The sequence below is a fragment of the Streptomyces sp. NPDC001373 genome, assembly GCF_042895815.1.
In the GTDB taxonomy this organism is placed as follows: Bacteria; Actinomycetota; Actinomycetes; order Streptomycetales; family Streptomycetaceae; genus Streptomyces.
Window position 1 is genome coordinate 562,659 of record NZ_JBIAWQ010000001.1, and the last position, 56,371, is coordinate 619,029.

52 protein-coding genes (2 of these 52 only partly in view) are annotated in these 56,371 nt (G+C 74.0%); 19 read left to right on the forward strand and 33 right to left on the reverse strand.

The genetic code is table 11. The features are described 5' to 3' along the window. The 3 genes from ACFY15_RS02705 to ACFY15_RS02715 all read right to left on the reverse strand — a co-directional run. Positions 1-69 carry the 5' portion of a hypothetical protein gene (locus ACFY15_RS02705; RefSeq protein ID WP_390685254.1) on the reverse strand. 129 nt of this gene lie to the left of the window's left edge, so 69 of the gene's 198 nt are visible here — the first part of the coding sequence; it begins with the start codon at positions 67-69; its stop codon lies beyond the left edge, outside the window. A gap of 201 nt (positions 70-270) precedes the next feature. Further along, positions 271-732, reverse strand: coding sequence for a molybdenum cofactor biosynthesis protein MoaE (locus ACFY15_RS02710; RefSeq protein ID WP_390824904.1), 462 nt, complete (start codon positions 730-732; stop codon positions 271-273). Between the two features lie 187 nt (positions 733-919). Beyond that, positions 920-2,086, reverse strand: a complete 1,167-nt coding sequence (locus ACFY15_RS02715) for an SDR family oxidoreductase (protein ID WP_390685252.1) — start codon at positions 2,084-2,086, stop codon at positions 920-922. A gap of 192 nt (positions 2,087-2,278) precedes the next feature. Here ACFY15_RS02715 and ACFY15_RS02720 point away from each other — a divergent pair, with 192 nt between their 5' ends. Beyond that, positions 2,279-3,661: a zinc-dependent metalloprotease gene (locus ACFY15_RS02720; RefSeq protein WP_390685251.1), complete on the forward strand. Its 1,383-nt coding sequence runs from the start codon at positions 2,279-2,281 to the stop codon at positions 3,659-3,661. Beyond that, the gene (locus ACFY15_RS02725) at positions 3,658-4,200 is read left to right on the forward strand and encodes an NUDIX hydrolase (protein WP_390685250.1); all 543 of its coding nucleotides are present in this window, start codon (positions 3,658-3,660) and stop codon (positions 4,198-4,200) included. The genes ACFY15_RS02720 and ACFY15_RS02725 overlap by 4 nt, the downstream gene beginning before the upstream one ends. A gap of 65 nt (positions 4,201-4,265) precedes the next feature. On the opposite strand, the gene ACFY15_RS02730 is transcribed toward ACFY15_RS02725, so the two are convergent. The 4 genes from ACFY15_RS02730 to ACFY15_RS02745 all read right to left on the reverse strand — a co-directional run bounded on the left by ACFY15_RS02730 (position 4,266) and on the right by ACFY15_RS02745 (position 8,160). Next, positions 4,266-5,021 (reverse strand): AIM24 family protein, encoded by a 756-nt coding sequence (locus ACFY15_RS02730; RefSeq protein ID WP_390685249.1) that lies wholly within the window; start codon positions 5,019-5,021, stop codon positions 4,266-4,268. A 17-nt stretch (positions 5,022-5,038) separates the two neighbouring features. Then, the gene (locus ACFY15_RS02735) at positions 5,039-5,719 is read right to left on the reverse strand and encodes an AIM24 family protein (RefSeq protein WP_042810679.1); all 681 of its coding nucleotides are present in this window, start codon (positions 5,717-5,719) and stop codon (positions 5,039-5,041) included. A gap of 29 nt (positions 5,720-5,748) precedes the next feature. Beyond that, on the reverse strand, positions 5,749-7,452 hold the full coding sequence (locus ACFY15_RS02740) for a TerD family protein (RefSeq protein ID WP_390685248.1): 1,704 nt from the start codon (positions 7,450-7,452) through the stop codon (positions 5,749-5,751). A gap of 168 nt (positions 7,453-7,620) precedes the next feature. Beyond that, positions 7,621-8,160, reverse strand: coding sequence for a M48 family metallopeptidase (locus ACFY15_RS02745; RefSeq protein ID WP_390685247.1), 540 nt, complete (start codon positions 8,158-8,160; stop codon positions 7,621-7,623). Between the two features lie 222 nt (positions 8,161-8,382). On the opposite strand from ACFY15_RS02745, the gene ACFY15_RS02750 reads away from it, so the two are divergent. Together ACFY15_RS02750 and ACFY15_RS02755 are read left to right on the forward strand one after the other, a co-directional pair. Continuing rightward, complete coding sequence (locus ACFY15_RS02750; protein WP_390685246.1) at positions 8,383-9,492, forward strand: ThiF family adenylyltransferase; 1,110 nt, start codon at positions 8,383-8,385, stop codon at positions 9,490-9,492. Between the two features lie 136 nt (positions 9,493-9,628). Next, complete coding sequence (locus tag ACFY15_RS02755; RefSeq protein ID WP_390685245.1) at positions 9,629-10,957, forward strand: ABC1 kinase family protein; 1,329 nt, start codon at positions 9,629-9,631, stop codon at positions 10,955-10,957. A 45-nt stretch (positions 10,958-11,002) separates the two neighbouring features. Here ACFY15_RS02755 and ACFY15_RS02760 read toward each other — a convergent pair whose 3' ends face one another. From ACFY15_RS02760 to ACFY15_RS02780, 5 genes are all read right to left on the reverse strand, one after another. Continuing rightward, entirely contained in the window at positions 11,003-11,209 is a 207-nt protein-coding gene (locus ACFY15_RS02760; RefSeq protein ID WP_042813622.1) for a hypothetical protein, read from the reverse strand. Positions 11,210-11,388: 179 nt separating this feature from the next. Beyond that, positions 11,389-11,721 carry a hypothetical protein gene (locus ACFY15_RS02765; protein ID WP_390685244.1) on the reverse strand — a complete coding sequence of 111 codons (333 nt, stop codon included), beginning with the start codon at positions 11,719-11,721 and terminating at the stop codon, positions 11,389-11,391. Next, positions 11,718-12,089 (reverse strand): WhiB family transcriptional regulator, encoded by a 372-nt coding sequence (locus ACFY15_RS02770; protein ID WP_042813617.1) that lies wholly within the window; start codon positions 12,087-12,089, stop codon positions 11,718-11,720. The genes ACFY15_RS02765 and ACFY15_RS02770 overlap by 4 nt, the downstream gene beginning before the upstream one ends. A gap of 183 nt (positions 12,090-12,272) precedes the next feature. Further along, the gene (locus ACFY15_RS02775) at positions 12,273-12,599 is read right to left on the reverse strand and encodes a hypothetical protein (protein WP_390685505.1); all 327 of its coding nucleotides are present in this window, start codon (positions 12,597-12,599) and stop codon (positions 12,273-12,275) included. A 179-nt stretch (positions 12,600-12,778) separates the two neighbouring features. After that, on the reverse strand, positions 12,779-14,956 hold the full coding sequence (locus ACFY15_RS02780) for an ATP-dependent DNA helicase UvrD2 (protein WP_390824905.1): 2,178 nt from the start codon (positions 14,954-14,956) through the stop codon (positions 12,779-12,781). Positions 14,957-15,129: 173 nt separating this feature from the next. Here ACFY15_RS02780 and ACFY15_RS02785 point away from each other — a divergent pair, with 173 nt between their 5' ends. Next, the gene (locus ACFY15_RS02785) at positions 15,130-15,390 is read left to right on the forward strand and encodes a mycoredoxin (protein WP_045949161.1); all 261 of its coding nucleotides are present in this window, start codon (positions 15,130-15,132) and stop codon (positions 15,388-15,390) included. 66 nt (positions 15,391-15,456) lie between these two features. Here the strand turns inward: ACFY15_RS02785 and nudC are convergent, their stop codons facing one another. From nudC to ACFY15_RS02810, 5 genes are all read right to left on the reverse strand, one after another. Continuing rightward, complete coding sequence (gene nudC, locus ACFY15_RS02790) at positions 15,457-16,398, reverse strand: NAD(+) diphosphatase (protein WP_390685242.1); 942 nt, start codon at positions 16,396-16,398, stop codon at positions 15,457-15,459. A gap of 50 nt (positions 16,399-16,448) precedes the next feature. After that, positions 16,449-17,879 carry a dipeptidase gene (locus ACFY15_RS02795; protein ID WP_390685241.1) on the reverse strand — a complete coding sequence of 477 codons (1,431 nt, stop codon included), beginning with the start codon at positions 17,877-17,879 and terminating at the stop codon, positions 16,449-16,451. 10 nt (positions 17,880-17,889) lie between these two features. After that, positions 17,890-21,525 carry a UvrD-helicase domain-containing protein gene (locus tag ACFY15_RS02800; RefSeq protein ID WP_390685240.1) on the reverse strand — a complete coding sequence of 1,212 codons (3,636 nt, stop codon included), beginning with the start codon at positions 21,523-21,525 and terminating at the stop codon, positions 17,890-17,892. Between the two features lie 43 nt (positions 21,526-21,568). Next, entirely contained in the window at positions 21,569-25,144 is a 3,576-nt protein-coding gene (locus ACFY15_RS02805; protein ID WP_390825038.1) for an ATP-dependent helicase, read from the reverse strand. Between the two features lie 207 nt (positions 25,145-25,351). After that, complete coding sequence (locus ACFY15_RS02810; RefSeq protein WP_390685239.1) at positions 25,352-25,708, reverse strand: MGMT family protein; 357 nt, start codon at positions 25,706-25,708, stop codon at positions 25,352-25,354. 131 nt (positions 25,709-25,839) lie between these two features. On the opposite strand from ACFY15_RS02810, the gene ACFY15_RS02815 reads away from it, so the two are divergent. Continuing rightward, positions 25,840-28,656 carry a YbhN family protein gene (locus tag ACFY15_RS02815; RefSeq protein WP_390685238.1) on the forward strand — a complete coding sequence of 939 codons (2,817 nt, stop codon included), beginning with the start codon at positions 25,840-25,842 and terminating at the stop codon, positions 28,654-28,656. Between the two features lie 204 nt (positions 28,657-28,860). Next, positions 28,861-30,468: an alpha/beta hydrolase gene (locus ACFY15_RS02820; protein ID WP_390685237.1), complete on the forward strand. Its 1,608-nt coding sequence runs from the start codon at positions 28,861-28,863 to the stop codon at positions 30,466-30,468. Here ACFY15_RS02820 and moeZ read toward each other — a convergent pair. The 7 genes from moeZ to ACFY15_RS02855 form a co-directional block, all read right to left on the reverse strand. Beyond that, positions 30,465-31,643 carry an adenylyltransferase/sulfurtransferase MoeZ gene (gene moeZ / locus ACFY15_RS02825; RefSeq protein WP_390685236.1) on the reverse strand — a complete coding sequence of 393 codons (1,179 nt, stop codon included), beginning with the start codon at positions 31,641-31,643 and terminating at the stop codon, positions 30,465-30,467. The two genes, ACFY15_RS02820 and moeZ, sit on opposite strands and share 4 nt — an antisense overlap. Positions 31,644-31,706: 63 nt before the next feature. Further along, positions 31,707-32,462, reverse strand: coding sequence for a spherulation-specific family 4 protein (locus ACFY15_RS02830; RefSeq protein ID WP_390685235.1), 756 nt, complete (start codon positions 32,460-32,462; stop codon positions 31,707-31,709). After that, positions 32,450-33,463, reverse strand: a complete 1,014-nt coding sequence (locus tag ACFY15_RS02835; RefSeq protein WP_390685234.1) for an NAD-dependent epimerase/dehydratase — start codon at positions 33,461-33,463, stop codon at positions 32,450-32,452. The genes ACFY15_RS02830 and ACFY15_RS02835 overlap by 13 nt, the downstream gene beginning before the upstream one ends. A gap of 79 nt (positions 33,464-33,542) precedes the next feature. Beyond that, complete coding sequence (locus ACFY15_RS02840; protein ID WP_390685233.1) at positions 33,543-34,577, reverse strand: hypothetical protein; 1,035 nt, start codon at positions 34,575-34,577, stop codon at positions 33,543-33,545. Then, positions 34,574-36,238, reverse strand: a complete 1,665-nt coding sequence (locus tag ACFY15_RS02845) for a DUF3492 domain-containing protein (protein ID WP_390685503.1) — start codon at positions 36,236-36,238, stop codon at positions 34,574-34,576. Before ACFY15_RS02845 ends, ACFY15_RS02840 begins: the two co-directional genes overlap by 4 nt. A gap of 369 nt (positions 36,239-36,607) precedes the next feature. Next, positions 36,608-37,999, reverse strand: coding sequence for a DUF3152 domain-containing protein (locus tag ACFY15_RS02850; RefSeq protein WP_390685232.1), 1,392 nt, complete (start codon positions 37,997-37,999; stop codon positions 36,608-36,610). A gap of 4 nt (positions 38,000-38,003) precedes the next feature. Then, positions 38,004-38,999, reverse strand: a complete 996-nt coding sequence (locus tag ACFY15_RS02855) for an alpha/beta fold hydrolase (protein ID WP_390685231.1) — start codon at positions 38,997-38,999, stop codon at positions 38,004-38,006. Between the two features lie 131 nt (positions 39,000-39,130). Between ACFY15_RS02855 and ACFY15_RS02860 the strand changes: the two genes are divergently transcribed. From ACFY15_RS02860 to ACFY15_RS02875, 4 genes are all read left to right on the forward strand, one after another. Further along, complete coding sequence (locus ACFY15_RS02860) at positions 39,131-39,346, forward strand: hypothetical protein (protein ID WP_390685230.1); 216 nt, start codon at positions 39,131-39,133, stop codon at positions 39,344-39,346. 157 nt (positions 39,347-39,503) lie between these two features. Next, positions 39,504-40,151: a TetR/AcrR family transcriptional regulator gene (locus ACFY15_RS02865; protein ID WP_366452607.1), complete on the forward strand. Its 648-nt coding sequence runs from the start codon at positions 39,504-39,506 to the stop codon at positions 40,149-40,151. Positions 40,152-40,271: 120 nt separating this feature from the next. Beyond that, on the forward strand, positions 40,272-40,499 hold the full coding sequence (locus tag ACFY15_RS02870) for a DUF3107 domain-containing protein (RefSeq protein WP_390685229.1): 228 nt from the start codon (positions 40,272-40,274) through the stop codon (positions 40,497-40,499). Positions 40,500-40,616: 117 nt separating this feature from the next. Then, a complete protein-coding gene (locus ACFY15_RS02875) occupies positions 40,617-40,919 on the forward strand; it encodes a hypothetical protein (RefSeq protein ID WP_390685228.1) in 303 nt (100 codons plus the stop codon). A gap of 32 nt (positions 40,920-40,951) precedes the next feature. On the opposite strand, the gene ACFY15_RS02880 is transcribed toward ACFY15_RS02875, so the two are convergent. Continuing rightward, entirely contained in the window at positions 40,952-41,710 is a 759-nt protein-coding gene (locus tag ACFY15_RS02880; protein ID WP_390685227.1) for a ferritin-like fold-containing protein, read from the reverse strand. 465 nt (positions 41,711-42,175) lie between these two features. On the opposite strand from ACFY15_RS02880, the gene ACFY15_RS02885 reads away from it, so the two are divergent. The 3 genes from ACFY15_RS02885 to ACFY15_RS02895 all read left to right on the forward strand — a co-directional run bounded on the left by ACFY15_RS02885 (position 42,176) and on the right by ACFY15_RS02895 (position 45,349). Further along, positions 42,176-44,149, forward strand: a complete 1,974-nt coding sequence (locus ACFY15_RS02885; protein WP_390685226.1) for a DEAD/DEAH box helicase — start codon at positions 42,176-42,178, stop codon at positions 44,147-44,149. A 91-nt stretch (positions 44,150-44,240) separates the two neighbouring features. Then, positions 44,241-45,101 (forward strand): alpha/beta fold hydrolase, encoded by an 861-nt coding sequence (locus tag ACFY15_RS02890; protein WP_390685225.1) that lies wholly within the window; start codon positions 44,241-44,243, stop codon positions 45,099-45,101. Between the two features lie 95 nt (positions 45,102-45,196). Next, positions 45,197-45,349 carry a hypothetical protein gene (locus ACFY15_RS02895; protein WP_007266367.1) on the forward strand — a complete coding sequence of 51 codons (153 nt, stop codon included), beginning with the start codon at positions 45,197-45,199 and terminating at the stop codon, positions 45,347-45,349. A 66-nt stretch (positions 45,350-45,415) separates the two neighbouring features. Here ACFY15_RS02895 and ACFY15_RS02900 read toward each other — a convergent pair whose 3' ends face one another. The 4 genes from ACFY15_RS02900 to ACFY15_RS02915 all read right to left on the reverse strand — a co-directional run bounded on the left by ACFY15_RS02900 (position 45,416) and on the right by ACFY15_RS02915 (position 48,493). After that, the gene (locus ACFY15_RS02900; RefSeq protein WP_358894301.1) at positions 45,416-46,021 is read right to left on the reverse strand and encodes a MarC family protein; all 606 of its coding nucleotides are present in this window, start codon (positions 46,019-46,021) and stop codon (positions 45,416-45,418) included. Positions 46,022-46,113: 92 nt separating this feature from the next. After that, complete coding sequence (locus ACFY15_RS02905; RefSeq protein ID WP_390685224.1) at positions 46,114-46,980, reverse strand: PHP domain-containing protein; 867 nt, start codon at positions 46,978-46,980, stop codon at positions 46,114-46,116. Positions 46,981-47,183: 203 nt separating this feature from the next. Continuing rightward, complete coding sequence (locus tag ACFY15_RS02910) at positions 47,184-47,825, reverse strand: DUF6758 family protein (protein WP_390685223.1); 642 nt, start codon at positions 47,823-47,825, stop codon at positions 47,184-47,186. A gap of 83 nt (positions 47,826-47,908) precedes the next feature. Further along, a complete protein-coding gene (locus ACFY15_RS02915; RefSeq protein ID WP_042811274.1) occupies positions 47,909-48,493 on the reverse strand; it encodes a suppressor of fused domain protein in 585 nt (194 codons plus the stop codon). A 375-nt stretch (positions 48,494-48,868) separates the two neighbouring features. Between ACFY15_RS02915 and ACFY15_RS02920 the strand changes: the two genes are divergently transcribed. Beyond that, the gene (locus tag ACFY15_RS02920) at positions 48,869-49,981 is read left to right on the forward strand and encodes a magnesium and cobalt transport protein CorA (protein WP_390685222.1); all 1,113 of its coding nucleotides are present in this window, start codon (positions 48,869-48,871) and stop codon (positions 49,979-49,981) included. A 31-nt stretch (positions 49,982-50,012) separates the two neighbouring features. After that, positions 50,013-50,519 (forward strand): hypothetical protein, encoded by a 507-nt coding sequence (locus tag ACFY15_RS02925; RefSeq protein WP_390685221.1) that lies wholly within the window; start codon positions 50,013-50,015, stop codon positions 50,517-50,519. A gap of 11 nt (positions 50,520-50,530) precedes the next feature. On the opposite strand, the gene ACFY15_RS02930 is transcribed toward ACFY15_RS02925, so the two are convergent. Then, a complete protein-coding gene (locus tag ACFY15_RS02930; RefSeq protein ID WP_390685220.1) occupies positions 50,531-51,397 on the reverse strand; it encodes a hypothetical protein in 867 nt (288 codons plus the stop codon). A 193-nt stretch (positions 51,398-51,590) separates the two neighbouring features. Here ACFY15_RS02930 and ACFY15_RS02935 point away from each other — a divergent pair, with 193 nt between their 5' ends. From ACFY15_RS02935 to ACFY15_RS02945, 3 genes are all read left to right on the forward strand, one after another. Next, a complete protein-coding gene (locus ACFY15_RS02935; RefSeq protein WP_042811277.1) occupies positions 51,591-52,862 on the forward strand; it encodes a magnesium transporter MgtE N-terminal domain-containing protein in 1,272 nt (423 codons plus the stop codon). Positions 52,863-52,956: 94 nt separating this feature from the next. Beyond that, positions 52,957-53,535, forward strand: coding sequence for a DUF1003 domain-containing protein (locus ACFY15_RS02940; protein ID WP_390685502.1), 579 nt, complete (start codon positions 52,957-52,959; stop codon positions 53,533-53,535). A 43-nt stretch (positions 53,536-53,578) separates the two neighbouring features. Continuing rightward, positions 53,579-54,739 carry an Mrp/NBP35 family ATP-binding protein gene (locus ACFY15_RS02945; protein ID WP_390685219.1) on the forward strand — a complete coding sequence of 387 codons (1,161 nt, stop codon included), beginning with the start codon at positions 53,579-53,581 and terminating at the stop codon, positions 54,737-54,739. An 82-nt stretch (positions 54,740-54,821) separates the two neighbouring features. Here the strand turns inward: ACFY15_RS02945 and ACFY15_RS02950 are convergent, their stop codons facing one another. The 3 genes from ACFY15_RS02950 to ACFY15_RS02960 form a co-directional block, all read right to left on the reverse strand. Next, on the reverse strand, positions 54,822-55,547 hold the full coding sequence (locus ACFY15_RS02950) for a hypothetical protein (protein ID WP_390685218.1): 726 nt from the start codon (positions 55,545-55,547) through the stop codon (positions 54,822-54,824). A 136-nt stretch (positions 55,548-55,683) separates the two neighbouring features. Continuing rightward, positions 55,684-56,133 carry a sec-independent translocase gene (locus tag ACFY15_RS02955; RefSeq protein ID WP_390685217.1) on the reverse strand — a complete coding sequence of 150 codons (450 nt, stop codon included), beginning with the start codon at positions 56,131-56,133 and terminating at the stop codon, positions 55,684-55,686. Between the two features lie 137 nt (positions 56,134-56,270). Next, positions 56,271-56,371, reverse strand: partial view of a trypsin-like peptidase domain-containing protein gene (locus tag ACFY15_RS02960; protein ID WP_390685216.1) — the final stretch only. The gene runs 1,330 nt beyond the window's last position; 101 of the gene's 1,431 nt are visible here — the last part of the coding sequence; the start codon falls outside the window, past its right edge — the gene reads right to left on this strand; its stop codon occupies positions 56,271-56,273.

The window sequence follows — 56,371 nt, forward strand, 5'->3', positions numbered from 1 at the left end:
CCAGCTGCCCCATATCGCCGCCCCGATCGCGGCGAACAGCGGAATCAGCAACCACGCCAGTGACGCCATGGACGTGCCTCCCTGCCCAGAAAGTACGTGTCGTCGGTGCTTTCAACGCTCGTGCCCGCGGGGGGGTTACGCAAATCGAGGGCGTGTTGCGCGGCCGAACGGGTGTGAGGCTACTCCCGCCCGGCGGTGCCTCCGCGACCGGGGGCCCGCGGTGTGCTCACGGGGCGGCCCGCGGCGCGGGCCCGGGGGCGGCAGGCACGGTCAGCAGGCGCCGACCCACTCCTCCGTGCCATCCGAGAAGGTCTGGTGCTTCCAGATCGGCACCTCGTGCTTGAGGTCGTCGATCAGCATCCGGCAGGCCTCGAAGGCCTCGCCGCGGTGCGGGCAGGAGACGGCGACGACCACGGCCAGGTCACCGACGGACAGGTCGCCGATGCGGTGGACGGCCGCCAGGGCGCGGACCGGGTACTTCTCCACGACGCGTTCGGCGACGCGGCGCATCTCCGCCTCCGCCGTGGGGTGGCAGGAGTAGCCGAGGGACTCGACGTCCGCGCCGCCGTCGTGGTTGCGCACCGTGCCGACGAAGAGGGTCGTGCCTCCCGTCGCGTCGTCGCCGACGGCCTGGAAGACCTCGTCGATCGAGAGCGGGGTCTCGCGGATCTCGAGCAGCCGGATCGGGTCCTGGGCGGCCTGCTCGCCGGGGTGGTCGAAGTGCGGTGCCATGCCGTCCATCGTGCCCTAGCGGCTGACGTGGCGGAATAGCCGTTTCGACCGTGCCGTGACCGGCCGGTTGGGAGTCTCCTACAGGAGGCCGCGGGGGCGGGGGGCGCGGGGCCCGGCTACGGGGCGCGTGCTCCGGCCGGGCCCGGACCCCTGGGGTCCGGGCCTGCGGCGGGGTGCGCGTCCCGGGTCAGAGGCCGCGGCGCCTGCGGGCCCGGCGGACGGCGGCCGCGGCGCCCAGCAGGGCCACCGTCGCGCCCGCGGCACCGGCGGCCGTGGCGGCGTCCTTGCGGCCCAGGCGGCGGCCCGCGACGGTGTGCCGGCCCGACACCTCCCGGAGCAGCTCGGCCAGCACCTCCTCGTTGGTCCAGCGGGGCCGCCAGCCGGCCGCGTGCAGCCCGCTGACGCTGACCACCCAGGGGTGCATGGTGTACGCGAGGTCCCCGGCCGGGGACGGGGTCAGGCCGATCCGGTGCAGCCGGGCCGCGGCGCCCAGCGCGACGGCCGAGGGCAGCTCCATGCGGCGGATGCCGCTGAGCTCCTCGACCTCCTCCTGCTCCAGCCAGCCCTCGCAGCCGACGGCCAGCTCCCCCTCCACCTTCTCCAGGGCTGCGTACTCCAGGGCGCTGACCAGGTCCTCGACGTGGCAGAACTGCCAGGTGGGCCGGGAGCCCGCGACGACGAGCAGGCGGGGGGACTCGAAGTACCGGGTCAGCGCGGTGTCCGTGCCGCCGACGAGCACGGCCGGACGGAGCACCGTCACGTTGAGGCCGGGGTGGGCGCGGGGGGCGCGGCGGCCCAGGCGCTCGATCTCCAGCAGGTCGCCGACGCCGGTCGCCTCGGCGGTGGCCCGCAGCTCGGAGTCCTCCGAGAGCGGGATGTCGTTGTCGGGCAGGGCCCCGTAGACCATCGCGGAGGTGCACAGGACGACCCGGTGCACCCCGGCCGCCGCGGCTGCGGTCAGCACGGTCTGGGTCCCGCGTACGTTGTACGCCGTACGGGCCGCGGGGTCGGTCTCCAGGTCGAGGTCGAGCGCGAGGTGCACGACCACGTCCGCGCCGCGCAGCCGGTCGGCGATCGCGGGGTCGCGGACGTCCAGGACGTGCCACTGGGCCTCGGCGCAGTCGCCGCGCCGCTCGTCGATGGCGATGACCTGCTTGACCTCGTCGGACTCGGCGAGCCGGGCCACGAGGGCGGCGCCGACGCCGGAGGCGGCCCCGGTGACCGCGATCACGGGGCTGCGTCGGCGGGGGCCGGCCTCGTTTCGCGACTGGCGAACGCCGGGGGCGCTGCCGCCGTGCTCAGGGCGGTTTTCGGCGTCGTGCGGCGCGCGAGCCTGCGGATCTGGGGAACTCACCGGGCGTCTCCAGCGGTTGTCTTCAGTGGGGGCGCGCCGTGACGCGTACCCACCAGGTGATGTCCATCCTGCCGCAGCCCAGGAGTCGGCGGAGCACCGAGCCCGGAAGCGGGAGTGGTGTCTAGGCTGGGTGGTGTTGTCGGACCATTGCCCGTCGGCGTCCGCCGGCGGCCCTACGAGCCGAGGAAACCCGTGAGCGACACCCCATTCGGATTCGGCCTTCCGCCGGAGGAGCCGGAGGACGGCGACAAGGGCAAGAAGGGGGGCCAGGGCGGCCCCGCGAATCCGTTCGGGTTCGGCCCCGGCGGCCTTCCCGGCGGAGCGGACAACCCGTTCGCCGCGATGTTCGGTTCGATGAACCCCAATGACCTGGGCGCCGCCTTCCAGCAGCTCGGCCAGATGCTGAGCTACGAGGGCGGTCCCGTCAACTGGGACATGGCCAGGGACATCGCCCGCCAGACCGTCGCGCAGGGCACGGCGGACGGCGTCAAGGACGCCAGCGTCGGTATCGCGGAGAAGTCGGCGGTCGAGGAGGCGGTGCGCCTCGCCGACCTGTGGCTGGACGGTGTGACCTCCCTGCCGTCGGGCGCCAACGCGGCCGTCGCCTGGAGCCGCGCCGAGTGGGTCGAGGCGACCCTCCCGGTGTGGAAGGAGCTGGTGGACCCGGTCGCCGAGCGCGTCGGCGCGGCCATGGGCAGCGTGCTGCCCGAGGAGATGCAGGCCATGGCGGGCCCGCTGCTCGGCATGATGCGCTCCATGGGCGGGGCCATGTTCGGCCAGCAGATCGGCCAGGCCGTGGGCGTGCTCGCGGGCGAGGTCGTCGGCTCCACCGACATCGGCCTGCCGCTGGGCCCGGCCGGGCGGGCGGCGCTGCTGCCGCTGAACATCGAGAGCTTCGGCAAGGACCTGGGCGTCCCCTCGGACGAGGTACGGCTCTACCTGGCCCTGCGCGAGGCGGCGCACGCCCGCCTCTTCGCGCACGTGCCGTGGCTGCGCTCGCACCTGTTCGGCGCGGTCGAGGGCTACGCGCGCGGCATCAAGGTGGACACCTCGAAGCTGGAGGACGTGGTCGGCCAGCTCGACCCGTCCAACCCGGAGCAGCTCCAGGAGGCCCTCCAGGGCGGTTTGTTCCAGCCGCAGGACACCCCGGAGCAGAAGGCCGCGCTGGCCCGGCTGGAGACGGCGCTCGCGCTGGTCGAGGGCTGGGTGGACGCCGTGGTCCACGAGGCGGCCAAGCCCCGGCTGACCTCGGCCGACGCCATGCGCGAGACGATGCGCCGCCGGCGCGCCTCGGGCGGTCCGGCGGAGCAGACCTTCGCGACGCTGATCGGGCTGGAGCTGCGGCCGCGCCGGCTGCGCGACGCCTCGCGCCTGTGGGCCTCGCTCACGGACGCGCGCGGGGTGGACGGCCGCGACGGTCTGTGGGAGCACCCGGACATGCTGCCGACGGCCTCCGACCTGGACGACCCGGACGGGTTCGTGCACCGCGAGCAGCTGGACTTCTCGGAGATCGACAAGATGCTCGGCGAGGCCGCCGAGAAGCGCGACCAGGGCGAAGGTGACGAGACGAAGTGAGCCTTCACGAGGATGCCGTCCTGGTCCTGAAGTCCTACGAGGGCCAGGACGGGCAGCAGCGCGCGCTGCGCGACGTCTACCTGGAGCACTTGGCGGAGCACCCGGACGGTGTCTACAAGCCCTGCGGGGCGGGGCACGTCACGGGCAGCGCGCTGGTGATCGACCCGGAGGGCGGCCGGGTCCTGCTGACCCTGCACAAGAAGCTCGGCCTGTGGCTGCAGATGGGCGGGCACTGCGAGCCCGGTGACGCCACGCTCGCCGAGGCGGCGATGCGCGAGGCGGTCGAGGAGTCGGGGATCGCCTCCGGGCTGACGCTGCTGGAGGGCGGGCCCGTACGGCTGGACCGGCACCCGATCCCGGCGCCGTGCAACTGGCACCTGGACGTGCAGTACGCCGCGCTGGCCCCGGCCGGCGCGGTGGCGGAGATCAGCGAGGAGTCGCTGGACCTGCGCTGGTTCCCGTGCGAGGAGGTCGCCGCGGTGGCCGACGCCTCGGTGGTGGAGCTGCTGGAGGCGACCCGGGCCCGACTGGGCGCCTGAGGACGCGGCGAAGGGGCGGACCCCCTGGGAGTCCGCCCCTTCGCCGTGCCGGTGCGGCCGCCGGGTCAGTTCCAGACGTTGTTCTGGTTCTGGGCGTGGGCGCCGTGCTGGCCCATGCCGAACTGGGCGGCGACGCCCTGGCCGAGCTGGGCGTTCTGCGGGGGCAGCACCTCGCTGGGCTGCACCAGGGCGAAGCCGGTGCCGAGGAAGCTGAGCTCCCAGCCCTCGCCGGTGTTGCCGCGGCGCCGCCAGACGCCGGAGGAGTGCGTCTGGGCCTGCATCTGCACGCGCAGGGAGGTGGACCAGGCCACGATCGCGTCGGCGTCGGCGTTGACGTACTTGTCCGGGGTGACCTGCATCATCAGCGGCTGTCCGGAGGTCATCAGGGCGACCTTGCCGCGGCCGGTGATGTTGAGCTGGTACTTGCCGGAGCCGGAGATCCCGTACTGGCTGTCCACCGCGATGACCTCGGTGTGCAGGGTGGAGTCCATGGCGAGGACGTAGCTGCTGTCGACGGTGAGGCCGTCGTGGTCGACGTCGAGGACGTGGACGTGCTGGGCGAGGTTGGCGAAGTAGACCGTGCCCTGCCCGGAGCAGCGCATCAGGTCGAGGCCCTCGCCGGTGCGCAAGCGGGCGCCGCGCTGGTTGCTGCTCTGGTACTCGCCGTCGAAGTCGACGATGCCCTGGTAGGCGACCATCGAGCCCTTGCGGGCGAGGACGTCGTCGGAGCCGGCCAGGGTGACCCGCAGCAGCTGCGGGTTCTGGACGGCGTACCGCTCCTGGGACTGCTGCTCGGCGTGGCCGAAAAGTGAGCTCTGCATGGTGTGTCCGCTCCCCCTCAGCCCCGGGTCCGGAGCCGGTCGGTGCTGTCCTCGCTGGGCTGTACGACGACGATGCCCTGGCCGGAGAAGGCCATCTGGTAGGCCTCTCCGCTGCCCCGGCCGATCAGTGACGAGGCCTTGAAGCTGCTCTTGCCCTTGACCTTGAGGTTCGGGGACCAGGCGACGAGCGCGTCGGGGTCGACGAACGTCTCGTCCTCCCCGCGGCCGCAGTCGACCACGATCGGGGTGCCGCGCGAGGTGATCGCGACCCAGCCGGTACCGGAGATCTGGACGTTGAACAGGCCCTGGCCGGCGAACTTGGCCATGCCCTTGACCCGCTCGACGCCCCACTGGAGATGGGCGTCGAAGGCGAGCAGGTTGGTGCCGTTGACGGAGAGGGCGTCGTTGTTGAGGTTGATGCAGACGACGTTCGCGCCGTAGTCGGCGAGGTAGAGCAGGCCGTCGCCGGTGCACTTCATCAGCGGGGCGCCCTCGCCGGTGAGCCACTGCGAGGCCATCTGGCGCAGGGCCGGCGGGTTGGGCTCGTACTGGACGAAGCCCTCGTAGGCGACCATCGAGCCGGTGCGCGCGAAGAGGTCCTGGCCGCTCTGCATGGCGACCTTGAGCATGGCCGAACCGTGGTTCTCCATGCGGGCCGTGACGGGGGTCGGGGCGTAGCCCGCGAGCTGCTGGTTCATGGGGTTCATGGCGTTCATGTCGGGCTCCCTCAGACCTCGTACGGCTGGACGACGATGAAGTTGCCGGGGGCGCCGCGGAACTGGAGGTTCACGGTCTCCCCGCTGTGGCCGGGGTAGGCGTTGCGGCGCAGCCGGACCTGGCTGGAAACGATCACCTGGGAGGCCGCCGACCAGGCCACGATGGCATTGCTGTCGGCGAAGGTGGTCGGGGTGACGGGCAGGACGACGGGGGTGCCGTGCGTCTTGACGATCACGGTGCCGGTGCCCTGGAAGAGCATCGTGAACAGGGCTCCGCCGGGGATGCCGTGGCCCTCGATGCGGCGTACCTCGTGCTGGAGGGACTCGTCGAAGGCGAGGACGCTCTCGGACGAGACGCAGATGCCGTCGCCCTGGAGCTCGATGGCGTGCAGGTGGGCGCCGTTCTCCGCGAGGAAGAGCTGGCCGCGGCCGGTGCAGCGCATCAGCTGCATCTCCTGGCCGGTGGCGTTGCCCACGATGCGGCCGGCGAAGCCCGCGCCCTTGTAGCTGAAGTCGACCTTGCCCTGGTAGAGGACCATGCTGCCCTGGCGAGCGAGGACGGGCTGGCCGCCGCCCGCCGCGAGGTCGACCCGCATGAGCTGGTGGTTCTGCGCGGTCCAGCGGGCGCCCGTGGGGGCCTCCTTGTACAGCTGGAGCGCGGCGGCGAGGCCTGGTCCGGCCTGCGGGGCGGCCGGGTGGCCGTAGGGGGCCGGGGGCTGCTGGCCGTAGGGGGCCTGCTGGCCGTACGGGGGCTGGCCGGGCTGGGGGTAGCCCTGCTGCTGGGGCGGGACCTGGCCGCCGTAGGAGGGCTGCGGCGGCTGGCCGTAGGGGGCGGGGGCCGGTCCCGGGGGCGGGACCTGGGCGCCGTACCCGTGCTGCTGCGGCTGGCGGCCGCCGTACGAGGGCGGGCCGGGCTGCTGCGGCGGGTGGGGCGGCTGGCCGTAGGGAGCCGCGGGGGCGTGCGGGGTCAGCGGGCCGACCATGGTCGGGGCCGAGTGCACGGGCGCCGTGGGCTGCTGCTGGGCCGGGGTGTACGGCGCGGGGGGCGGCGGCTGCTGCTGGTGGACCGGGGCGCCGTAGGACGGGGTGGGGGCCGGGGCCGGCGCGGCCGCCTGGGCCGGCGGGGCGAAGCCCGGAGCGGCGCCCTGCGGCTGGGCCGGGGCCTGCTGCTGCGGCTGCTCGTCCTCCTCGGCGACCTCGCCGCCGAAGTTCTCCAGGAGCGCGGCGAGCCCGCCGTCGAAGCCCTGGCCGACGGCGGCGAAGCGCCACACGTCCTTGCGGTAGAAGTCGCCGATCATCAGGGCCCGTTCGGTGCTGAACTCCGAGCCGGTGAAGGAGTACCGGACGACTTCCTCGCCGCCGGCCACGATCCGGATGTAGCCGGGGCCGATCTGCGACATCTGTCCGTCGCCGTCGAGGGTGGCGGTGAAGGAGAGCTTGTGGATGGACGCGGGCACGTGGTCGAGGGTCACCCGGAACGACTCGGTGTCCCCGGCCTGCGCGCCGAGCTGCTGGATGGACTCCTCGGGCGACTTCGGCTGGTTGTAGAAGACGAAGTAGCGGTCGTCCGACAGGCGCTCGTCGGCGTCGAGGCCGAAGCAGCTGATGTCGAAGGTGAGTCCGGGCCCGGCGATCTGGACGCCCACGTACAGATCGGTGCCCGCCGTCAGGTCACTGATCCTGGCCTTGTGGCCGCGTTGGAATTCCCTGGCCATACGTCCGACCGTCCCCCGTCCCGAGTGTGAGTGTGCGGCTGCTCGCCTGCCTGATCGTGTGCCGCCGGATGTCGTACCCGCGGTTGTGTGCCGCTCAGGCTAACGGCTCCGGACGACATCCGGGCAAGCCGGTACCAACCCGGTACACATCGCGTCCCGTCCGGGACGTCATTCCTCCCGGGCGGCCGGAATCCGGGGGAGCCGCTCGGCCGCGACCACTCCCTCCAGGAAGCCGCGGGCCCGCTCCGTCCTCGAGTACGCCTCCAGCAGCTCCCAGAAGCGGGGGCCGTGCCCCGGGACGAGGAGGTGCGCCAGCTCGTGCAGCAGCACGTAGTCGACGACGTACTCCGGCATCCCCTGGAGCCGGTGGGAGAGCCGGATGCTGCCTTCGGCGGGGGTGCAGGAACCCCAGCGCGTGTTCTGGTTGGTGACCCAGCGGACCGAACGGGGGCGGGCCCGGCCGCCGAGGTACTGCTCGGACAAACGCCCGGCGCGCTCGGTGAGTTCCGTGTCGCCGAGGGTGCGCCTGCTCTCCTGGGCGGCGAGCTTGTCCAGCATGACGCCCACCCAGCGCCGCTCCTCCGCCTCGGACATGCGGGCGGGGATCAGGACGACCGTCCGGTCGCCCTCGCGGTAGGCGGACACGGTCCTGCGGCGGCGGGCGCTCCGGCGTACTTCGACGGCGCGCCGGGAGGGGTCGGCGGACACGCCTCGACGGTACCCGGTCGCCGCGGCGGGCGTCCCGTACGTCCGCGGTTCGAACAGGATCGCCCCGAGGGTGCCCTCTCACACACCCCCTCGCATTCATCTCATATGACCGATAACCCCCGCCTGTGGACAAAATTCCGCGCCCGCCGCGGCCAGCGGGCATCGTGACGGAGGAACACCGGGAAACGGCGGCGGACGGTACGGGGACAGGAGGAGGCGGCGATGTATCCGAAGGTGAAGCCGGCGCTGGCGCGGGCGTGGCGGGACCTGCAGACGGTCCAGTTCGGGGTGACCCCGGCGCATGCGGTGGTGCTCGGCCCGGTGGACACGGCCACCGGCTCGCTCATCGACCGGATCGACGGGACCCGCGGCATGGAGCTGCTGCGTGCGGAGGCCCGGGGGATGGGGCTGCCGGAGGGTCTGGCGGACGGGCTGGTCCGCCGGCTCGCGGGGGCCGGACTGATCGACGACGCCACGGCGGGAGGGGCGCGGGCGCAGGCCGTGCGGAGCCGGCCCGAGGTACTGGAGCGGCTGGGGCCCGATCTGGGCTCGCTCTCCCTGGTGCACCCGGAGCCCGGGGGCGACCTGCGCGGGGTCGCGGCCCGCCGGGCGATACGGGTCCGGGTGCGCGGGAGCGGCCGGGTGGGGGCGCTGATCGCCGCCGTGCTGGCGGGGGCCGGGGTGGGCCGGGTCGAGGTGCTCGACGGGGGGCGGGTGGAGGCGGCCGATGTGGCTCCGGGCGGGCTGGGCCCGGGGAGCGTGGGCCGGCTGCGGGCCGAGGCCGCCCGAGCGCTCGTCCGGGACGCGGCTCCGGGGCGGGCTCCGCGCGAGGGCGAGGCCGGGGGGCCCGGGCCGGAGGTCGCGCTGGTGGTGGTCGCGCCGCGGGACGGTCTGCGGGCGTGGGCGCCCGATCCGGCCACGGCCGCCGACTGGGTGGCGACGGGCCTCCCCCACCTGTACGCGGGGGTGCTGGAGGGGACGGGGCTGGTCGGTCCGCTGGTACTGCCCGGGGTGACGGCATGCGCCGGGTGCATGGAGCGCGAGCGCGTCGACCGGGATCCGGCCTGGCCGCGGATGCTGGTCCAGTGGCGGTCGGCGCACCGGCGCCGGGAGCGGGCCGCCTGCGATCTCGGGCTGTCCACGGCGGTGGCCGGCCTGGCCGCGGCCCACGCCCTGGCCTTCCTCGACGGCCGGCTGCCGGCTTCCACCGGCTCCCGCTGGGAGACCGCCCTGCCCGCCCTGCACTGGGAGCGCTCGGGGCTGGACCCCCACCCGGACTGCCCGTGCGCGGCGGCGGTGCCGGCGGCGGAGCCCGGGGCGGTGCGGTCGTGAGCGGCCTGACTCCCGCCGGAACCCCGGAAGGAGCCCCGGTCCGGCGGGTGGGACGGCCATGGCAGGATGCGTCGGGGGCCGAGGGGCGCCCCGAACCGCCGCTCGCGGCACAGCAGTCTGGGAACTGGAGGGGCGTATGTCTGATCTTCCCCGGAAGGCGGTCACCCGCACGGTCAAGCTGGCCGCACTGCCGCTCGGCATCGCGGGCCGGGCCACCTGGGGGCTGGGCAAGCGGATCGGCGGGAAGTCCGCCGAGATCGTGGCCCGGGAGCTCCAGCAGCGCACCGCCGAACAGCTGTTCCGTACGCTCGGCGAGCTCAAGGGGGGTGCCATGAAGTTCGGGCAGGCCCTCTCGGTGTTCGAGTCGGCGCTGCCCGAGGAGGTCGTCGGGCCCTACCGGGCGGCGCTGACCAAGCTTCAGGAGGCGGCCCCTCCGCTGCCGGCCGCGCGGGTGCACCAGGTGCTGGCGGAGCGGCTCGGCGAGGACTGGCGGGAGCTGTTCGAGGAGTTCGAGGACAAGCCGGCCGCGGCCGCCTCGATCGGGCAGGTGCACCGGGCGGTGTGGCACGACGGGCGGCAGGTGGCGGTCAAGGTCCAGTACCCGGGGGCCGGGGAGGCCCTGCTGTCGGACCTCAAGCAGCTGGGCCGGTTCGCCGGGCTGCTGGGCCCGCTCATCCCGGGCATGGACGTCAAGCCGCTGATCACCGAGCTGCGCGACCGGGTCGCGGAGGAGCTGGACTACGAGCTGGAGGCCGAGGCCCAGCGCACCCATGCGGACGCCTTCGACGGGGACGACGACGTGGTCGTCCCGGACGTGGTGCACCAGGGCGACCAGGTGCTGGTGACCGAGTGGCTGGAGGGCACCCCGCTGTCGGAGGTCATCGCCGACGGCACGCAGGAGGAGCGCGACCGGGCCGGCCAGTTGCTGACCCGCTTCCTCTTCTCCGGTCCCGCGCGCACCGGGCTGCTGCACGCCGATCCGCACCCGGGGAACTTCCGGCTCATATCCGGGGCGGACGGCCGGATGCGGCTGGGCGTGCTGGACTTCGGCACGGTGGACCGGCTGCCGGGCGGCTGGCCCAAGCCGATCGGCCGGTCTCTGCGGATGACCCTGGAGGGAGACGCCGAGGGGGTCTACGGGCACCTGTGCGCCGAGGGGTTCGTGAAGGAGTCCATCGAACTCGACCCGGACGCCGTGCTCGACTACCTCAAGCCGATCATCGAGCCCGCCGAGGCCGACGAGTTCACCTTCACCCGGTCGTGGCTGCGCGGGCAGGCGGCGCGGATCGCCGATCCCCGCTCCCCCGCCCACCAGTTGGGGCGGCAGATCAACCTGCCCCCGTCCTATCTGCTGATCCACCGGGTGACGCTCAGCACCATCGGGGTGCTGAGCCAGCTCGGTGCGACGGTGCGGCTGCGGGACGAACTCGACGCCTGGCTGCCCGGGTTCACTCCCGAGGACTGAGCGCCCGTCCGGGCGGTGGGGCGGGGACGGCCGGCTGAGCGGGCGTCACCACCAGGAGGAGTCGAGCCGGCCCTCGATCGCCCGGAGGTTGGCCCGCGCGCAGTCGACGCAGAAGTACTGTCTGGTCCCGTTCTCCACGGAGCAGGTCCAGGTGGGCGGGGCACCGTTCGGGGAGCGGGCGCCGCAGCGCGCGCAGACGACGGGCTGGTCCTCGGGTCCCCGCTGGGCGGGGTGGGGATTCGGCTGGTCCACCACCAGACGATATCCCCGGCGGGCCGCGCCGGGCCCCGCAACGCACCGGAGGGACCGGTCCGTTCGGACCGGTCCCTCCGGGGAGTGCCGCCGCAGTCGGCCGGGTTCGGCCGGCTGCGGCGGTGCTCAAGCGGCCTTCATGCCGTCCTCGAGCCGGTTTCCGGCCCGGTGCGGGACGGTCAGTGCATGACGGCCATGGCGAGCGCACGCCGGGCGCGCAGGGAAACGCGCTCGGCCTTGCGCTGCATGCGCCGGGCGGCGACCAGGCGCACGGCGTGACGCTGGGCGTCCACCTCGCGCAGCCGGTCGTCCATATGCGCACGGGCCAGGGCTTCTGGGATGAGTTGCATTTCGCGGGTCCTGTTCTGACGCGAGGTGATCGCGCCGGTGGTGATGAAGTCTGCGGTGGCGGAGCCGTTCGGCTGCTCGCTGGTGGTGGCGTAGGGGGACATGGGGGCCTGCTTCAAGGGGTCGTGCGTCAGAGGGCGGTCGATGGTTCCGATGGCGGTCATGCCGCAGCAACCGGGTTCTTGCGCGGGCGGCCGCGGGGCCGCTTGCGGGCCACGACCACGCCCTGGACGAAGAGCTCTCCGCCCCAGACGCCCCAGGGCTCGCGGCGCTCCTTCGCGCCGGCGAGGCAGGCCTCGACCAGCGGGCAGGTGCCGCAGAGGGACTTGGCGTACTCGACGTCCGCCGGGGACTCGGCGAAGAAGACCTCGGGGTCGAAGGTGCGGCAGGGTACCGGGACGCCGAGGTTCTCGATGGCGTCGTCGAGCGCGGTGAGCGCGGTGAGGGGGGTCAAGGCGGGGTCCTCCGGGACTGCGGGCGGGGAGATCGTTCGGGTCTGGGTCACGGACGGGGCGTGCGCTTCGAGTTGCACGGTTGTCTCTTCCTCGTCTTGTTCGGCTAGTCGTTCCGGCCGGTCGGCCGGGTGGCGGCTGCTACCTGGTCCTGCCAGTCCCGAGGCCCCTTCGCTCCGTCATCCCCGGTCGGGGACAAACAGAAGGGCCGCGGATCCCGGGTGGGGTTCCGCGGCCCTGAAGGCGCCGGCCTGATCATGCGATCAGGCTGGATCACTCCAGGGTTCGAGCCCACGGAAGGCCCACATCAGGTGGTGCTGCTGCTTCGTCGTCTTCGTCTGCTGCGTCTTGGATCCGGCATTGGCGGCACCGGCTGCGGCCGCGAAGCCATAGGCGCCATGCGCCTGCGGGGCTTCCGCTACTGCCACCAGTGCCTTGGTCGGTCGCTCGTTGCGCTCGCTGACCGGAAGGGTCGCCAGCAGGGCGGGCTTGTCGGCGCAAATCGCGGACAGACCGGTGCCCCGGAGGGAGACGGAACCGAGCAGGCAGGAAGCGGCGACCGAGCGATCGGTCATTTTGGTGAAGGTCATGAAGCTGGTCACTGATCTCGCCTCCTCTCGGCGTCTCGGGGACCCGGCCCGAGGGCCTGTCCCATGCGTATTCGGATAAGTACAGCACGGATCCGGGGCTTCGGAGAAGCCACCGTTTCCGTTGCTAAGAACCTATGGGGATCCGTGCGGCATGTGCAAACTATTTTTCCGACGAGTTTCTACGCGTCGTCAGGTTCCTCGCCCGCAGGCTCCTGGCCTGCGCAGATCGCCAGGACGTCGGCCCCGTACCGGTCGAGCTTGCGGCCGCCGACTCCAGAGATCATCGAGAGCTCGCCCGGCTCGGAGGGCGCGGCCTCCGCGATGGCCATCAGCGTCTTGTCCGTGAAGACGCAGTACGCGGGCAGCCCCTGGAGCTTCGACTGGCCGGCCCGCCACTCGCGCAGCCGCTCGTAGAGACCCTCGTCCATGTCGGACGGGCAGTCCCCGCAGCGCATCAGTTTCATGTCCCCGGCCTCGGTCAGGGTCCTGCCGCAGACCCGGCACAGCGCCGGCCCCCGGCTGCCGCGCCTGCGGGCCCCGCGTTCGGCCGGGACTCCCGTCCGAGCCGCGGGGGCCACCGAGCCCGGCCGCAGTCCGTTCAGGAAGCGGCTGGGGCGACGGGAGGCCCGGCCCCCCGGAGCCCGCGAGAGCGCCCAGGAGAGCGTCAGGTGCAGCCGCGCACGGGTGACCCCGACGTACAGCAGCCGGCGCTCCTCCTCGACCTGCTCGTCGGTCTTGGCGTAGGTGATCGGCACCATGCCGTCGGTGAGGCCGACGAGGAAGACGGCGTCCCACTCCAGGCCTTTCGCGGCGTGCAGTGAGGCGAGGGTGACGCCCTGGACGGTCGGGGCGTGCTGGGCGGCCCTGCGCTCGTCCAGCTCGACGGTGAGCTCGGCCAGGCCGGCGCCGGGCCGGCTGCGGGCGAAGTCCTCGGCGAGGCGGACCAGCGCGGCCAGCGACTCCCACTGGTCGCGCACGGCACCCGAGCCGGCGGGCGGCTCGGCGGTCCAGCCCGTGGAGCTGAGCACGGCCCGGACCTGGGAGCCGAGCTCCACGATGTCGTCGAGCAGCGGGTCGTTGCCGGCGGAGCGGGCGGCTCCGCGCAGGGCGAGGACCGCCTTCTGGACCTCGGCCCGCTCGAAGAAGCGCTCGGCGCCGCGCAGCTGGTAGGGAACCCCGGCGTCGGCGAGGGCCTGCTCGTAGACCTCGGACTGGGCGTTGATGCGGTAGAGCACGGCGATCTCGCCGGCCGGGACCCCGGCGGCGATCAGGTCGCGGACCCGGCGGGCGACGCCCTCGGCCTCGGCGGGCTCGTCGGGGTACTCGGCGTAGACCGGGTCGGGGCCGGGCTCGCGCTGGGAGAGCAGCTCCAGCCGGTGCTCGGCGGCCCGCCCCCGGGCCTGGGCCAGCAGGCCGTTGGCGAGGTGGACCACCTGGGGGGTGGAGCGGTAGTCGCGGACCAGCTTGACGACGGTGGCGCGGGGGTAGCGGCTGCGGAAGTCGAGCAGGTGGTCGGGGGTGGCGCCGGTGAAGGAGTAGATGGTCTGGCTGGCGTCGCCGACGACGCAGAGGCTGTCGCGCTCGCCGAGCCACAGTTCCAGGAGCCGCTGCTGGAGCGGGCTGACGTCCTGGTACTCGTCCACCACGAAGTGCTGGTACTGGGCGCGGATCTGCTCGGCGATGTCGTGCCGGTCCTGGAGGATGCCGACGGTGAGGAGCAGCACGTCCTCGAAGTCGATCATCCCGCGGTCGCGCTTGAGCTGCTCGTAGGTGCTGTAGATCTGGGCGATCTCGGCCGCGTCCCGGGGGGCCTCGCGGCCCGCCTTGAGGGCGGCGGCCGGGTAGTCGGCGGGGACGGTCTGGGTGACCTTGGCCCACTCGATCTCGCTGGTGACGTCGCGCAGCTCGCCCCGGTCGAGACGGACGCGGCAGCGCGCGCCGGCCTCGGCCACGAACTGGATCTTGCGCTCGAGGAGCCGGGGAAGGTCGCCGCCGACGGCCTTGGGCCAGAAGTACTGGAGCTGGCGCAGGGCGGCGGAGTGGAAGGTCCGGGCCTGGACCCCGCCGGCGCCGAGGGCGCGCAGCCGACCGCGCATCTCCCCGGCGGCGCGGTTGGTGAAGGTGACGGCGAGCACGCTGGCCGGCATGAGCTGCCCGGAGCGGACCCCGTACGCGATCCGGTGGGTGATCGCGCGGGTCTTGCCGGTACCGGCTCCGGCCAGCACGCACACCGGGCCGCGCAGGGTCGTGGCGACCTCGCGCTGCTCCGGGTCGAGGCCCAGGAGCACGGCGTCGGCGTCGGCCGCGTCGGTACCCGGGCCGGCCGGGAACGATGAGGAGTGCGTTGCTGCTGTCACCCCAACATGCTGCCAGGTCGGGTGGGGCGGCCGGGAAATCCGTCCACAGGACCGGGCAGGTTGTCGGATGGGTCATACCGGGCGGCGGCCGGGAATGGCCGGGGGGCGGCGTACGTTCGAGTACTCGGACCGGGCGGGGCTCCGGTACCCCCAGACCTCACAGAGGAGCGAGCATGCAGGACACGGGCACGGTCACGATGTACAGCACCACCTGGTGCGGCTACTGCCGTCGGCTGAAGACGCAGCTGGACCGCGAGGGCATCGCGTACAACGAGATCAACATCGAGCTCGACCCCGAGTCCGCCAAGTTCGTGGAGCAGGCCAACGGCGGGAACCAGACCGTCCCGACCGTGCTCGTGAAGTCCTCCGCCGGCAACGAGTCCGTGATGACGAACCCGAGCCTCGCCCAGGTCAAGCAGGCCCTGGCGGTCTGACGGCCGCCCGGCCCGCGGCAGCGGAAGGCCCCCGCCGAGGCGGGGGCCTTCCGCGTGTGAGGGACGTTACGGCGCGGGCTTGGGCAGCGGCCGGCCGTACCAGAGCTCGACGAGCCGGGCCGCGATCGAGATCCCCGAGGGCGGGAGGACCGCCCCGGACTCGAACGCCTCGCACAGTTCCTCGCGCGAGAACCAGCGGGCCTCCTGGATCTCCTCGCCGTCGACCGTGATCTCGGAGCTGACGGCGCGGGCGTTGAAGCCCAGCATCAGGCTGTACGGGAAGGGCCAGGGCTGGCTGGCGACGTACTCGACCTCGCCGATCCGCACGCCCGCCTCCTCCCACACCTCACGGACGACGGCCTGCTCGATCGACTCTCCGGGCTCCACGAACCCGGCCAGCGTGGAGAAGCGGCCCTCGGGCCAGTGCACCTGGCGGCCCAGCAGGGCGCGGTCCTGCTCGTCGGTGACCAGCATGATCACCGCCGGGTCGGTGCGCGGGTAGTGCTCGGCGCCGCAGCCGGGGCAGCGGCGGATGTGCCCGGCCGCCGCGACCACCGTGCGCTCGCCGCAGCGGGAGCAGAAGCGGTGCATGCGCTGCCAGTTCTCCAGCGCGACCGCGTGCACCATCAGACCGGCGTCGCGTGGGGACAGCAGCAGGCCGGCCTCGCGGAGCCCGGCGGGGCGGGCCGACTGGTCCATGCGGCCCGGCAGCGAGTCCTTCTGCAGGGCGAAGTACCGTACGCCGTCCTCGTCGGTGCCCAGGAAGTACCGGTGGGTCTCGGTGGCCGGGGCCTCGAAGGCCGCGGTCATCACGATGCCGGTGCCGCCGTCGGGGGTGTCGTCGATCAGCACCTGGCCGCCGGAGACGACGAAGACGCGCGTCGTCGGGTGGCTCCAGGCGGCGGCGAGCCAGGCCTCGTCGAGGCGGTGGTGCGCGGCGCGGTCTATGTCGCTGGGCGCGGTGAGAGACAGTGGGCGCTCGGTGTGCGTGCTCACGGGTACTTCCAACTCCCCCGGTGGATGGGACAAGGCAGGCGTACGGACGCGGGTGCGTGCGGTCAGGCGGTGGTGGCGGCCGCCGCGACGGGCGCGGGCGGGGCCCAGTTCTCGGCGAGGTCGCCCCACAGGTGGGCGGCGGTCTCGACGCCCTTGAGGAGCAGGTCCAGCTCGACCTTCTCGTTCGGGGAGTGCCAGCCGTCGGAGGGGACGGAGATCCCGAGGAAGAGGACGGGGGCGTCCAGGACGTCCTGGAGGTCGGCCGCCGGTCCCGAGCCGCCCTCGCGGGTGAAGCGGACCTGCTGCCCGAAGGCGCGGCCCATGGCGCGCACGACGGACTGGAGCGCGGGGTGGTCCAGCGGGGTGAGGCAGGGGCGGGTGGGCGCGCCGAAGGTGATCGAGTGCCGGATGCCGGCGGGGACGCGGGCCGCGACCCATTCCCGTACGGCGGCCTCGACCTCGTACGGGTCCTGCCCCGAGACCAGACGGAACGAGAGCTTCAGGTGGGCGGAGGCGGGGACGATGGTCTTGCCGCCGGGGCCCTGGTAGCCGCCGCCGATGCCGTTGACCTCGGCGGTCGGGCGGGCCCAGACACGCTCCAGGGTGGAGTAGCCGGCCTCGCCGGAGGCGGCGTGGGACTTGGCCGTGCGCAGCCACTCGGCCTCGTCGAAGGGCAGCTCGGAGATCAGCCGGCGCTCGGCGTCGGTGAGCTCGGTGATGCCGTCGTAGAAGCCGGGGATCGTGACCCGCTCGTCCTCGTCGTGCAGGGCCGCGACGAGGCGGGCGGCGACGGTGGCCGGGTTGGGCACGGCTCCGCCGAAGGCGCCCGAGTGGATGTCCTGGTCGGGGCCGTGGAGGTCGATCTCGCAGTCGGCGACGCCGCGCATGCCGGTGCAGACGGTGGGCGTGGTCTCGGACCACATGCCGGTGTCGGAGACGATCACGACGTCGGCGGCGAGCTCGGCGGCGCGGTCCTCGACGAGCGCGCGGAAGTTCGGGGAGCCGGACTCCTCCTCGCCCTCGATGAGGAGCTTGAGGTGTACGGCGGGGGCCCCGGCGCCGGTGGCGGCGAGATGGGCGCGCACGCCGAGGGTGTGGAAGAGGACCTGTCCCTTGTCGTCGGCCGCGCCGCGCCCGTACATCCGGCCGTCCTTGACGACGGGCTCGAAGGGCTCGGTGTGCCAGCCGTCGGCGAGGGCGGCGGGCTGGACGTCGTGGTGGCCGTAGACGAGGACGGTGGGGGCGGCCGGGTCGGCGGCCGGCCAGTGGGCGAAGACGGCGGGGGCGCCGGCCGTCTCCCGGACTTCGGCGACCGGGAAGCCGGTCTCCTTCAGCTTCGCGGCGAGCCATTCGGCGCTGCGGCGTACGTCGCCCGCGTGCTCGGGCTGCGCCGACACGGACGGGATGCGCAGCCACTCGGCGAGGTCGTCGAGGAAGGCCGTGCGGTGCGTGTCGATGTACGTGCGGACGACGTTGTCCGGGGTTTCGCTCATGGCCACGAGCCTAGCCGTCCACCTGGTGGGCACTGTCAGTGCCCGATTCTCCTTGGAGGATCCGCTCAAGACGCTCCCGTCCGGGGAGGTCGCGGGGGCGGACGACGCGGCCGCTGCGGACGTGGAGGAAGGCGGCGGCGACCCGGTCGAGGGGGGTGCCGGTGGCTTCCGCCCAGGCGAGGCGGTAGACCGCGAGCTGGAGGGGGTCGGCCTGCGTGGTGCGGCCGGTCTTCCAGTCGACGACCTCGTACGAGCCGTCGGGGTTGCGGTAGACGGCGTCGATCCGGCCGCGGATCACCCGGCCGGCAAGCGTGAGCTGGACGGGGGCCTCCATCCGGTACGGGGTGCGCTCGGCGTACTCGCTGCGCTCGAAGGCGGCCTTGAGGGCCTCGAGGTCGGCGGCGTCGGCGATCTCCTGGTCGGTGCCGGGCAGGTCGGTGGCGGGGTCGAGGACGTCGAGGTGGGGCAGGGGCAGCGCGTCGAAGCGGGACTCGACCCAGGCGTGGAAGCGGGTGCCCTGGCGGGCCGCGGGCTGCGGGGGCTTGGGCATGGGGCGGGCGAGGTCGCGGACGAAAGCCTGCTCGTCGGCGGCGAGGCGCAGGAGCTGGCTGGCGGAGAGGGCGGCGGGCAGCTCCACGTCGCGCACGGCGGCGCGGGCGCGCAGCAGCTCGCCCTCCAGGGCGTCGAGGTCCCGGTCCCAGGAGGCGATGGTCCGGGCCTCTTCGGGGGTGAGGGGGGCGCCTGCGGGGAGCTGGGGTACGTGCGGCTGCGGCCGCGGCGCGGCGCCCTCGGGTCCGGCGGCGTACGGGTACGGCTGCGCCGCCTGCTGCGGCCGGGCGGGGCCCGTGCCCTCGGGCCCCGGCCCGGCTACGGGCAGCACGGCCTCGCCGGCCCAGAGGTCGTCGGCCGGACCGCCTCGGGACGCACCTGGGCCGGCCTCGGCCGGGACCGTTCCCGGGACCGCGGGCACGGCTTCGCCCGCCCACAGGTCGTCGGGGGCTTCGGGTTCCTCCGGTGGGGGTTCGCCCTCGTAGGAGTCGTAGGAGTCGTAGGACGGGTCCTCGCAGTCGGGGGGCCAGAGGTAGGGGGGTTCCGCAGGGGGTGGTGCCGGGGTGGTCAGGTGGGATTCGACCAGGGCGGCGGCCCGGCGGCGCAGGGCGAGGGAGTCCGGGTCCAGCGGGAGGGGCCAGGAGTGGTCCGGGGCGCCGTCCTCGGCCAGGGCCGGGTTCTCGGCGTCGGGGGCGGGGGCGTCCGCCCAGGCCTCGATCTCGCCGTGGCCCCGGGCGCAGTGGTCGTGGAGGGCCTGGAGGAAGGCCGACGGGCCCCGGCGGCGCTTCTGGGTGGGGCCCCACCAGTGGCCCGAGGCCAGCAGGAGGGAGCGGGGGCGGGTGAAGGTGACGTAGCCGAGGCGGAGTTCTTCCGTCTCCTTGTGGGACTTCAGCGCCGCCTTGAAGGACTTCAGGCCCGCCGAGGTCCACGCCGGGTCGGCCGGGAGGGTGTCGGCGTCGCCGCGCAGGGCGTACGGGAGCACCTTCGGGTACGCCGTCCACGCCTCCGGGGCCTTCTCCTTCGGGAAGGAGCCGGCGCACAGGTCGGGAACGACCACCACGTCCCACTCCAGGCCCTTGGACTTGTGGGCCGTGAGGACCTTCACCGTGTTCTCGCCGCCCGGCAGGGCGTGGTCCAGGCCCTTCTCGTACTGGGCGGCCGTGCGCAGGAAGCCCAGGAAGGCCAGCAGGGTGGCCTCGCCGTCCAGCGCCGCGAAGCCGGCCGCGACGTCCAGGAAGTTCGAGAGGGTCTCGCGCCGGCGGGCCGCCAGGGCGTGCGGGGAGGCCTCGAGTTCCACGTCCAGGCCCGTGGTGGCCAGGACCCGGTGCAGGACGTCCATGAGCGGGTCGGAGAGGGAGCGGCGCAGGTCGCGGAGTTCCTGCGCGAGGTGCGCGAAGCGGACCCGGGCGGCCGCGGAGAAGGGGAGGTCCTGGGCGGCCGAGCCGTCCAGGAAGGTCTCCAGGGCGTCGGCGAGGGAGACGACCTCGGCCGGGTCGACGCCCTCGACCGCCGCCGCCAGGCGGCCGTCGGGGCCGGCGGAGGCGCCGGGGCGGGCGACCAGCTGACGGGCCAGGCGGCCGAGCAGCGCCAGGTCGCGGGCGCCGATCCGCCAGCGCGGGCCGATGAGGAGGCGGACCAGGGCGGCGTTGGCGCCGGGGTCCTGGAGCACCTCGCAGACCGAGACCAGGTCCGCCACCTCGGGCAGGTGCAGGAGGCCGGACAGGCCGACGACCTCCACCGGGACGTCCCGGGCGACCAGCACCGCCTGGATGCGGGCGAAGTCGGCGGCCGAGCGGCACAGAACGGCGATCTCGCCCGGTTCCGTGCCCGTCCGCACCAGGTGCGCGACGGAGTCGCCGACCCACTCCAGCTCCTCGGCGTGGGTGGGCAGCAGCGCGCAGCGGACCAGGCCGTCGTGTTCGGCGCCCGGGGCGGGGCGCAGCGCCTCGACGCCCTCGTGCATGGCGCGCAGCGGGGCGGCGAGCCCGTTGGCGAGGTCCAGCAGACGGCCGCCGCTGCGGCGGTTCTCGCTGAGCGAGAGCCGGGTCGCTGGGCTGCCGTCGGCGTGCGGGAAGTGCTCGGGGAAGTCGTCGAGGTTGGCGACGGACGCGCCGCGCCACCCGTAGATGGCCTGGCAGGGGTCGCCGACGGCGGTGACGGCGTGTCCCGTGCCCCCGCCGAAGAGGCCGGACAGCAGCAGCCGCTGGGCGACGGAGGTGTCCTGGTACTCGTCGAGGAGGACGACGCGGAACTCGTCGCGCAGCAGGGAGCCGACCTCGGGGCGGGTGGTGGCGAGCCGCGCGGAGAGGGCTATCTGGTCGCCGAAGTCGAACAGGTCGCGGGAGCGCTTGGCCTCGCGGTAGCGGACGACGAGCTCCAGCAGCTCCAGGCGGCCGCGGACGGCCGCGGGGGCCTTGCGCAGGTCCTCGTTGGTGAGCCGGGTGTCCGCGAGGACGCCGAGGAGGTCCGTGTCGTACGCGCGCAGCTCCGCCGGCTCGACCAGGTGCTCGGAGAGCTCCGCGTCGAGCGCGAGGAGGTCGCCGACCAGGTCGGGGAGCGACTTGGTGAGGGCGGGGTAGGGGCCGGGGGCCTCGCGGAGCACCTTGGCGGCGAGCTGGAAGCGGGTGGCGTCGGCGAGGAGGCGGGCGCTGGGTTCCAGGCCGATGCGCAGGCCGTGGTCCTTGAGGAGCTGGCCGGCGAAGGCGTGGTAGGTGGAGATCCGGGGCTCGCCGCCGGCCGCGTCGGGGCCGGCCGGGGCGGGGGTCTCCCCGGCGAAGCCGGGGGGAGGGTCGGGGTCGGTGATGCCGGCCCGTGCAAGGGCTTTGCGTACGCGTTCGGCGAGTTCGCCGGCGGCCTTGTTGGTGAAGGTGAGGCCGAGGACCTGTTCGGGGGCGACGGCGCCGGTGCCGACGAGCCAGACGACGCGGGCGGCCATGACCGTGGTCTTGCCGGAGCCGGCTCCGGCGACGATGACCTGGGGGGCGGGCGGGGCGGTGACGCAGGCCAGCTGTTCGGGCGTGAAGGGGATCCCGAGGAGCTCCTTGAGCTGCTCGGGATCGTCGAGGACGGGGGCGCGCCCGGAGTCGTACGCGGTCACCTCAAAAGGCTAGCCGCCCGCGCCGACACTCCCGGCCGCCGTCTCACTCCACGGTCTGGCGGCCCTCGGGGAGGGCGCTGCACGAGCTGCGGAAGGAGCAGCGCTTGCAGTGTTCGCCGGTGGCGGGTGCGAAGCGTTCGTCCAGGACCCGGCCCGCGGCGGTGGCCAGCAGGTCGCCGACCCACTCGCCGGAGCTGCCCGCGGACAGCGCCTCCTGCGCCTGGATCTTCGGGACCTCGTCGCCGCCGTCGCGCTGCGCGGCGCCCTGGCGCAGCTGGACGAGCTCGGCGCCGCCGGGTTCGGGGCGCCGGCCGTCGAAGACCTCGTCGACGGCCCCCTCGCGGACGGCGAGCTGGTAGACGGCGAGCTGGGGGTGGCGGGCGACCTCGTCGCGGGTGGGGGCGCCCTTGCCGGTCTTGAAGTCCACGACGTACGCGCGGCCCTGCGGGTCGGCCTCGACGCGGTCCATGGAGCCGCGGATGCGGACGGCGTACTCGCCGGCGTCGAGGGTGACGTCGAAGTCGTGCTCGGTGGCCACGGCGGTGCGGCCGCCGCGATCGGTGGTGTGCCAGCGCAGGAAGCGTTCCAGGGCGGCGCGGGCGTTGTCCTTCTCCTGGCGGGACTTCCAGGGCGCGTCGAAGGCGAGGGCGTCCCAGACGGAGTCCAGGCGCTCCATGAGGACGGCGAGGTCGGCGGGGGTGCGGCCGGAGGCGACCTCGTCGGCGAGGACGTGGACGACGTTGCCGAAGCCCTGGGCCGCGGTGGAGGGGGCGTCGGCCTTGACCTCGCGGCCGAGGAACCACTGGAGGGAGCAGGTGCCGGCCAGCTGCTCCAGGGAGCTGGGCGAGAGGTTCAGCGCCCGGTCGGGATCGCGGAGGGGGGCGGGGGCGCGGGTGGGCTCGTACAGGCCCCACCAGCGCTGCGGGTGCGCGGCGGGGACCAGGGGGCGGTCCTCGTCGTCGGTGAGCGCGGCGAGCCGGGCCAGGCGCCGGGCGGCGGCGTCGCGCAGGGCGGGCGAGGCCTCGGGGTCGACGGTGGTGGCGCGCAGCTCGGCGACGAGCGCGGCGACGGCGAGGGGGCGGCGGGGGCGGCCGGTGACGTCCTTGGGGGTGACGCCGAGCTCGGTGAGGAAGCGGGAGGGCTGGTCGCCGTCCTCGGCGGGCGCCTTGACGGCGGTGACGACGAGGCGGTGGCGGGCGCGGGTGGCGGCGACGTAGAAGAGCCGCCGTTCCTCGGCGAGGAGGGCGCCGGGGGTGAGGGGCTCGGCGAGGCCGTCGCGTCCGATGCGGTCGGCCTCCAGGAGGGAGCCGCGGCGGCGCAGGTCGGGCCAGAGCCCTTCCTGGACCCCGGCGACGACGACGAGGCCCCACTCCAGACCCTTGGAGCGGTGGGCGGTCATCAGGCGCACGGCGTCGGAGCGCACGGCGCGGGTGGTGAGGGTGTCGGCGGCGATGTCCTCGGCCTCGAGCTGCTCCAGGAAGTTGAGCGCGCCACGGCCGCCGGTGCGCTCCTCGGCGCGGGCGGCGTTGTCGAAAAGGGCGCAGACGGCGTCGAGGTCGCGGTCGGCGTTGCGGCCGGCGGGGCCGCCGCGGCGGGCCTGGCGTTCGAGGCGCTGCGGCCAGGGGGTGCCGTCCCAGAGGGTCCAGAGGGCCTCTTCGGCGGTGCCGCCGCCCTGGAGGAGCTCGCGGGTCTTGCGCAGGAGCAGGCCGAGGCGCTGCGCGCCGCGGGCGTACGCGGGGTCGTGCGCGGTGAGGCGCTCGGGCTCGGCGAGGGCGCGGGCGAGCAGGACGTCGGAGGGCGCGGGCACGGCGGCGCCGGCGGCCCGCTCCTCGTCCCGCAGGGCCCGCCCGAGGCGGCGCAGATCGGCGGCGTCCATCCCGCCGAGCGGCGATCCGAGCAGCTCGGCGGCGTCCTCGACCCCGACCCACCCTTCGCCTCCGGCGGTCACGGGCTCCGCGGTGGCGGCGGGGCCGGGGGGAAGGTCCGCCCCGCCCTGCCCGGAACCGTGAGCGGGCCCGTGCACGTCGGCGCCGTCGGCCCGACCGGCCGCCGCCGGGGTGCCGGGGTGCGGGGGAAGCGCCGACCCGCCCGCCCCGAAGTCGCGAGCGGGCTCGCGCTCCTCGGCGCCTGCGGCCGTCGGGGGTCCCGCCGGGACGGGCAGGCCCGCCCCGGCGGGTCCGGACCCGGTCGGTTCCGGTACGGCGGAGGCCGACCCCTCGACACCCGCGGCGCCCGGCGCCGAACCGCCCGGGTCCGCGTCCGGCGCGGCGGCAGCCGCGGCCGCGGCCGTGGCGGTGAGGCGGAGGGCCGTCAGGAGGGGGGACAGGGCCGGTTCGTGTCGGAGGGGGGTGGTCGTGGCGTCCGTCTCCGCCGGGACGCCCGCCGCGATCAGGGCGCGGCGCATCGCCGGCAGGGTGCGGCCGCCCGAGCGGACCAGGACGGCCATGTCGTGCCAGGGCACCCCGTCCTCCAGGTGGGCCCGGCGGAGGATGTCGGCGATGTTGTCCAGCTCGGCCCCGGCCGTCGGGTACGTGTACACCTCCACGCTGCCGCCCTCGCGGGTGGGCGCGAGGTCGCGGTGGGCCCGTACGGCGGCGGCGGGCAGGCGCGGGACCGGCATCCGGGCGGTGAGCAGGCGGGTGGCGGCCAGGAGGTTCGCGCCCGAGCGGCGGCCCACGGTCAGGGCCCGGACCTCCGCACCCGGGAAGGAGGACTCGAAGTCGAGGACGTTGTTGATGTCGGCGCCCCGGAAGGCGTAGATCGACTGGTCCGGGTCGCCGAAGGCGACCAGCGTCCCCGCCGGGCCGTTCAGGGCGCGCAGCAGCCTCAGCTGGGAGGCGTCGGTGTCCTGGTACTCGTCCACGCAGATCACGTCGTACGAGGAGGAGACGGACGGGGTCTCCTCCGCCAGCAGGACGGCACGGTGCACGAGCTCGGCGTAGTCGAGGGAGCCCTGGAGGTCCAGGACGTCGAGGTACTCGGAGAGGAAGGCGGCGGCCGCCTTCCAGTCGGGGCGGCCGATGCGGTCGGCGAAGCCGGCGAGGGCGCGCGGGCCCAGGCCCAGCTCGCGGGCGCGGGCCAGGACGGCGCGTACCTCGTCCGCGAAGCCGCGCGTGGTGAGCGCGGCCCGCAGGTCCTCTGGCCAGCGGATGGAGCGCAGCCGGCGCTGGCCCTCCAGCAGGGTGCGGACCATCACGTCCTGCTCCGGTCCGGACAGCAGCCGCAGCGGGTCGGCGAAGAGCTCGTGGTCCTGGTGGGCGCGGACCAGGCCGTAGCAGAAGGAGTGGAAGGTGGTGGCCTGCGGGGCGCGGGCGCCACCGAGCCGCAGGGCGGCGCGGTCGCGCAGCTCGACGGCCGCCTTGCGGCTGAAGGTGAGGATGAGGATGCGGGCCGGGTCGGTGCCGGCCTCGACGCGGGCGGCGGCCGCCTCCACGAGGGTGGTGGTCTTGCCGGTGCCCGGGCCGGCCAGGACGAGCAGCGGTCCGCCGGTGTGATCAACCACCGCCCGCTGGGCCGCGTCCAGAACAGGGGGGGCCACCTGCCGCGGGCCGGTGCGCACCAGGCGGTACGCGTCGGGCGTACGCGTACGCCGCTCCGAGCGGCCGGGAGAAGAGGTGATCACGTGGGGTGCCGGTCCTGGTGGGTCTGCGGGTGCGGTCAGCCGGGCGGCCGGCGCGGGCGCCGGAGCCGAAGAGGCAACGCTACGGCAACCGGGAGGGGCGCCGCAGTCCCTCCCGGTGGGCCCGGGCGTCGACCCGGCGGCCCCGCGGGCCGTCCCCCGTACGGGCCCCCGGGTGCCCGTCCGGATTCCGGATGGCCGCAGCCGTCAGGTGTGAGTCTCGTCGCCTCCGGCCGAGGCCCCGCTCCCGTCCCAGCGTGCCCGCCGCATCGCCAGACGCGGTTCGCCGGAGGGGGTCTCGCGCAGCGGGGTGCCCTCCGTGCGGTAGTGCTCCAGGGCGCGCCGCTCGTGTCCGGGCAGGGGGACGCCGTCCGCGCGCACCACCCGCCACCAGGGCACGGCTCCTCCGTACAGGGCCATGACGCGCCCGACTTGGCGGGGTCCGCCCTCGCCGAGCCACTCGGCGACGTCGCCGTACGTCATCACCCGGCCGGGCGGAATCCGCTCGGCCACCTCCAGTACCCGCTCCGCATACGCGGGCAGCTCTCCGCTCATTCGGCCCATGGTGCCGGATGCCGGGGGCGCCTCGGCGGAAGCTTCGGTTCCATACCGGCGCGCACCCTGATGCCCCGCGAGGGCGCCGGTCCGTGCCACCATCTTCCGGGCGGTGACTGGTGATACGTGATCAAGAAGAGATGGAAGTGACGGCGAAGGAGCGGGGTGTGAGCCCTCCGGACGGCGGCGCGGGATCGGGCGGGGACGCCCGCCCGCACGACGACGCGCCCGACGGGGCCGGCACACACCCCGGCGAGCCCGCCGCGGACACGCGCGGCGGGCCCTCCGAGGACGCCCCCGGGGCGGCCGCCGGGGACGCCGGCGCGGGCGGGAGCGCCCGGTCGGCCGGGCACGACCCGCACCCCGACGACCCGCCCGGCCACACCCCGACGGCGGCCGACCGCGTCCAGGTGGACGAGCCGCTGCTCGCCGCCCGCGTGCACCGCCCCTCCGACCTGGTGCGCCTCCTCGTCGGCGTCCTCGGGATCGCCGTCGTGCTCGGCATCGCCGCCTTCGCCCACGGCACGACCGTGGGCCTGGAGGCCGACATCAGCAAGGGCACCGGCCAGGCGCCCGACGTGCTGATCAAGGTCGCGGGCCTGGTGTCCAGCATCGCGGTGCTCCTCGTGCCCGTCGCCTTCGCCATCGAGCGGCTGATCAAACGCGACGGGCTGCGCATCGCCGACGGCGTCCTCGCCGCCGTCCTCGCGCACGGAGTCACCCTCGCCACCGACCTGTGGGTCTCCCAGGCCGCCCCGGCGACCATCCAGGACGCCCTGACCCGCTCCGCCGGCGGCGGGGCGCTCACCGACCCGGTGCACGGGTACCTCGCGCCCGTGATCGCGTACATGACCGCCGTCGGGATGACGCGGCGGCCGCGCTGGCGGGTGGCGCTGTGGGTGGTGCTGCTGCTGGACGCCTTCGCGATGCTGGTCAGCGGGTACACCACACCCTTCTCGATCATCCTGACGGTGCTGATCGGCTGGAGCGTCGCGTACGGGACCCTGTACGCGGTCGGCTCGCCGAACGTCCGCCCCACCGGGCAGCACCTCCTCGCCGGACTGCGCCGCGTCGGCTTCCAGCCGGTCAGCGCGATGCGCGCGGAGGCGTCCGACGGGGACGCCGCCGAGACCGGCGACCGGGGCCGGCGCTACCACGTCACGCTGGAGGACGGCCCGCCGCTGGACGTCACCGTCGTGGACCGCGAGCAGCAGGCGCAGGGGTTCTTCTACCGGGTCTGGCGGCGGATGACCCTGCGCGGGATCACCACCCGGCGCAGCATCCAGTCGCTGCGGCAGGCCCTGGAGCAGGAGGCCCTCCTCGCGTACGCGGCGATCGCGGCCGGGGCGAACGCGCAGAGGCTGATCGCCACCTCCGAGCTGGGCCCGGACGCCGTGATGCTCGTCTACGAGCACCTGGGCGGCCGCACCCTCGACGCCCTCCCCGACGAGGAGATCACCGACGAGCTGAGCCGCAACGCGTGGGAACAGGTGAGGGCCCTCCAGTCGCGCCGGATCGCCCACCGCCGCCTCACGGGGGACGCGTTGGTGGTGGATCGTTCCGGCAAGGTCGTCCTCACCGACCTGCGGGGCGGCGAGATCGCCGCCGGCGACCTCGTCCTGCGGATGGACGTCGCCCAGCTGCTGACCACGCTCGGCCTGCGGGTCGGCGCGGAGCGGTCGGTGGCCTCGGCGGTGTCGGTGCTGGGCCCGGACACGGTCGCGGACTGCCTGCCGCTGCTCCAGCCGATCGCGCTGAGCCGCTCCACGCGGGCGACGCTGCGCAGGCTGGCCCGGGAGCGGGCCGACCGGCAGCGGGAGGCCGTGCTGGAGTCCTCCCGGGCGGCGAAGGCGGCCCGCGAGGCGGCGTCGGGAACCTCCGGGACCTCGGCGGCCGCGGAGCGCAAGGCGGAGAAGAGGGCGCTGGACGACGCGCTGGAAGGGGCGCGGGAGGAGGACCTGCTGAGCCAGATCCGCCGGCAGGTGCTGCTGATCCGCCCGCAGGCCCCGGTGGAGCCGGCCCGGCTGGAGCGGATCCGGCCGCGGACGCTGGTGTCGTTCATCGCGGGCGCCTTCGGCGCGTACTTCCTGCTGACCCAGCTGGCCCACGTCGACTTCGCGACGATCGTCGGCGAGGCGCAGTGGGGCTGGGTGGGGGCCGCGCTGGCCTTCTCGGCGCTCACCTACGTGGCGGCGGCGATGAGCCTGCTGGGGTTCGTACCCGAGCGGGTGTCGTTCCTGCGGTCGGTGGTCACGCAGGTGGCGGGCTCCTTCGTGAAGCTGGTGGCCCCCGCGGCGGTCGGCGGGTACGCGCTGAACACGCGGTTCCTCCAGCGGGCGGGGGTGCGGCCGGGGCTGGCGGTGGCGAGTGTCGGCGCCTCGCAGCTGTTCTCGCTGGCCTGCCACATCCTGCTGCTGCTGTCCTTCGGATACCTGACGGGGACGGAGAAGACCCCCGAGATGACCCCGTCGAGGACGGTCATCGCGGGTCTGCTGACGGTGGCGGTGCTGGTGCTGGTCGTCACGGCGGTGCCGTTCCTGCGGAAGTTCGTGGTGACGCGGGTGCGGGCGCTGTTCGCGGGTGTGGTGCCGCGCATGCTGGACGTGCTCCAGCGGCCGCAGAAGCTGATGACGGGCATCGGCGGCACGCTGCTGCTGACCGGCTGCTTCGTGATGTGCCTGGACGCGTCCATCCGCGCCTTCGGGGGCGGGGACACGCTGAGCTACGCGAGCATCGCGGTGGTCTTCCTCGCGGGCAACGCGCTCGGCTCGGCGGCGCCCACGCCCGGCGGCATCGGCGCGGTGGAGACCACGCTGACGCTGGGGCTGATCGCGGCCGGGCTGGAGAAGGAGGTGGCGATCTCCGCGGTGCTGCTGTTCCGGCTGATGACGTTCTGGCTGCCGGTGCTGCCGGGATGGGTGTCGTTCAACTATCTGACGCGGAAGGAAGCCATCTAGCTCCGCGGGATCCCGGGGGCTTCGGGGCCGCCTCGCCGGCTCCGCCTCGGAAGGCCGGCAGCATCGTCATCGGCGTGGCTGCGTGCGCCGCCACCGGCCGCACGGCCGGCGGCCGTGTCCCGGGCGGGCTCCGGGCCGACCGGGCGGGTCACCCGGCTGGACCGTCAGCGGGCGGAGCGCGGGGCGGGCGCCCACGATGGGGGTATGCCGACGATCGCCCTCCGGACCGCCGCAGCCGCTGCCGTCGCCGCCGCGCTGCTCACCACCTGCGCCTGTTCGGGTGGGCAAGCCGGGCTGCGCAAGGCCCCGTCGGGGGGCGCCATGGACACGCCGCCCCTCAAGTGGGGGGAGTGCGAGGCACCGGACGCCGCCCAGGGCGGCGGGCAGGCCCCGCCCGCGGACTGGCAGTGCGCCACCCTCCGGGTACCGCTCGACTACGCCAAGCCCGAGGGGGAGACCATCCCCATCGCCCTGATCCGGGCGAAGGCCAGGAAGCCCAAGGAGCGGCTCGGATCGCTCGTCTTCAACTTCGGCGGCCCCGGCGGCTCCGGGATCACCACCCTGCCCGGCGCCGCCAAGGACTACGCGGCCCTGCGCGACCGGTACGACCTGGTGAGCTTCGACCCGCGCGGGGTCGGCCGCAGCGCTCCGGTCCTCTGCGAGAACGACAAGCAGCTGGACGCGTACTACGGACAGGACTCCTCCCCCGCCACCCCGGCGCAGGAGAAGGCCTTCACCGACGGGCTCCGCAGGTACCAGGAGGCCTGCAAGACCCGCTCCGGCAAGGTGCTCCCGTACGTGGGCACCGAGAACGCCGCCCGCGACCTCGACCGCATCCGCCAGGCCCTCGGCGACGAGAAGCTGAACTACTTCGGCATCTCCTACGGCACCGAGCTGGGCGGGGTCTACGCCCACCTCTTCCCCAAGAACGTCGGCCGGGCCGTCTTCGACGCGGTCGTGGACCCGACCAAGGACTCCGCGCAGGGCGCCCTCGGCCAGGCGAGGGGCTTCCAACTGGCCCTCGACAACTGGGCCCAGGACTGCGTGGACCGGGGCGAGCAGTGCCGGCTCCCGGGCACGACCGCCAAGGAGGTCGAGGCGAACATCGTCAAGCTGCAGAAGGCGCTGGCGGCCAAGCCCATCCCCGGCATCGGCGACCGGATGCTCACCGAGACGATGGCCACCAACGGCATCGCGCAGGCCCTGTACTCGAAGGAGCTGTGGCCACTGCTGGAACAGGGCCTGGACGAGGCCGAAGGCGGGCAGGGGCAGCTGCTGATGGCCCTGTCCGACGCCCTCAACGGGCGGGACCAGCAGGGCCGTTACAGCAACATCGGCGCCGCCAACACCGCCGTCAGCTGCGCGGACTCCAAGGACCGGTACAGCCTGGCGGAGACCAAGGCGAAGCTGCCGCAGTTCCGCAAGACCTCCGCGGTCTTCGGGGACTTCCTGGGCTGGGCGCTGCTGAGCTGCACCGGCTGGCCGGTGCCCGGGGCCTGGCAGACCCCGGACGTCTCCGCCCCGGGCTCCGCCCCGATCCTGGTCGTCGGCAACACCGGTGACCCCGCCACCCCGTACGAGGGCGCGCGCAACATGGTGGAGCGGCTGGGCAAGGGCGTGGGCGTGGAGCTGACGTACAAGGGCCAGGGGCACGGCGCGTACAACAGCGGCGACCCGTGCGTGCAGCGGGCGGTGAACTCCTACCTGCTGGACGGGAAGGTGCCGGGAGCGAACGCCGTGTGCACCCCCGGGACGGCGAACGACGAAGGGGTCGTACCGTCGAGCGGTACGACCCCTCCGGGGCAGGCCTAGTAGACCGGCTTCTCGGGCTCGATCTGGTGGACCCAGCCGATCACGCCGCCGCCGACGTGGACGGCGTCCGCGAAGCCCGCGCTCTTGAGGACCGCGAGGACTTCCGCACTGCGGACACCCGTCTTGCAGTGCAAGACGATCCGCCTGTCCTGCGGGAGGTCCTGGAGGGCGGTGCCCATCAGGAACTCGCCCTTGGGGACCAGCTTCGCGCCGGGGATCGAGACGATCTCGTACTCGTTCTTCTCGCGGACGTCGATGATCTCGATCTGCTCGCCCTCGTCGATCCACTCCTTGAGCTGCTTGGGAGTGATCGTCGAGCCGGCGGCGGCCTCCTGGGCCTCCTCCGAGACGACACCGCAGAAGGCCTCGTAGTCGATGAGCTCGGTGACGGTCGCGTTCGGACCGCAGACAGCGCAGTCGGGGTCCTTGCGGACCTTGACCTGGCGGTACTGCATCTCCAGGGCGTCGTAGATCATCAGGCGGCCGACGAGCGGCTCGCCGACGCCGGTGAGGACCTTGACGGCCTCGGTGACCTGGATGGAGCCGATGGACGCGCAGAGCACGCCGAGGACGCCGCCCTCGGCGCAGCTCGGGACCATGCCCGGCGGCGGGGGCTCCGGGTAGAGGCAGCGGTAGCAGGGCCCGTGCTCGGACCAGAACACGGAGGCCTGGCCGTCGAAGCGGTAGATCGAGCCCCACACGTACGGCTTGTTGAGCAGCACGCAGGCGTCGTTGACCAGGTAGCGCGTGGCGAAGTTGTCCGTGCCGTCGACGATGAGGTCGTACTGGCTGAAGATCTCCATCACGTTCTCGGCCTCGAGCCGCTCTTCGTGAAGGACCACGTTCACGTACGGGTTGATGCCCAGCACGCTGTCGCGGGCGGACTCGGCCTTGGAGCGGCCGATGTCCGACTGGCTGTGGATGATCTGGCGCTGCAGGTTCGACTCGTCGACCTCGTCGAACTCCACGATGCCCAGCGTGCCGACACCGGCCGCGGCCAGGTACATGAGGGCGGGCGAGCCGAGGCCGCCCGCGCCCACGGCCAGCACCTTGGCGTTCTTCAGACGCTTCTGGCCGTCCATCCCGACATCCGGGATGATCAGGTGGCGGGAGTACCGACGGACCTCGTCAACGGTGAGCTCAGCAGCCGGCTCGACCAGGGGTGGCAGCGACACGGGGACTCCGTAGATGGGTAAGTCTGAACGGTGGTTCTCCCCGTAACACTGCCACGCCCTTCTTCATTCCGAGACACCCGGTCCGATCCGTGAGACGAATTCGTCCCAGTACGCGGGCATCGACTCCCACGGGTCCCGGTCGGGGGTCGCGCGCCGGTCGGTGAACCAGATGGTTCCGGCGCCCTGCCAGCGGGCGATGCGGAGCGCCTCCTCCAGATGGGTGCGGGGCACCCCGTGGACGAGGTGGCAGAACCGCTCCGGCGCGTGGTCGGCCGTCCACTCCGCCACCTGCGACCAGCGGTAGTCGGTCCAGGACCCGGAGAAGGTCACCAGCTGGTCGGCGGCCTTCAGGTAGCCCTCGCACGGGTGCGTGCCGTGCCCGAGCACGATCCGCAGGTCCTCCCCGAGCCCCCGCAGGGCGTCGGTGAGCCGCTGGGTGGCGGCGAGCTCCGGCCGGTCCGAGGGGGCCTCGGCCAGGTAGAAGCCGCCGACGCCGTACCAGTCCCGGAAGCGGTGGGCGTCGGAGACCAGCTCCCCGAAGTTCCGGGTGCCGCCGCGCAGGGCGAGGTGGCCGAGAACGGTGCCGCCCGCGCCCCGGAGCCTCGCGGCCGCCTCGGTGCAGTGCGGATCGGGGCGGCCGCCGGGGCCGTCGGCGACGTTGAGCACGGCCCAGTGCAGCGGGGTGCCGGGGCGGGTCAGTTCGGCCCATTCCACGGGGGCGAGCAGCGGGTGCGCGTAGCCGGGGATGCCCAGGCCGAGCCGGCCGGACTCGGTGGCGGCGGCCGCGGTGACCCCGGGCGGGGTGGTCAGATGCGGCACGCCGCCTCCATCCAGATGTCCGCGAGGGATTCCTCGAGGTTGATCCGGGGCCGCCAGCCGAGCCGGTCCCGGGCGGTGCGGACGTCCGCCTGCTGCCAGGCGCCGCAGCCGTCGGGGTACGGGTACGGCTGGGGGGCCGCGGTCGCGAGCTGTTCGGCGGTGGCCTCGGAGCGGGGCGAGCCGATGCCGGGCAGGCCCTGCGGGCGGCCGGGGTGGCCGTGCGGGGCGTTGTGCGGTCCGCCGTGCGGGACGTCCAGCTCGTTGAGGGCGCCGCCGTAGCCGGCGACCCGGGCGAGGACGGCCGCGGCGTCGCGCAGCCGGACCGCGCGCCCGGTGCCGATGTTGACCACGCCCTGGGCGGCGGACAGGGAGGCGGCGTGCACGGCCCGGGCCACGTCCCGTACGTCGACGAAGTCGCGCTGCACGCCGAGCCCGCTGAGCTTGAGCTCCCCGTCCCCGGACTGCATGGCGCGCCGCATGGCCTCGGCGAGCCGGCCGAGCGGGGAGCCGGCCGGGGTGCCGGGACCGACGGGCGAGAAGACCCGCAGGACGACGGCGTCCAGCCCGGAGCCGAGCACCAGCTCGGTGGCGGCGAGCTTGCTGACCCCGTACGGTCCGCCGGGTCTCGGGACGGCGTCCTCGGCCGTGGACGAGCCGGGCTGGCTGGGCCCGTACTCGGCGGCGCAGCCGAGCTGGACGAGGCGGGCCCCGCAGCCGCTGCGGCGCAGGGACTCGCAGATGGTGGCGACGGCGACGGTGTTGTGCCGGGTGAGTTCGCGGGCTCCGCCCCGGGTGGCGCCCGCGCAGTTGATGACCACGCCGGGGTGCACGGCGTCCAGGAAGCGGGTGAGGGCGCCGGGACTGCCGGTGGCGAGGTCGAAGCGGACGTCGGCGTCGTCGCCACGGCCGAGCGCGGTGAGCTGGACGGCGGGGTCGGCGAGCAGCCGGTCCGCGACGTAGCGGCCGAGGTAACCGTTGGCTCCGATCAGCAGCACCCTCATCGCGCGGCCCCTCGGTTGGTTGGCTGGCCGGTCATCCTGTTTCTCCTTGGGTGGGTGGGGTCGGTAGGGGGTACGGCGCTCAGGGACGCGCGTGTGCGGAGGCACGGGAGAGCGCGGTGAGGGCGTGTACGAAAAGCCCCGCGACGGCCGCGTGCACCGCGACCGGGCCGGGGACCAGGGCGAGCGCCAGGGCCGCGGCCACCGGTGCGCGGTGGACGCCGTGGCCGAGGAGGAGCCGGACCAGGAACAGCAGCACCGCGAGCGGTACGGCCGTCGCCGGGGCGGCTCCGGCGAGCGCGGCGGCCCCCGTGGCGGCCGCGGCGAACAGCAGGAGCGCTCCGGCCGCCAGGGGCCGGGCCCCGGCGGCGAACTCGTCCAGGGCCCGGCTCCCGGCGAGCCGGCGCCGGACCCGGACGGAGTAGAGGGCGGCGGTGAGGTGGCCGGGGGCCACGGCCAGCGCGAGGGCCGGGCCGAGGGCGGGGCCGTAGCGGTGGACGGCCGCGCCGGCGGCGGCCGCCGCGAGCAGGTGGGCGGTCCAGGGGAAGCGGCCCCCGGCGGCCCGGCCGGGCCACACCAGCGCGGCGGCGGCGAGCAGCCCCGCGAGGAGCCCCGCCCACGGCAGCCCGGCGGCGGCCGCCGCGCACCCGAGGGCGCCGGGCAGCAGGGCGCACCCGAAGCGGCGCATCCCCGCCCGGTCCCCGGCCGGGACGGGGGCGGGCCCGTCGGAGGGCTCCTCCCCGCGCGGGGTCCGCGCGTACAGCTCCTCGGCGAGCGAGAAGACGTCCCGGTGCCGGAACCGCGCGGCGGTCCGGTCGGTGATCCCGTGCGCCTCCAGCCCGGCGGCGATCTCCAATGGGTCGACGGCCCGCGCGCAGAGCTCCCTGTGCCGGTGCAGCAGCGCTTTGACGGGATCCGCGCCCCGGAGCCCGGGCCGCGGCGCAGCCCCCTCCTGGCCGCGGTCCCCGCCGGCTCCGGCGCCGCGCGGTCCGGCCCCGCCCCGTCGGGCCCCGGCGGCGTCCGTGGCGCCGGGCGCAGCCCCGGCGGTGGCCGGGGGGCCGCCCGGCGGCAGGGGCCCCGGCAGCGGCGCCGTGCCCGCGATGTCCGACGCCGTCATACCGCCGCCTCCTCGATCCCGGCCGGCTCGACCGGCTCGACCGGCTCGACCGGCTCGGCGGCGATCCAGGTCGGGGTCGTCCAGTGGCCCGGGAGCCGCGCCTCCGCCGGCAGACCGAACGGGACCCCGCCCTCCCCCCGCGAGGAGCCCTTGGCCAGGAGCCTCAGGTAGCTCTCACGGAAGGCCTCCACGTTCTGTTCTACGGTGAACAGCTCCAGCGCCCGTGCCCGCGCCGCCGCACCGAGCCGCTGGGCCCGTTCGGGGTCGCCGAGCAGGGCGAGGCAGGCGTCGGCCAGGGCGCGGGGGTTGCGCGGGGGGACGACGAGCCCGGTGCCGCCGATGACCTCGCAGACGGCGCCGACGTCCGTGGACACGGTGGCCCGGCCGCACAGCATCGCCTCGGCCAGGGTGAGGGGGAAGCCCTCGATCACCGAGGACAGCAGCACGATCCGCCCGGCCGCGTAGGCGTCCGCGGCCGAGGGCGCCTCGGGTCCGCCGATCTCCTCGAAGGCGACGGGGTTCTCCCCGGCCGTCCGCGCGTCGGCGGCCTCGTCGGGGAAGAGCTGTGCGGCCAGCGAGCGGCAGTCGGCCAGGTATCCCGGGGCGGCGGCCGTGGCGAAGATCCGCAGCCGGGTCCGCGGCGCGGCCCGGCGGATCTCCGCGAAGGCGTGCAGCAGGCCGATCAGGTCCTTGGCCGGCTCCACCCGCCCGACCCACACGAGGGTGTCGGGGTCCCCGCAGCCGGGGTCCTCGCCGACGGCGGCGAATCGGTCCGCCTCCATCCCCGGGTACACGGTCCGCACCCGCTCGCGGGGCGCGCCGCAGCGCTCCTGCCAGCGGCGGGCGTGGGCGTTGCCGGGGGTCAGCAGGTCGGCGCGGGTGTAGATCTCCCAGGCCAGCCGGACGTGGAAGGCGGCGAGCAGGGCGCGGACGGCCGGCCTGGCGGCCCCCGCGGGCCCGGAGGGCCCGCCGGGACCCTGGTCCAGGTAGTGGGCGCGCAGCTGGACCCCGTACTCGGTGACCAGCAGCGGGACCCCGCAGAAGCGTTTGGCCAACAGTCCGGGGAGGGCGGCCGGCCCGCCGGCGGCGGCATGGCAGACGTCGACGGCTCCGAGCCCGCGGTCCCCGTACCAGTCGAGGGACAGCGGCCGCAGCAGGCGCTCCAGTTCGTCGGCGAACTCCAGCAGGTCGGGGACGCGTGCCGCCCGTACGGCCCGGCCCGCTCCGGGGGCCCGGCATCCGGCCTCCAGGGCCCGTACGGCGGTCTCCGAGCGCAGGGCCGCGTACATCCCGCCGTGCGCGCGGGCGAGGTCGGCGAGCCCGTGGAGCCCGGCCGCGAAGGCCTCGGCGGACTCCGGGCCTGCGGTGGCGCCGCCGCAGATGCCGCGCACCAGCTCCCGGAAGCAGTCGGCGAAGTGCCGCCGCTCGCGGCGCGCGTGGGTGCGGCCGTCGTCGGCGGGGGCCCACAGCGGGGCGGTGCGCACACGGGTGACGTGTTGCGGGAGCGGTACCCGCCCGCGCGCCTCCTGTTCGGCGCTGCGGCTCAGCGCGTAGAGCTCGAACTCGTGCTGCGGAAGTCCGCGCACGAGCCGGTCGCACCAGAGCCCCGCCTCCGCGGCCGCATACGGATAACCACCTTCGGTGAGCAGTCCGATCCGCACGAGTGGCACCCCCGTTCTCCCGATTCCTGGCGGTCGCCGCAGGCCCGGTGACCCGCTGCGGGAGAACTCAAGCGGATGCGCCGGTGGCGCGGCGGACGGTTGTCCGCCGCGCCACCGGAAGGGGTGAAGAGTCGTAACTTTCCCGTACGGTTCGCGTTCGAGCGCGCTAGGAAGGACGTGTTCGGGGCGCTACGCGTACACCTCCTGCCGGGCCGGGCGGCGCCGGGCGGCGAGCGCCGGGTCCGGTGCGGGCACGGCGTCGAGGAGCTGCCGGGTGCAGGGGTGGGCGGGCCGCCCGTAGACCTCGTCTGGGCCCTGCGGAGGTGACTTCGAGGGCAGGAGAAGAGGCCGCCCCTCCGCCTCGTCCGGTCAGTTCCCGGGAAATACCCATGGGTTGGGCAGACAGTGAATGTTGTCGATGTCGAGGGATTTCGTCTGCTGCTGCATGATCGGTGCGAGTGAGCCCGGTTTCCCGCAGCTCTCGTGCCCGTGTCCGAGCCGGTGGCCGACCTCGTGGTTGATGAGCATCTGCCGGTAGGCGAGCATCTGGTCGGCGCCGTAGGTCGGCGATCCCTGCCCCCAGCGGAAGGCGTTGACCATCACGCGTTCGGTGCTGGCGGAGTCGCAGGAGACGTTGTCGATGGTGGTGTCCAGGTCGGACTTGGCGCACCACGCGCCGGTGGTGCCGGGGCTGGCCAGGGTGATGACGAAGTCGGCCTTGCCGTCCGGCACCCGCTCGAAGGTCATCGCACCGTCGTGGCCCCAGCTGCGCGGGTCGTTGAGGGTGCGCTGGACGGCCTCCGCGAAGAGCTGCGGGTCCATGCCGAGGCCCTGCTCGACGTCCACGCGGTAGCGCACGACCTTGCCCTTGCCGGGGGCCTTGGCGATACCGGGGACGGTGTCGAAGACGCCCGTGCCGGTGAGTCTGGCGTCGATGGGCAGCTGCTGTGCCATCTGCTGCTCGTACGTCAGCGGCTGCGCGGACGGCGGGGAGGCGGGGGTGGGGCGGCCGTCGGAGCGGGAGGCGGCCTTGTCGCCGAGGGGCCGCTGGGGTGCGTCGTCCCCGGCGGCGCGAGCGCCGGAGGCGGCCGGGTCGCCCTCGGTGGTGACCTGGCCCGCGACGACGACGGCGAGCACGGCGGTGACGGCCAGCGCGGCGATCCCGGTGTAGGTGCGGATCCGGGTGGCGCGGCCGTTCGCGGGCCGGTCGGCGTCGGGGGCCTCGGGCGTGCGGGGGCCGGGCACGCGGCGGTGGGAGCCGGTGGAGGTGAGGGGGTCGGGCGCGGCCCCGGGCGCGGGGGCCTGGGGCTGTTCGGCGATCCGGGGGAAGCCTGCCGCGGGGGTTCCGAAGGCCGGGGTGTCGGTGTCCCGGGCCGGGGGTGCGGCGGGCGCGGCGGCGCGGGGGGTGCCGCGCCGGGCCCCGTACGGGGAGGCGGGGGCCGCTGCCGCGCCCCAGGCACCGCCCTCCTCGCGCTGTTCGGGGTGGCCGCCGGGGCGGGCCGCGGGCGGGGCGTAGCCCTGGTGCACGACGGCGGGCTCGGCGGACCGGCGGCGTCCGCCCGGCTCCCCCTGCCCGGCGGGCGCCTGCGGCGCGGGCTCGTGCGGCCCTGCCTGCGGCTGCGGACGGGCCTGCGGCGGGTAGGGGTCGGCCGCGTGGGGATCGGTTGCGTACGGTCCGTCCGGCCCGGGCCCGCGCGGCGACGGTGCGGGCGCCGGCTGCGGACGTGCGGGGGCGGGGGCCTTGCGACTATGTCGTCCCACGTCCTCAGCCCTTGCCGTCTGCGGTGTCTCGGTCGGTGTCCCGGGCGGCGGTGTCGCGCTGCAGCTCCCGGAAGGCGGCGGCCACCACCTCGGGGTACTCCATCATCGCCACGTGTCCGGCCTCGGGCAGGCTCAGCAGCCGCGAACCCCGGAAGGCCGCGGCGGCCTTGCGCGCCATACGGTACGAGACCAGCTGGTCCCGGCCACCGTAGACCAGCAGCGTCGGCGCGAGCACGCGCTGCGCCTGGCGCCACAGCCCGTGTTGACCGCCGAGGGTGTAGGCGTCGACGATTCCGCGCGAGGAACGGCTCATCGCCTCCCAGAAGTACGGGAGGGCCATGCGCCGTTCCATCTCCTCGACGGCGCCGCGGAAGCCTTCCGGTGTCACCCGTGAGGGGTCTCCGTAACAGAGGGCCGTCACCCCCTGGGTGCGCTGTTCGGCCGTCAGGTGCCGGGTGAGGCGCCCGAGCAGGGCGGGCGCGCCGGGCAGGGCCAGCAGGGCGGTGGGCACGGCCGAGCTCTGCACCCGCAGCTCGGGCAGCGCGGGCGAGACCAGCGTCAGCGTGCGCACGAGGTCGGGGCGGACCGCCGCGACGCGGGTGGAGACGGCGCCGCCAAGGGAGTTGCCGAACAGGTGGACCGGGCCGCGTCCCGCGGCGTCGAGGTGCCGGATGACGGCGCGGGCCATCGCCGTGATCGAGTAGTCGCGGTCGGCGGGCGGCGCGGACCAGCCGAAGCCGGGCAGGTCGAGCGCCTCGCCGTCGACGGCGCCGGCCAGCTGCTCCATGAGCGCCGACCAGTTCTGGGAGGATCCGCCGAGTCCGTGCACGAACAGCGCGGGCGGCAGACCCTCCCGCTGCGGTGGCCGGAAACGTACGTTCATCTCCAGGCCCGGCAGCGCGACGGTGCGCAGCCCCTCTCCGTCGCCCAGCCGGACGGCTCCCACCTGGGAGATCGGCTCGGCGGTGGACCGTACGCCCGGCAGCTCGGTCGAAGACATGGGCCAATGTTACGAGACGATCACGCTCGCCCCTCTGTGATCCTTTGTGTTCGCGGTCACAGGACCGCCTGGCGGCGGACTCCTCATACTCCTAGGCTCGTATGTGAACGAGCGAAGGCGAGGCGAGTGGAATGACTGTCGATCCTGCCGAACCGGACACCTTCCGGGACCGGCTCGCGGACCCGCCCGACGCCGAGGCTCCGGAGGCGGACGCCGCCGAACAGCTCACCGACATCCAGCCGCAGGAGGACGACCCGCTCGCCGGAGCGGACCGGGGGGAGGCCCCCGAGGCGGACGCCGCCGAGCAGGCCCGGGTGGTACCCCTGGACGAGGAGGACTACCGCTGACAGCATCTGACAGGCGCTGACCAGCGTGTCCGGGGTGTGCCCAGGCCGTCCGCACAGCGAGAAAACTGGGCTTGAACCCACCAGATTCGGTTACCGAAAAGTACGATGGCGGCGCGGCGCAGAGCGCACTGTGTTCTTAGAGAAAGTGGGAGGCGGCGTGACAGCCATCGAGCAGACCGAGGCAGCGCGTCCGCGGGGTACGCGACTGCCGCGCCGTGCCCGGCGCAACCAGCTGCTGGGCGCTGCCCAGGAGGTGTTCGTCGCGCAGGGTTACCACGCTGCGGCCATGGACGACATCGCGGAGCGGGCGGGTGTCAGCAAGCCGGTGCTCTACCAGCACTTCCCCGGCAAGCTCGACCTGTACCTGGCGCTGCTGGACCAGCACTGCGAGAACCTGCTCCAGGCGGTGCGCGGGGCGCTGGAGTCCACCAGCGACAACAAGCTGCGCGTGGCGGCGACGATGGACGCCTACTTCGCCTACGTCGAGGACGAGGGCGGCGCGTTCCGCCTGGTGTTCGAGTCGGACCTGACCAACGAGCCGGCGGTGCGCGAACGCGTCGACCGCGTCTCGCTCCAGTGCGCGGAGGCCATCTCCGACGTGATCGCCGAGGACACCGGACTGTCCAAGGACGAGTCGATGCTCCTGGCCGTGGGCCTGGGCGGGGTCTCGCAGGTCGTGGCCCGGTACTGGCTGTCGAGCGAGAGCCCGGTCGCCCGCGACACGGCGGTGGGCCTGCTGACCTCCCTCGCCTGGCGCGGCATCGCGGGCTTCCCGCTGCACGGCACGGAGGCCGCGGAGGCCTGACCGGCCGCTGTTCGCTGCGAGCGTGTCCGCCGCGAGCCGATCGTGTCCCCTCACCGGGCTAATGTGGACCGGGTACGGCGCGGCTGATCGCGCGAACCGGACCGTCGGAGGGACAAAGCCGTGGAGGTCAAGATCGGCGTGCAGCACGCACCCCGGGAGATCGTGCTGGAGAGCGGCCTGAGCGCCGAGGAGCTGGAGAGCATCGTCGCCGAAGCGCTGACCGGCATCGCGCCGCTGCTGAGCCTGACCGACGTCAAGGGCCGCAAGGTCCTGGTGCCGTCCGACCGTCTGGCGTACGTCGACCTGGGCGAGCCGGCGCAGCGCAAGGTCGGTTTCGGAGCGCTCTGAGGCACCGGAGTACGACTGGAGCGGCCCGGCGGATGGATCCGCCGGGCCGTTTCCGTATCTTCCGCTTCGGGTAGGACCGCAGTGACCCGGTGTGCCCTGACGTAGGGGAGTGACCAGATGATGCTGATGGAGGCGGTCGGCTCCGGCCTGCTGGGCCTCGCCCTCGCGGGCGTGGCCGTGCGCCTGCTCTCGAAGCGACTTCCCTCCACCAGAACGGTGCTGGTCAGCGGGGTGACGGGCGCCCTTTTCGGGGCCTATCTGACGCACATGTCGCTGGGGCCGGGGCACAACACCCTGTTCGCGACCCTGCTGGGCGGACTCGGGGTGTCGGCCGTCGTGCTGTCCCTGCTGCTGCGCCCGGCCGCCGGGGGCGGCCGGGGTCCGCGCCGTCCTCCGTTTTCACTCCCGTCGCGGAGCTGAGGGCGGGCGCGGACGACCGTGGCCGGGGAACCCTAGGCCGCGAGGCCGAGGGCGGCCATGCGCTTGGTGTGGGCCTTGGTGATCCGGGTGAACATCTCGCCGACGGCCGCCAGGTCGAAGCCAGCCGCCATCCCGTCCACGCCGCCGACCAGCATGGTGGACAGCGCGTCGCGCTCAGCCACCACGCGCTGGGCCTGCGAGAGGGCCTCGCCCATCAGGCGGCGCGCCCACAGCGCGAGCCGGCCGCCGACGCGCGGGTCCGCGTCGATGGCGGCGCGCACCTTCTCGACGGCGAAGCCGCCGTGGCCCGTGTCGTCGAGGACGCCGACGACCAGGGCGCGGGTGTCGGTGTCGAGGTGGGTGGCGACCTCGCGGTAGAAGTCGCTGGCGATCGAGTCGCCGACGTAGGCCTTGACCAGGCCCTCCAGCCAGTCGGAGGGGGCGGTCTGGCGGTGGAAGTCGTCCACGCCCTTCGCGAAGGGCTCCATCGCGGCGGTGGGCTCGGCGTCGATCGCCGCGAGCCGGTCGCGCAGCCGCTCGAAGTGGTGGAACTCGGCGGAGGCCATCTTCGCCAGCTCGGCCTTGTCGCCCAGGGTGGGCGCGAGCTTCGCGTCCTCCGCCAGGCGCTCGAAGGCCGCGAGCTCTCCGTACGCCAGCGCGCCGAGGAGGTCCACGACGGCGGCCCGGTACTGCGGGGAGGCAGAGGCCGTCGCCCAGTCCTGGGCGGCGATGCCCTGCGCCCCGGCCTGGGCGTTGTCGTCGGCGGGAGATGCGTTTTCAACGGTCGACATGCTCCGCACAATAGCCCGCCGAAAGGCCGGACAAGGCACCACTCCTCCGTGCTCCCGTTCCGTGTAAACCCGCCTACGTGGTGAATTCACCCGACACACCTGCGCGATTCCGGGGTACAGTGGTAATGCGCCTGCCGAATACTCGGCGGGCCATCCGAATGAGGATGCCCGGTCGGTGGCCCGATCGGCTCCACCCGACCGCCCTCGTAGCGGGGAGTGCGCCCATGCGTACCGCCTCCACGAGGGGCCCCCTCAGCGGCATGAGCGCCTGAGCGATGGCAGTGGTCCCGCGCAGCTTCGTACGACCCGCCCCACCCCGGGCGGGCGCAGTACCGCAAGCCCGGCACGGTAGGACCCCCCTCGCCGCCTCGCGCCGCGTCTCACAGAAGAGGCAGCACCCTGACTACGTTCCGAGAACTCGGGATCTTCCCCGAGACGGCCGAGGCCCTGGAAGCCGTCGGCATCGTGTCCCCCTTCCCGATCCAGGAGATGACCCTCCCCGTCGCCCTCTCCGGCACGGACGTCATCGGCCAGGCGAAGACCGGCACCGGCAAGACGCTCGGTTTCGGCCTTCCCCTGCTGGAGCGGGTCGTCGTCCCGGCGGACGTCGAGGCCGGCCGGGCCACGCCCGCGCAGCTCACCGACTCCCCGCAGGCCCTCGTGGTGGTTCCGACCCGCGAGCTGTGCACCCAGGTCACCAACGACCTGCTGACCGCGGGCAAGGTCCGCAACGTCCGCGTCCTCGCCATATACGGCGGCCGCGCGTACGAGCCCCAGGTCGAGGCGCTCCAGAAGGGCGTCGACGTGATCGTCGGCACCCCGGGCCGCCTGCTGGACCTGGCCGGGCAGAAGAAGCTCGACCTGTCCCGCGTCAAGGCCCTCGTCCTCGACGAGGCCGACGAGATGCTCGACCTGGGCTTCCTGCCCGACGTCGAGAAGATCATGAACCTGCTGCCGGCCAAGCGGCAGACGATGCTGTTCTCGGCGACCATGCCGGGCGCGGTCATCGGTCTGGCCCGCCGCTACATGTCGCAGCCGACGCACATCCGCGCCGTCTCCGAGGACGGCGAGGGCGCGACGGTCGCCAACATCAAGCAGCACGTCTTCCGCGCGCACAACATGGACAAGCCGGAGCTCGTCTCCCGCATCCTCCAGGCCGACGGCCGCGGGCTCGCGATGATCTTCTGCCGTACCAAGCGCACGGCCGCCGACATCGCCGAGCAGCTGGAGCGGCGCGGCTTCGCCTCCGGCGCCGTCCACGGCGACCTGGGCCAGGGCGCCCGTGAGCAGGCGCTGCGCGCATTCCGCAACGGCAAGGTCGACGTGCTGGTGTGCACCGACGTCGCCGCGCGCGGCATCGACGTCGAGGGCGTGACCCACGTCATCAACTACCAGACGCCGGAGGACGAGAAGACCTTCCTGCACCGTGTGGGCCGCACCGGCCGCGCGGGCGCGAAGGGCACCGCCGTCACCCTGGTCGACTGGGACGACATCCCGCGCTGGCAGCTGATCAACAAGGCGCTGGAGCTGGACTTCCACGACCCGGTCGAGACGTACTCCACCTCCCCGCACCTGTACGAGGAGCTGGGCATCCCGGCCGGCACCAAGGGCATCCTGCCGCGCGCCGAGCGCACGCGGGCCGGCCTGAAGGCCGAGGAGCTGGAGGACCTGGGCGAGACCGGCGGGCGCGGTGGCCGTGGCGGCCGCGGCGCCGCCGCTCCGGTCGAGGAGCGTCCCGCCCGGACCCGTACGCCGCGCCAGCGCCGCCGCACCCGTGGCGGTTCGGACGTAGGCGCCGAGGTCGAGTCCACGGCCACCGCGGTGACCCCGGCCGTCGAGGCCCCCGCCGACGACGAGACGCGCCGCCCGCGCCGCCGCCGCACCCGGCTGACGGCCGCGGCCGTGGCCGCGGTCAACGAGGCCGAGGCCCCCGTCGCCGAGGCGCCGGCGGTCGAGGCCCCGGCTCCGGCCGTGGTCGCGGTCGCGGTCGAGGAGGCGGCGGTGGTCAGGCCGCGCCGCACCCGGACCCGCAAGGCCGCCGCGGCCGTGGAGGCCCCGGTCGCCGAGGCCCCCGTGGTTGAGGCCCCCGTGGTTGAGGCTCCCGTGGCCGAGGCCCCGGTCGTGGCCGTGGCTCCCGTGGCCGAGGAGGCTCCGGCGAAGCCGAAGCGCACCCGGACCCGCAAGGCCGCCGTCGCCGAGGCCCCGGCGGCCGAGGCCCCCGGGGCCGCCGCCCCGGTCGCCGGGGCGTCGGCTCCGGTCCGGCCGCGCCGGGTCCCGACCCGCAAGGCCGTGGCCACCCCGATCCCGGCCGTGGTCATCGACGAGGCGCCCGTCGCGCCCCGCCGCCGGACCCGCAAGGCGGCCGCCGCGGACTCCGAGCCGCAGTTCCAGATCGCCCCGCCGAGCGAGCCGGTCCGCACGACCCGCCGCTTCCGGTAGGCACGGGCGTACGACGGTACGGCCCCGGTCCCCTTTCGAGGGGGCCGGGGCCGTCCTCGTACCCGGGCCTACGGGCCGGTAGCCTCGGGCCATGAGCAAGCCGCCGCGCCTCACCCTGCCCCCCGCCGCCCGCGCGTACCGCCTGACCACCTCCCGCGGCGAGTTCGCCGTGCACGAGGCGGGCGAGCCCGTGCACGGCACCGCCCTGCTGGTCCCCGGGTTCACGGGCAGCAAGGAGGACTTCATCGCCCTGCTGGAGCCGCTCGCCGCCGCCGGGTACCGGGTGGTCGCCGTCGACGGGCGCGGGCAGCACGAGAGCCCCGGCCCGCGCGAGGAGTCCGCCTACGAGCTCCACGAGCTGGCCCTCGACGTCCTGGCCCAGGCCGGGGCCCTGGGAGGCGCGGCGCCGCTGCACCTGGTCGGCCACTCCCTGGGCGGGCTGGTCTCGCGCGCCGCGGTCCTGCGCGACGCCTCCCCCTTCACCTCCCTCACCCTGATGAGCAGCGGCCCCGCCGCGATCGCGGAGGAGCAGCAGACCCGGACGAAGCTGCTGGTCGCGGCGCTGGAGGCGATGCGGGAGGACATGCCGGCGGTCTGGGAGGCCATGCGGGCCCACGACTCCGCCGACGCCGTCCCCGACGCACCGGAGCTGGCCGCGTTCCTGCGCGGGCGCTGGCTGGCCACCGTCCCGGAGCAGCTGATCACGACCGGCCGGATCCTGGTCTCGGAGCCGGACCGGGTGGAGGAACTGGCGGCGGTGGCACTGCCGAAGCTGGTGCTGTCCGGGGTGGTCGACTACGCCTGGCCGGTGCCGCTGATGGACGAGATGGCCGCCCGTCTGGGCGCTTCCCGGGTGGTGGTCGAGGGCGCCGAACACTCCCCGAACGCGGAGAACCCGCAGGTCACGGCCGGATCTCTAGTGGCCTTCTGGCGATCCTCGACCGCCTGGTAGTTAGCTAAGGAAAAAATTTCCTTAGCGTAGGGAATGTTTCTGAGGGGCGTCTGGTTGAACCCTGTGCAAGGAGAACACCGACGAAGGGAGAAGCCGTGCGCTTCGAGATTCTGCGCCTGGACGACGTCGACGGAACCGCCGTGGACAGCACCGTCGTGGACGCGGCCTCCGTCAACCGGATCGTGCAGCAGGCGGCCGCCATCGGCCAGCGCATCCTGATCCGACCGGCCGAGAGTGCGTCCTCCTGATGCTTCCCGAAACGCCCCCGTACCGATCCGGTACGGGGGCGTTCGCATGCGCGGGGCGGGGCGGGGTCAGGCGCCGCGGACGACCTGGAGCACGCCGTTGATGATCTGCTGGACGGCGATGGCCGACAGCATCATGCCCGCGAGGCGGGTGACCAGGACGACGCCGCCGTCCTTGATGATCCGGATGATGACCAGCGAGTAGCGCATGGTCAGCCAGAGGACCACGTGCATCGCGGCGATCGCGGTCCAGACGGAGAGCTGTCCGCCGAACCCGTCGGCCTTCTGGACGGCCAGGATGACGGAGACGATCGCACCGGGACCGGCCAGCAGCGGCATGCCCAGCGGGACGAGCGCGACGTTCACGTCCTTGGTCTGCTTGGGCTCGTCGGTCTTGCCGGTGAGCAGGTCGAGCGCGATCAGCAGGAGCAGCAGGCCGCCGGCGATCATCAGCGCCGGGACGGAGACGTGCAGGTAGTCCAGGATCTGCTGGCCGCAGATGCCGAAGGTCGCGATCACGCCGAAGGCGACGCAGACGGCCTGCCAGGCCATGCGGCGCTGGACCTTGGCGGGGCGGCCCGAGGTCAGGGCGAGGAAGATCGGCGTGATGCCCGGCGGGTCCATAATCACAAAAAGCGTGAGAAAAAGGGATCCGAAGACGGCGAAGTCGAACACAGTGATGCCTTGCATAGAGGGGTGTTACGAAAAAGGGCGAGGGGGAAGGGCGCGCGTGAGCCCGGTGACCGCGTCACAGCGGCCGGCGGCGCTCAGGCGCGGGCGTCTCCGCCGGTGCCCGGAACGGGGAAGGCCCCCGTCGCACGGCGCGTGATCTCGCCGTAGATCTCGGGGTCGGTGGTGTACTCCCCGAGACGGCAGGTCTTGCGGCTGCCGTGGTAGTCGCTGGAGCCGGTCGTCAGCAGGCCGAGGTCCCCGGCCAGTCCTCGCAGGCGCGCGCGGGTGTCGGCGTCGTGGTCCATGTGGTCCACCTCGATGCCGTCCAGGCCCGCCGCCGCGAGGGCGCCGATCGCCTCCTCGGGCACGCACACGCCGCGCTTGACGGCGGCGGGGTGCGCGAAGACGGTGACCCCGCCGGCCGCCTTGACCAGGCGGATGGCGTCGAAGGGGTCGAGCTCGTGCTTCTCGGCGTAGGCACGGCCTCCGTCGGCGAGCCAGTCCGCGGTGAACGCGTCGGAGACCGTGGGGACGACCCCCAGCTCGACCATGGCGGCCGCGATGTGCGGGCGTCCGACGGAGCCGTCCCCCGCGATCCGGGCGACCTGCTCCCAGGTCACGCCGACACCGAGCTCCTGGAGCTTGCCGATCACGGCCTGGGCGCGCGGGGTGCGGTCGTCGCGGACCAGCTCCCGCTCGCGGGCGAGCTCGGGCTCCTGCGGGTCGAAGAGGTAGGCGAGCATGTGCAGCCCCACCCCGTCGAGCCGGCAGGACAGCTCGGCCCCGGTCACCAGCGTGAGGCCCCGCGGCACGGCCGCGATCGCCTCGGCGTATCCCCCGACGGTGTCGTGGTCGGTCAGGGCGACCACGTCCAGCCCCGCCGCGGCGGCATTGCGCACCAGCTCGGCGGGGGTGTCGGTGCCGTCGGAAGCCGTGGAGTGGGCGTGCAGGTCGATGCGCACAGCCGGGCTCCAGGGATCGGGCGGACGAGGGGGACACTCCAGGGTACCCGTGCCCCGACCTGCCGGAAGCCGCGGGCGTCGGGGCGGGGGTGCGGGGCTCGCGGCGGGGTGCGGGGCTCGCGGCGGGGGCGGGCCATCGCCCCGGCGAGGGGTGGCGGGCGGGCCATCGCCCCGGCGAGGGGTGGCGGGCGGGCCCCCGCCCCTCAGGGCCCCAGGATGCGGGGGCTCAGTGCTCCGCACGGCACCAGTTCGACTTCGGCGCCCGCGTCGCGGAGGTCGGCCAGGACGAGTTCGTCGTACATCAGGAGACCCGACTGCTCCGGCCAGACGATGGCCCACAGCCAGAGTCCTCGCGCCTCGCCCGCGAACACGGCCCGGTCCTCCGGGGCCCCCTTCACGTGCCACAGCGGGGTCGGGCGGCCGTCGGTGACGACCTTGACGTGCGGTGGACCCGAGACGTCGAGGCCCGGGCCGGGGTCGGGGCCGTCGATTCCCGCGAAGCGGGCGCCGAGGCCCACGCCCAGTTCCTCGGCGACCAGCAGCATCTCGCCCATTCCGCCCAGCGGGCCGGGGCCGGTGCAGGCCACGACCGTGGCCCGGCCGCCGGTCCGGTCGTCACCGGCGGACGCCACCCCGGTGAACAGCCATCCCACCGGCAGCGGCCACGGCATCCACACCGGCACCCTGGACCGGTTCGCCACCACGCCGAGGCCCTCCACGCTGGGCGGGAGGACGGGCTGCAGCGGATGGACGGGGCCGTGCACGGCGCACTGCCAGGAGTCGGAGAAAAGACCGGGCGCGCGGACCCGGCCACCACACTTCGGGCAACTCGGTTCGCCCCTCATAGGAAGCACGCTCCTCCCCGCCCGGCGCCCCGTCAAGACACGATCACCCGTCCGGATGGCGTCCGTACCCGCGGGCTCCGCGCTCAGTCCAGTGCGACGGCCGTACGCAGAGGGTCCCGCAGATCCGTGCCGCGCGCGAGCCAGCGCTCCTGGAGGGCGGCCGCACCGTGCACCCGCTTCCAGGCGGCCTCGTTCGCCGTCATCGGCAGCAGGGGGAGGAAGCGCACGGGGTCCATCGGCTCGTCCAGTTCGAGGTCCTCGACGAGTCCGCCCGGCTCGGCGACCAGGACCGAGGTGAACGGCGCCCCCTCCCACAACGGTTCCCCCACGTCCAGGGAGGCGCCAGGGGCCACGACGAGCCCCTCGACCACCGGGGAGGCGGCGAGCACGGCGAGCGGACGCAGCACCTTGTCGGTGGGTGCGAGCCCCGCCCGTACGGTCAGCACGAGCTCGGCGCGCGGGCCGCGCACCGGGTCGGCGACCACGGCGGTCGGGTCGGTCATGGGATGCGCGGACATGCCGAGGGTCGCGTACCGGACGAGGTCGCCCTCGGCGAAGCGGAGGACCTCGATACGGTCGGTGCCCAGGAAGGTGACGGCGGCGCGGGCGTCGGGCTCGCCGAACGCGCTGCGGAGCCGGGCTTCGACGAGGGCCGGAATTTCTGCCATGGAGCGAGCATAGAACTCCTATCCGCCGGGTAAAGACAGGCGTTTGACCATCCGTCGGCTGCTAGTGTTGACAGCTGGTCGGGGCCGCTGCGCAGAAGCGTTGTTTCCAGGCTCCGGCGACAGGACGTCCCCCACGGGGGACCGGCCGGAGGAGGTGGGGCTGCGATGGACCGAAGTCGATCGTGCAGTACCAATCGCTCTTCGGCGACTTTCCAGGGTGGCTCCAGCCCCCTTTGATCTTCTGATCAGCAGAAGAGCGACGGCAGAACTTTGTCCTCCCGTCCTGTTTCCCTCCGTCCGCACGGGCCTGTCCGCCTGCTGCCGGAGGGCCTCCCACCCGTGCGGTCCGCAGCCGCGCGCGAGAAGGAGCCTGCCATGTCGATGCTGCCCTACCTCCGTGCCGCCGTCCGTCCGGCACTGCGCAGGTCCACGCCTGTCCAGCCCGGCTACGACACCACCCGCGACCCCTCCGCGAGCAGCGCGGTGGTCGACTGCGCCGTCTACCGCGACGGCCGACGGGCGCAGGGCGACTGCCTGACGCCCCGTGAGGCGCTGCGCCGGGTCCGGGAGGACGGCGGGTTCGCCTGGATCGGGCTGCACGAGCCCACCGAGGCCGAGTTCGCCGGGATCGCCGCCACGTTCGGCCTGCACCCGCTCGCCGTGGAAGACGCGGTGCACGCGCACCAGCGGCCGAAGCTGGAGCGCTACGACGAGACCCTCTTCACCGTCTTCAAGACGATCCACTACGTGGAGCACGCCGAACTCACCGCCACCAGCGAGGTCGTGGAGACCGGCGAGGTGATGTGCTTCACCGGCCCCGACTTCGTCATCACCGTCCGGCACGGCGGCCAGGGCTCCCTGCGGACGCTGCGCCACCGCCTCCAGGACGACCCGGAGCTTCTCGTGCGGGGCCCCTCGGCGGTGCTGCACTCGATCGCCGACCACGTGGTGGACGGCTACATCGCGGTGGCCGCGGCCGTGCAGGACGACATCGACGAGGTGGAGAGCGCCGTCTTCGCCGCGCCCGCCAAGGGCGTCGCCCGGGGCGGCGACGCGGGCCGCATCTACCAGCTGAAGCGGGAGGTGCTGGAGTTCAAGCGGGCGGTCTCGCCGCTGCTGCGGCCGATGGAGCTGCTGAGCGAGCGGCCCATGCGGCTGGTGGACCCGGACATCCAGAAGTACTTCCGCGACGTCGCGGACCACCTCGCCCGGGTGCACGAGCAGGTGATCGGCTTCGACGAGCTGCTGAACTCCATCCTCCAGGCGAACCTGGCCCAGGCCTCCGTCGCCCAGAACGAGGACATGCGCAAGATCACCTCCTGGGCGGCGATCGTCGCCGTGCCCACGATGATCTGCGGCGTGTACGGGATGAACTTCGACCACATGCCGGAGCTGCACTGGCGCTACGGCTATCCGATGGTGATGGCCGCGATCGTGGGCAGCTGCTTCGCCATCCACCGGACGCTGCGGCGCAACGGCTGGCTGTAGCGGACGGGAGCTCAGCGCCTACGCTGTGCGCATGACTCTCAGCGCACTCGACCTGGCCCTCGTCGAGGAGGCCTCCAAGAAGTCCGGCCTGATCTGGGTCCGCGGTGCGGGCGCCGACCGGGCCCTGTGGCACGCCTGGGTGGACGGCGCCGCGCACGTGCTCGGCGACGGCCCCGGCGAGCAGCCGTTCCCCGGGCTCGCCGACGGCGCGGCCGCCGAGGTGACCGTACGCAGCAAGGACAAGGGCGGCCGGCTCGTGGCCTGGACCGCGGCCGTACGGGAGCTCGCGCCGCGCACCGGGCCGTGGGAGACGGCCGTCGCCGAGCTCAAGGGCAAGCGGCTGAACGCGCCCGACTCGGAGGCGATGACGGAGCGCTGGGCCCGCGAGTGCCGGCTGCTGCGCCTGGAGCCGGTGTCGGTGGCCGACCGGCTGCCCGAGGGCTCGCTGGCCGCGGCGCCGCTGGGCTCCCCGGCGACGACCCGCAGGCCGATCCCGGCGGGGCTGCCGAAGCTGCTGCTGAAGCGGAAGCGGAAGTAGCGGCCGGGCGCTCAGCCGCCGGTCGGGTTGGAGCCCTGGCCGGAGGAGCCGGCACCCGTGCCGCCCGTGCCGCCCGTGGTGGCGCCCTTCGACGGGGCCGGGGAGGCCGTTCCGGTGCCCGCACCCGTACCCGTTCCCGTGCCCGCGCCGTCCTTGGTGGTCGGCAGCTGGGAGCCGTAGTCCACGGTCTGGTCCTGCGCCGGCGCCTCCAGAGGGAAGGTTTTGCCCCACTCGGACAGCTCCACGCGGCCCGCGCCGCCCGCACGCTCCATCAGCAGAGGGTAAGGGGTCCCCTCCAGGGACACCGTCAGCTTGCCGCCCTTGCCCGCGTCGGCCGAGACCGGCACCGCCCTGGTGTGGCCGACGCTGGTGTAGCCGCCCTTGGTGAGCTTGCCCTGGAGGCCGAGGAGCCCGTCGAGCAGCACGTGCATGTCGGTGAACCCACGGAACTGCTTGTAGGTGGGGTCGCTCTCGGGAACCTTCACGTACTTGTCGCCGAGCTTGCCGGCCGAGTCCGACTTCCCCCAGAAGGCCGCGCTCGCCTTCAGGTACAGCTGCTCGCCGACCCGCAGCACCTGGAAGGTGTCCGACTGGGACTTCACCTGGCCGGAGCCGCCGTCCGCCTTGAGCCGCAGGTCGAGGGTGAAGGTTTTGCCGCCGCTGACCAGGGTGCCGGAGAGGCGGACCGAGTTGGCGGCGGTGGCCGCGGCCTTCGCCTGGCTCTCGATCTTCTCCGGGGTCTGCTTGCCGACCCCGTTCGTCCCCTTGTCGGGGTCCGCCTTCTCCGCGCAGCCCGTCCCGGTGACGGCGAGGCCCGCGCACAGGGCACCGATGAGGGCGGCCCGGCGCAGCCGTACGGCGGAGGGGTAGGCGGTCACGTCGGTTGCCTCTCGTCGTCGGTCGGCCGGGACACCTCCCGAGATGGCCGGGGGAGCAGCAGGCAGCGTACCCGCCTGCGGAACCGGGCCCGCCGGACCCCCGGCCGGACTGCCCCACCAGGACGCTTTCCCCCGGCAGGGGCTAGCCTGAGGCACGGTATGACTGGTGATCGACGCTCTAGGAGGCGCTCGGATGGGTGCAGGCGCCCCGCGGATCTTCGTCTCGCATCTGTCGGGTGTGCCCGTCTTCGACCCCAACGGCGACCAGGTCGGCCGGGTCCGCGACCTCGTCGCGATGCTGCGCGTCGGCGGGCGCCCGCCCCGGCTGCTGGGCCTGGTGGTCGAGGTGGTCAGCCGGCGCCGGATCTTCCTGCCGATGACCCGGGTGACGGGCGTGGAGTCCGGTCAGGTCATCACCACCGGCGTCGTCAACATGCGGCGCTTCGAGCAGCGCCCGACCGAGCGGCTGATCATCGGCGAGTTGCTGGACCGCCGGGTCACGCTGGTGGCCAGCGGCGAGGAGGTCACCGTCCTGGACGTGGCCATCCAGCAGCTGCCGGCCCGCCGTGACTGGGAGATCGACCGGATCTTCGTCCGCAAGGGCAAGGGGGGCGCGCTGCGCCGTCGCGGCGAGACGCTGACCGTGGAGTGGTCGGCGGTGACCGGCTTCTCGCTGGAGGAGGAGGGCCAGGGCGCCGAGAACCTGGTCGCCACCTTCGAGCAGATGCGCCCGGCGGACGTGGCGAACGTCCTGCACCACCTGACGCCGAAGCGGCGTGCCGAGGTGGCCAACGCCCTCGACGACGACCGGCTGGCGGACGTCCTGGAGGAGCTGCCCGAGGACGAGCAGGTGGAGATCCTCGGCAAGCTGAAGGAGGAGCGTGCCGCCGACGTCCTGGAGGCGATGGACCCGGACGACGCGGCCGACCTGCTCTCGGAGCTGCCCGAGGACGACAAGGAGCGGCTGCTGACGCTGATGCAGCCGGACGACGCGGCCGACGTGCGCCGCCTGCTGTCGTACGAGGAGAACACCGCGGGCGGTCTGATGACCACGGAGCCGATCGTGCTGCGGCCCGACGCGACCGTCGCCGACGCGTTGGCCCGCGTACGCCAGTCGGACCTGTCGCCGGCGCTGGCGGCGCAGGTGTACGTGTGCCGGCCGCCGGACGAGACGCCGACGGGCAAGTACCTGGGGACGGTGCACTTCCAGCGGCTGCTGCGGGACCCCCCGTTCACCCTGGTGAGCTCGATCGTGGACACGGACCTGCCGCCGCTGCCCCCGGACGCCTCGCTGCCCGTCGTGACGAGCTACCTGGCCGCGTACAACATGGTCGCGGCGCCCGTCGTCGACGAGAGCGGCTCGCTGCTGGGCGCGGTGACGGTCGACGACGTCCTGGACCACCTGCTGCCCGACGACTGGCGGGAGACGGACTTCCACTCCGAGGAGGCCGTCAGTGGCCACTGAACGCGGGCGCGGCGAGGCGGCGCGCGAGCGTCGGCGGGAGCGGCGCGAGCAGGCCCGCGAGGGGCTGTCGGAGCGGCTGGAGGAGGCGGCACGGCTGCGCGGCGAGCGGGCGGCGGAACGTTCCTCCGAGCGGGCGCGCGGCGGCGCGCCCTCGGGCGCCAGCGCGCTGACGCGGTCCCGGGTGCGGCTGGACCAGCCGCGCCAGGACCGGCGCAAGCTGCTGCCCGAGTACGACCCGGAGGCCTTCGGGCGGCTGTCGGAGCGGGTCGCGCGGTTCCTCGGCACGGGCCGGTTCATCGTCTGGATGACCCTGGTCATCGTGGTGTGGGTGCTGTGGAACATCTTCGCGCCGGAACACCTGCGCTTCGACCAGTACCCCTTCATCTTCCTGACGCTGATGCTGTCCCTCCAGGCCTCGTACGCGGCCCCGCTGATCCTTCTCGCGCAGAACCGGCAGGACGACCGGGACCGGGTCACGCACGAACAGGACCGCAAGCAGAACGAGCGGTCCATCGCGGACACCGAGTACCTGACGCGGGAGATCGCGGCGCTGCGGATGGGCCTGGGCGAGGTCGCCACGCGCGACTGGATCCGCTCGGAGTTCCAGGACCTGATCAAGGAGATGGACGAGCGGCGGCTGTTCCCCGCCGAAAGTGACGAAGGCGACCGCTGATCGGCTTACCGGAGCCCTGCTGCCGAGCCGTACCATCGGGGGCATGGCTACCGAGACACCCTCCGCCGCCGTGCCGGAGCAGGACGCGATCCTGGACGCGCTGGCGACGGTCAACGACCCCGAGATCCACCGGCCGATCACCGAGCTCGGCATGGTCAAATCGGTGGAGATCGGCGACGGCGGCGCGGTCGCCGTCACGGTCTACCTGACGGTGTCGGGCTGTCCCATGCGCGAGACCATCACCAAGAACGTCACCGACGCGGTCGCGAAGGTGGCCGGCGTCACCTCCGTGTCCGTCTCCCTGGACGTGATGAGCGACGCGCAGCGCAAGGAGCTCGCGGCCACCCTGCGCGGCGGCACCGCCGAGCGCGAGGTGCCCTTCGCCAAGCCGGGCTCGCTGACCCGCGTGTACGCGGTCGCCTCCGGCAAGGGCGGTGTCGGCAAGTCGTCCGTCACGGTCAACCTGGCGGCGGCGATGGCAGCCGACGGCCTGAAGGTCGGCGTGGTCGACGCGGACATCTACGGCCACAGCGTGCCGCGGATGCTGGGTGTCGAGGGCAAGCCCACCCAGGTCGAGAACATGATCATGCCGCCTTCGGCGAACGGCGTGAAGGTCATCTCCATCGGCATGTTCACCCCGGGCAACACGCCGGTGGTGTGGCGCGGTCCGATGCTGCACCGGGCGCTCCAGCAGTTCCTCGCCGACGTGTTCTGGGGCGACCTGGACGTGCTGCTGCTGGACCTCCCGCCGGGCACGGGCGACATCGCCATCTCGGTGGCCCAGCTGGTCCCGAACGCCGAGATCCTGGTCGTCACCACCCCGCAGCAGGCCGCGGCCGAGGTCGCGGAGCGGGCCGGCTCGATCGCCGTGCAGACCCACCAGAAGATCGTGGGCGTCGTCGAGAACATGTCGGGCCTGCCGTGCCCGCACTGCGACGAGATGGTGGACGTCTTCGGCACCGGCGGCGGCCAGCTGGTCGCGGACGGACTGACGAAGACCACGGGCGCCACGGTGCCGGTGCTGGGCCAGATCCCGATCGACGTGCGCCTGCGCGAGGGCGGTGACAACGGCGAGCCGGTCGTCCTGGCGGACCCGGACTCCCCGGCAGGCGCGGCCCTGCGCACGATCGCCGGCAAGCTGGGCGGGCGCGCCCGCGGCCTCTCGGGCATGTCCCTGGGCATCACGCCGCGCAACAAGTTCTGACGCGCCGGAACACGCACCCGCGGGGTCCGCACAGCGCACAGGGGCATCGCCGCCAGGCGGTGCCCCTTCCCCGTACCCCTGCCTACTCGTACAGCGCGAGGTCCGCGATGGCCGAGAAGCCCAGCCCGTACGCGCTCATCCCCCGCCCGTACGCGCCCAGGTGCACCCCGCTCCCGGTGGACCCGGCGAGCACCCACCCGAATTCCGACTCACGGTAGTGGAACGTCGTCGGCTCCCCGTCCACCGGCAGCGACAGCGTCGACCAGTCCGGCCCCTCCAGGTCGTCGGCGAGCTCCCACGCCGCCTCCGTCTGCTGGTCCAGCCAGTCGTCGCGCAGGGTGTGGTCCATCTGGGGCGGCCAGCTGTAGGCCAGCAGGCCCGAACCGGCCAGCCAGGCGGCCGAGGAGACCGAGGTGGCCTCCAGCACGCCGGTGCCGTCCCCGCTGCGGCGCAGGGGGTTGCTGGCGACGGTGACCACCACCGCGAACCGCTCCTTCTCGCCGGTGGCGATCTCCCCCCGGGCCGAGGGCTCGTCGCCGTGGCCGGTGGAGCCGTGCTCCACGGTGCCGTCGGCGGCGGTGCCGACCTGCATGAGCCAGCGGGGGCCGCTGAAGGCCCCGTCCAGCCCGTACCAGGGGAACCCGGCCCTCAGGTACCCCTCGGCCGCCCTGCGGGCCGCCGGGACGGGCGCGGTGCCGTCGGCGGGCGGCGGCGCCTGCTCGGCCGGCTCGGGCTGCGGGGCCGTGGCGCCGGGGGCTTCGGCGGGCTGTACGCCCACCCTGCTGCTGCTCGTGCTCGTCGTCTCCATGGGCGGCCTCTCGTTCCGTGGGATCCGGAACGGCCCTCCCCCTCGCTTCGCTGGGGGGACCCCCACCCTCGGGCGTCCTGGCTCCGGACAGATGGAGAATAGCCAGCCGGCCCGGGATCGACGGGCAGGCCGCGGCTCAGGTGGCGTCGGCGTCGAAGGGCGTACGCGGTTCCTGGGCCGGTGCGGCGGGCTTCTTCAGCAGATCGGGACCGGTACCGGCGGCGGGCGTGGCGGACGCCGGGGAGGCGGCGGGCGCCGAGCCCGGCTCGCGGCTGTTGACCGCGTCGGTGACCTCGTTCAGCTCCTTGCGGAGGTCGAAGCTGCTGCGCAGCTCCTGGAGGTCCTCGTTCTCGGTCAGCTGCTTGCGGATGAAGGTCTTCGGGTTCAGGTCCTCGAACTCGAAGTCCTTGAACTCGGGTCCCAGTTCGGAGCGGATGTCCTGCTTGGCGCTGTCCGAGAACGCGCGGATCTTCCGGATGAATCCCGAGACGTCCTGGATCACCTTCGGGAGCTTGTCCGGCCCGAAGATGAGGATGGCGAGCACCACGATGGTGACCAGCTCGAGTGCGCCTATGTCGTTGAACACCTTGCCGCTCCTCGGCTCTCTCCACATCCGGCGCGGTCAACGGTACCCGGCGTTCCCGGCCCGGCCCTACGCCGGTGCGGGCCCTTCGCCGGATTCACCCGGCCGTCGGGCCGTCCTCCCCCGCCGGCCGCCCGGGATCAGGAGCCGCTCGCCGAGCCGAGGACGACGTCGAGCGTGGTGTCGCGGCCGTCGCGGAGCACGGTCAGGGAGAGGCGGTCGCCGGGACGGTGGGCCCGGA

What these genes read in the sequence shown, in the direction of transcription:
- ACFY15_RS02710 (WP_390824904.1), bottom strand. Translation starts at nt 732, where the DNA reads ATGGCACCGCACTTCGACCACCCCGGCGAGCAGGCCGCCCAGGACCCG.
- ACFY15_RS02730 (WP_390685249.1), bottom strand. Translation starts at nt 5,021, where the DNA reads ATGCAGAGCTCACTTTTCGGCCACGCCGAGCAGCAGTCCCAGGAGCGG.
- ACFY15_RS02735 (WP_042810679.1), bottom strand. Translation starts at nt 5,719, where the DNA reads ATGAACCAGCAGCTCGCGGGCTACGCCCCGACCCCCGTCACGGCCCGC.
- ACFY15_RS02740 (WP_390685248.1), bottom strand. Translation starts at nt 7,452, where the DNA reads ATGGCCAGGGAATTCCAACGCGGCCACAAGGCCAGGATCAGTGACCTG.
- ACFY15_RS02750 (WP_390685246.1), top strand. Translation starts at nt 8,383, where the DNA reads ATGTATCCGAAGGTGAAGCCGGCGCTGGCGCGGGCGTGGCGGGACCTG.
- ACFY15_RS02755 (WP_390685245.1), top strand. Translation starts at nt 9,629, where the DNA reads ATGTCTGATCTTCCCCGGAAGGCGGTCACCCGCACGGTCAAGCTGGCC.
- ACFY15_RS02765 (WP_390685244.1), bottom strand. Translation starts at nt 11,721, where the DNA reads ATGACCGCCATCGGAACCATCGACCGCCCTCTGACGCACGACCCCTTG.
- ACFY15_RS02775 (WP_390685505.1), bottom strand. Translation starts at nt 12,599, where the DNA reads ATGACCTTCACCAAAATGACCGATCGCTCGGTCGCCGCTTCCTGCCTG.
- ACFY15_RS02785 (WP_045949161.1), top strand. Translation starts at nt 15,130, where the DNA reads ATGCAGGACACGGGCACGGTCACGATGTACAGCACCACCTGGTGCGGC.
- ACFY15_RS02795 (WP_390685241.1), bottom strand. Translation starts at nt 17,879, where the DNA reads ATGAGCGAAACCCCGGACAACGTCGTCCGCACGTACATCGACACGCAC.
- ACFY15_RS02810 (WP_390685239.1), bottom strand. Translation starts at nt 25,708, where the DNA reads ATGGGCCGAATGAGCGGAGAGCTGCCCGCGTATGCGGAGCGGGTACTG.
- ACFY15_RS02815 (WP_390685238.1), top strand. Translation starts at nt 25,840, where the DNA reads ATGGAAGTGACGGCGAAGGAGCGGGGTGTGAGCCCTCCGGACGGCGGC.
- ACFY15_RS02820 (WP_390685237.1), top strand. Translation starts at nt 28,861, where the DNA reads ATGCCGACGATCGCCCTCCGGACCGCCGCAGCCGCTGCCGTCGCCGCC.
- ACFY15_RS02835 (WP_390685234.1), bottom strand. Translation starts at nt 33,463, where the DNA reads ATGAGGGTGCTGCTGATCGGAGCCAACGGTTACCTCGGCCGCTACGTC.
- ACFY15_RS02840 (WP_390685233.1), bottom strand. Translation starts at nt 34,577, where the DNA reads ATGACGGCGTCGGACATCGCGGGCACGGCGCCGCTGCCGGGGCCCCTG.
- ACFY15_RS02855 (WP_390685231.1), bottom strand. Translation starts at nt 38,999, where the DNA reads ATGTCTTCGACCGAGCTGCCGGGCGTACGGTCCACCGCCGAGCCGATC.
- ACFY15_RS02860 (WP_390685230.1), top strand. Translation starts at nt 39,131, where the DNA reads ATGACTGTCGATCCTGCCGAACCGGACACCTTCCGGGACCGGCTCGCG.
- ACFY15_RS02875 (WP_390685228.1), top strand. Translation starts at nt 40,617, where the DNA reads ATGATGCTGATGGAGGCGGTCGGCTCCGGCCTGCTGGGCCTCGCCCTC.
- ACFY15_RS02880 (WP_390685227.1), bottom strand. Translation starts at nt 41,710, where the DNA reads ATGTCGACCGTTGAAAACGCATCTCCCGCCGACGACAACGCCCAGGCC.
- ACFY15_RS02890 (WP_390685225.1), top strand. Translation starts at nt 44,241, where the DNA reads ATGAGCAAGCCGCCGCGCCTCACCCTGCCCCCCGCCGCCCGCGCGTAC.
- ACFY15_RS02910 (WP_390685223.1), bottom strand. Translation starts at nt 47,825, where the DNA reads ATGAGGGGCGAACCGAGTTGCCCGAAGTGTGGTGGCCGGGTCCGCGCG.
- ACFY15_RS02915 (WP_042811274.1), bottom strand. Translation starts at nt 48,493, where the DNA reads ATGGCAGAAATTCCGGCCCTCGTCGAAGCCCGGCTCCGCAGCGCGTTC.
- ACFY15_RS02920 (WP_390685222.1), top strand. Translation starts at nt 48,869, where the DNA reads ATGTCGATGCTGCCCTACCTCCGTGCCGCCGTCCGTCCGGCACTGCGC.
- ACFY15_RS02925 (WP_390685221.1), top strand. Translation starts at nt 50,013, where the DNA reads ATGACTCTCAGCGCACTCGACCTGGCCCTCGTCGAGGAGGCCTCCAAG.
- ACFY15_RS02935 (WP_042811277.1), top strand. Translation starts at nt 51,591, where the DNA reads ATGGGTGCAGGCGCCCCGCGGATCTTCGTCTCGCATCTGTCGGGTGTG.
- ACFY15_RS02945 (WP_390685219.1), top strand. Translation starts at nt 53,579, where the DNA reads ATGGCTACCGAGACACCCTCCGCCGCCGTGCCGGAGCAGGACGCGATC.
- ACFY15_RS02950 (WP_390685218.1), bottom strand. Translation starts at nt 55,547, where the DNA reads ATGGAGACGACGAGCACGAGCAGCAGCAGGGTGGGCGTACAGCCCGCC.